The organism is Campylobacter sp. CFSAN093226 (genome assembly GCF_012897595.1).
GTDB lineage: Bacteria > Campylobacterota > Campylobacteria > Campylobacterales > Campylobacteraceae > Campylobacter_D > Campylobacter_D jejuni.
In genome coordinates this window covers 573,746-631,416 of sequence record NZ_CP040608.1, presented here as the reverse complement: position 1 = coordinate 631,416, position 57,671 = coordinate 573,746, and the positions used below count along the sequence as shown (strand labels likewise).

Sequence of the window (57,671 nt, the reverse complement as noted above, 5' to 3'; positions counted from 1 at the left end):
AGTGATTAAGATGTTATAAATTCTTTCATCAGAATTTCCATTAAACAAAGTAGGAAAAATACTTAAAATCAAAGTAAGAATCGATCCAACTTCCACCATAAACATAACAGGATTTTTTACCATAAAGCGTGGATCAAATTTTAAAAATGCTCCTTTTATGGCATTATTTAAAATTTCTTTTGTAATGAGTTTATTTTGTTTTTTAGACATTGACTCTCCTTAATGCCATAAAGATAAATATTCTGCAACGCTTGATAAAGTAAGCACTGGAAAAAAGTAAGTGCAGCAAAAATATATATAATACAAACAAGCACAAACATAAAAGTTAAATTATCCGTTTTTAAAGAATTTGCAGTATTTTCTTGTGTATTTTTAGCCAAAAGCGATCCAGCTATAGCAAGCTGAGCTATTAAAACCAAATAACGCCCACAAAACATAGCAAAAGCTGTGCTTAAATTCCAAAATAAATTATCATCTTTTAAACCTTCAAGTCCTGAACCATTATTTGCTGCCGAAGAACTAAATTCATACAAAATTTGAGCCAAGCCATGAAAGCTAGGATTGCTTATACTATCTTTTGCAAAAACAACAGCTAATGCACTTAAAACAAGGATTAATAAAGGATGGATAAGAATTACCAAAGCTATAAGCTTCATTTGTGCGCTTTCTATTTTTTTACCCAAGAATTCTGGAGTTCTACCTATCATTAATGCACAAATAAACACGGTTAAGAGCACATAAATAATCATATTCATAAGCCCTACTCCTTCGCCACCGAAAGCTACATTTAGCATCATATTTAGCAAAGTAGCACTGATGCTTAAAGGATTTAAACTATCGTGCATATTATTGACGCTTCCTGTAGTAAAAGCAGTAGTTACAGCACTAAATAAACTCGAACCATCTGTGCCAAATCTTATTTCTTTACCTTCCAAATTTCCCAAATTTGCATTTAAACCCAAAGAATCCAAATTTGGATTTGACATTTTTTCGCTAAAATAAATTAAAAGCAAAGAAATGATAAAAATAATCCCCATTGCACCAAAAATAACCCCCCCCCTTCTTCTTCTTTTCCCATAAGAGCAAAACCTTGTATTTCTTTTCTATGATAAACCATCAATCCAAAAGCTACAACACAGGCACTAGGAATAAGCATCATGGATAAAATTTGCAAAAAATTTGTAAGTAAAGTAGGATTTTCAAAAGGCATGCTTGAATTAGTACCAAAAAAACCACCCCCATTTGTCCCTAAATGTTTTATAGACTCAAGAGCTGCAACAGGACCTGTGGCAATGCTTTGAAATTTATTTTCTAAAGTAAGCACGCTAAAATTTGCGTGATAATTTTACACCACGCCTTCAGAGATAAAAATTACAGCCAAAATAAAACTTAAAGGCAACATCAAACGCGTAATAATACGCGTAAAATCTTCATAAAATTTCCCATTTGCATACTACATAAAGCACGACAAAAAGCCATACAAGCAGAATATCCACTCGCACTTGAAACAAACATAGCAAGCAAAATGCCTGTATTTTGCGAAAGCAAACTTAAAGCATTCTCTCCACTATAATGCTGAAGGTTTGTATTTGTAATAAAACTAATTACAGTATTTAAATTCAAATCCCCTTATCATAGAATTTATCGAATTGGGATTTAAAAAAGTTTATCTTGTAAATAAAAAATCACGAAAGAAAAAATAGCCACTAAGGCATTAAAAGCAATTAAATGCAAAGAATATTTTTGCCAAGTCATATTTTTTCTATCAATTGCACAAATTTTATAAATTAAGTTATCAATTGGATTAAAAATAAAATCAAAAATAGTTTTTTTACAGCTTGCAATTTTATAAAGATAATTTCCAAAAATTAAAGCCAATATAAAAGCTATAATCAGTGTTATTAAAATTTCTAGCATATTTTTCCTTTAAAATTTTTCAGGATATAATAGAGCATAAAATAAATAAAGAGCAAGTATTAAGCTTAAAACTAGTAAAAATATCATCCGCGTGTCCTAGTTTGAATTTCACAAAAACGGATAAAAAACATAAACTACCAAAAGCTAAAAGTAGAAGCAAAGCAAAGATAATATCCATAGGATAGCCTTTTCTCATTGATTCAAAATAGGATTTATTCTATCCTTGTTAAGCTTATATTTTGATTAATACTAATTTTATGATTTATTTATAATTTTTATCTATATTAAATAAAAAGACAAATGAAGAATTTAGCAGGAAAAATCCTGCTAAAAATTGTTAAAGATAACCTGCTGCCATAGCAATAAAATATCCTGCTATACAAGAAGTGATTACACCTATAAGACCTGGTAAAATAAAACTATGATTGATAACAAATTTACCGATGTGAGTAGTACCTGATCTATCAAATTGTATAGTAGCCAAATCGCTTGGATAAGTTGGTAAAATATAATACCCATAACAAGCAGCCGCAAAAGCAACAATTACACCAGGTTCAACACCAATTCCTAAAGCCAAAGGAACAAAAGCTGAAATAGCCGCTGCTTGAGAGTTTACAAATTTTGAAATTAAAAGAAGCATTACAGCATAAGTCCAAGGATGCTCTTTTACTATATCTCCAAGCGCTGCTTTCATCATAGGAGTGTGAACTGCAAACATAGTATCAGCCATCCAAGAAATTCCAAAAACCGCAACAAGTGCTATCATACCTGATTTAAAAATTTCATTAGAGCCGATTTTCTTTGCATCTGTTTTAGTAAAGATGATAATCAAAGAACCTGCTAAAAGCATAAACATCTGAATAACTGAAACCATGGATAAAACATCCATTTTAGGATTGCCTAAAGCATCTACTTGAGGAATGCCATTTTTTACAACTTGCCCCCAGTTTGGACGCAAGAAATCAAATACACCTAATAAAGCTACTAAAGCAATAGCTCCTAAGAAAATCCACATTGCAACCCAATTGCTTTTTGGAAGTTTAACGCCTAAAAGTGTTTTAGAATCCCCATAAACATATTTTTTAAATTCAGGATCTTTAAGTTTTTCTTGAAATACTTCATCTTTATCCAAATCTTTTCCTCTAAACCAAGAAAAAATTCCTATACACAATACACCAAATAATGTACTAGGTATGGTAATTTGAAGAAGATTAATATAACCATCAAAACCTGCTAATTTATGATTAGCATTTAAAAGCAAAGCAGTCAAACTCACAACAGCCACAGATACAGGAGATGCAATAATACCCATTTGTGATGATATAGAAGCTGCCGCCATTGGACGCTCAGGACGAATACCGTTTTTAATCGCTATATCATAAATAATAGGCATAATAGTATAAACCACATGTCCTGTTCCACAAAGTATAGTCAAAAAGCAGGTTACAAAAGGCGCTAATATTGTTAAAAACTTAGGATTGCGTCTTAAAATTCTTTCTGCTATTTGAAGCATAACATCCAAACCACCGCTTGCTTGCAAAGTTGCACTCGCAACCACTACCGCTAAAATTGTAAGCATAACATCTATGGCTGGTTTTCCAGGCTTTATATGAAAAGCAAATACAAGCATTAAAATACCTATACCACCAAGTAAACCAAGCGCTATGCCGCCTTTTTTTGCACCGTAAAAAAGACAAATTAAAACGATAATGATTTGGATTGCAAATTGCCCTCCCTCACTAAGGCTTGTTAAAAAGTCCATTTTAACTCCTTTGAAAATTAATATTTAAAAACAGTTATTATTGTATCACATTTTTAAATTAAAGAATAATATTTCTAAAAATAAAACAATAATTTTTTATATTATTTAAATTAAATTTAAATATAAAACAAAAGTGTAATGGGTTTGATAGATTGATAGAATTTTATCCTTCAAGTTCATATAATTTTTTTCTATCTGTAGAGCTTGCTATATTAAGATGTTTGCGATATTTTGTAATAGTTCTTCGCCCTATATCGACTTTAAATTCTTCTTTAATTAATTCTAAAATTTTACTATCGCTTAAAGGTTTATTGCGATCTTCATTCTTTACTAAATTTGCCACAAATTCTTTAACACCTACATTTGAAGTCTCTCCCTCTTCATCAAGAGCAAAAGCAAAAAAATCACGCAAAGGGATAAGTCCTCTTTCACAACTTAAATATTTATTTGCCACAGCTCTTGATATAGTCGAAGCATTGCGTTCTAAATCAAGTGCTAAATCCTTAAAAGTCATAGGTTTTATCTCTTTTCCCATGAAAAAATCATATTGATATTCTACTATCATAAGCCCTATTTTATAAAGAGTAGCTTTTCTCATCGCTAAAGCATCAACTAAATTTTTTGCTTCTTTGATGTAATGACTTAAAAAATCATGCTCTAAACCATCAGTTTGGATTGAAATTTCAGGATAATAATCATCATTGATTTTTACTTTAATTTCACCATTTTCTTTATAAACAAAAATATCAGGAACAATTATACGAGAATCTTCAAAATATTCCAAAAAAGGGGGAGTGCTAAAGCGCTTAAGTACAGCTAATGCTTCTTTATATAAAGGCTCTTTGGTATAGTTTTGTATATTTTCAAAATCCATAATCAACATTCTACAAAACTCATCAATATCTTCATCTAACTCCATATTTTCAAGAGCAAATAAAAATGCTTCTTTATAATCTTTAGCTCCCACTCCTACAGGATCTAAAAATTTAAATCTTGCTCTTACTCGCTCAATTTCTTCCAAAGAATACTCTTTTAAAAATTCTTCATCGTGTTCAAAATATCCTTCCTCATTTAAGCATTCTATAATTTTTTTTGCAAGTTCTTGAGATTTGCTTGTAGGAAACAAAGGAGGAAGAATCTGTTCATTTAAAAGCTCATAAACACTTTTTTTGGCAAGTCCTTTACTATCCACAAAAGCCGAATTTACATTATGTTTATAAAATGAATCAAAATAATTCTTACCCTTATCATGAGTTTGTATCGAATCTTGAACATTTAAGAAAGGATTATCCTCAGCAAATTTATCTAAATTTTCTTTTAAATCCTCTATATTTGCTTGTAAAATCGGCAACCAAGAGCGTAAAGTTTGAGAAATTTTAGTCTTGGGTGCTTGGGTGATTTTTTGCTTTAACATCAATCAAGGAGTTTAAACTCCGCTCCTAAATAATACTTTTTCACGTCTTTATTGGTTGCAATTTCATCAGCATTCCCACTAGCAAGCAAAGAGCCCGATCTTATAACATAAGCTCTATCACAAATAGCCAAAGTCTCACGCACATTATGATCGGTAATTAAAACCCCAATCCCTAATCTTTTAAGCTCTTTAATTAAAGTTTGAATTTCAGCCACTGCTATAGGATCAACACCTGCAAAAGGCTCATCAAGAAGCAAAAACTTAGGTTCGCACATCAAACTTCTAGCGATCTCACAACGCCTTCTTTCACCTCCACTTAAACTTAAACCTTTCCTTAAACGAATAGGCTCTATACTTAAGAGTTCAAGCATTTGCTCAACTTTATCATGTAAAATTTTTTTATCTTTATAAAAAATCTGAGCCGCTAAAAGCAGGTTATCTTCTACACTTAAATCCTTAAAAATACTACTTTCTTGAGGTAAATAACCTATCCCTGATCTAGCTCTTTTGTTTAAAGGATCTTTTGTCACATCTAAACCGTCTAAAAGAACTTTTCCACTACTTGGGGAAATAAGTCCACATATCATATAAAAAGTTGTCGTTTTTCCTGCACCATTTGGCCCTAAAAGTCCTACAACTTCTCCGCTATTAACCTCTAAAGAAATTCCATGTATAATCTTAGTTTTTTTAATAATTTTTTCTAAATTTACAATTTCTAATTTACTCATAAATTTCATACTTTCTTTTGTCGTCTTTAATGCTAATTTTAATCTGGATAGTAGAAATTCCAAATTTCATTAAAGTTTTTTTCAAATTTTCACCGCCCCATTCAACCAAATGTAAACCTTTTTCAAAAAAATTTTCAAATAAACCATTTGCTAAAAGTCCTTCTAAACCTTCTTGATAAATATCATAATGATAAATGCAAATATCATGATTTTCATATTTTTGCATAATGGAAAAAGTTGGAGAATCCACCCTTGCATCAAGACCAAGAAATTTAACCCAAGCTTGCACTAAGCTTGTTTTTCCACTAGCCAAATCTCCTTGAAGCAAAACAACACCTTCTTTAGGCATTATTTGAAGCATCGTTTTGATCTCATCTTTTGCTAAAATAAATTCTTTCATAATTTTACCACATATTCATTTTGTGCATTTTTAGGAATGCTTTTCGTACTAGGTAGAGCTAGGACTTTATATTTTTGAGTATATTCAGTAAAATGTAAAGTGATGATATCACCCACCTTAACCTCTTTACTCGCTTTAACAATAACGCCATTAATCCCCACTACACCACTTTTACACATATCTTCAGAAATAGCTCTTCTTTTCGTGATATTAACTACATTTAAAAATTTATCTACTCTCATAAAAGCAATTTTAGCAAAAAAAATCAATTTTTGGAACAAAATTTGCTTACGCCTTTGCTTTATTTTTTAAGAAAATAGCAAGTAAAAACTTTTCTTTAATGAAATTTGGATACAATTTTACAATTTTCAAATCTATTTTAACAAAGGATATCTTATGAAAAATGAAGTAAAAAAAGTAGTTTTAGCGTATTCTGGGGGGCTTGATACGAGCATTATTTTAAAATGGCTTCAAGATGAGTATAATTGTGAAGTTGTAACTTTTACAGCAGATATTGGTCAAGGTGAAGAACTCGAACCTGCAAGAAAAAAAGCCCTTTCTTTAGGCATAAAAGAAGAAAATATTTTCATTAAAGATTTAAGAGATGAATTTGTTAAAGATTATGTATTTCCTATGTTTAGAGCCAATGCAATTTATGAAGGAGAGTATCTTTTAGGAACAAGTATAGCAAGACCACTCATAGCAAAAACTCAAGCACAAATTGCCCTGCAAACAGGTGCTGATGCGGTAAGTCATGGCGCCACAGGCAAAGGAAATGATCAAGTGCGTTTTGAACTTGGTTATCTTGCTTTTAGTCCCGATTTAAAAATCATCGCTCCATGGCGTGAGTGGGATTTAAACAGTCGTGAAAAACTCCTTGCTTATGCGCAAAAACATGGCATTGATATTTCTAAGAAAAAAGGAAAATCCCCTTATTCTATGGACGCAAATTTACTTCATATTTCTTACGAAGGACTTGTTTTAGAAGATCCTGCACACACACCTGAAGAAGATATGTGGAGATGGAGTAAAAGCCCAAAAGACGCTCCAAATGAAAGTGAAATTATAGAACTTGATTTCCAAAAAGGAGATTTAGTAGCGATAAATGGAGAAAAACTAAGTCCTGCAGGACTTTTAACCAAACTTAACGAACTAGGCTGCAAACACGGTATAGGACGCCTTGATATAGTAGAAAATCGCTATGTAGGCATGAAAAGCCGTGGTTGTTACGAAACTCCAGGCGGTACTATACTTTTAAAAGCACATAGAGCGCTTGAAAGCATCACGCTTGATAGAGAAGCAGCACACTTAAAAGATGAACTCATGCCAAAATACGCGAGTTTAATTTATAATGGCTATTGGTTCTCGCCTGAAAGAATGATGCTTCAAGCCTTAATCGATGAGTCTCAAATTCACGCCAATGGCAGAGTAAAGCTCGAGCTTTATAAAGGCAATGTGATGGTTATAGGACGCGAAAGTGCGAACGATAGCTTGTTTAACGCAGCTTATTGTACTTTTGAAGAAGATGAAGTGTATAATCAAAAAGACGCAGCAGGCTTTATCAAGCTTAATGCTTTGCGTTTTATCATCGCAGGAAAAAATGGAAGAAAATTTTAATAAAGGAATAAAATGAAAGTATTATTAATCAAAGATGTAAAAGCACTTGGAAAAGCAGGAGAAATAAAAGAAGTAAAAGACGGCTATGGACAAAATTTCTTAATCGCTAAAGGCTTTGCTAAAGCAGCTACTAATGAAGTTTTAAGAAAATATGAAAGCGACAAGAAAAAAGAGGCTGAAAATTTACGCTTTGAAATCGCAAATTTAGAAAAACTCAAAGAAGAACTTAGCAAAATCACTCTTGAAATTTCAAAACCCGTAGGTGCAAATGGAAGTTTGTTTGGTGGCGTAACCAAAGATGAAATCGCTCACGCCCTAAAAGAACAAAGCCATATAGAAATCGATAAAAAAAGTTTAGAATGTGATACCTTAAAAAGCTTAGGAATCCACGAAGTAAGCGTAAAACTTGGACACGCAATCCATGCTAAATTTAACATAAATATAAAGGCAGAATAATGTTTCACGCAACAACGATTTTAGCTTACAAAGGTAAAAATAAATCCGTAATTGGCGGAGATGGACAAGTAAGCTTTGGAAATACGGTGCTAAAAGGCAATGCTGTAAAGATTAGAAAACTCAACAATGGCAAAGTTTTAGCAGGTTTTGCAGGATCAACAGCTGATGCTTTTAATCTTTTTGATATGTTTGAAAATCTCCTTCAAAGTTCTAAAGGCGATCTTTTAAAAGCAGCAATTGACTTTTCTAAAGAATGGAGAAAAGACAAATACCTAAGAAAACTTGAAGCCATGATGCTCGTACTTGATAGAAATCACATTTTTCTACTTTCTGGTACAGGCGATGTGGTCGAACCTGAAGATGGACAAATCGCAGCCATAGGAAGTGGTGGAAACTATGCGCTTTCAGCTGCTAGAGCCTTAGCAAAACATACCGATTTAGATGAAGAAGAACTTGTAAAATCAAGTCTTCAAATCGCAGGTGAAATTTGCATTTATACCAATACCAATATCAAAACTTATGTAATTGAGGATGAGAAATGAATCTAACTCCAAAAGAAATCGTTAAATTTTTAGATGATTATGTTATAGGACAAAAAAAAGCTAAAAAAATCATAGCTATAGCTTTAAGAAATCGCTACCGCAGAATGCAACTTAGCCCTGAGTTGCAAGATGATATAGTGCCAAAAAATATCTTGATGATAGGTTCTACAGGTGTAGGAAAAACAGAAATCGCTAGGCGTTTAGCTAAAATGATGGGTTTTCCTTTCATCAAAATCGAAGCAAGTAAATATACTGAAGTAGGTTTTGTAGGTCGTGATGTAGAAAGCATGGTAAGAGATCTTGCCAATGCGGCTTTAAATTTGGTAAAAAATGAGCAAAGAGAAAAAAACAAAGATAAAATCGATGAATTTATAGAAAATAAAATTTTAGAAAAACTTTTACCACCTTTACCAAAGGGTATCAGCGATGAAAAACAAGAAGAATATAAAAACAGTCTTGAAAAAATGAGAACTAAACTAAGAAATGGCGATCTTGATGAAAGCACCATAGAGATAGAAATTTCACAAAATATGTTTGATACCAATCCCAACCTACCTCCTGAAATGGGTGCAATGCAAGATATAGTTAAGGTTATAGGCGTTGGCAGTAAAAAAGTCAAAAAAGAAATGAAAATCAAAGACGCTAAAAATGCTTTAAAAAATGAAGCAGGAGAAAAAATCCTCGACCAAGAAAGCATCAAAAGCGAAGCCTTAAAAAGAGCGGAAAATGAAGGTATTATTTTTATTGATGAAATCGATAAAATCGCTGTTTCAAGCGGAAATTCAAACCGCCAAGATCCAAGTAAAGAAGGGGTGCAAAGAGACTTACTTCCTATAGTCGAGGGATCAAATGTACAAACAAAAATAGGTACTTTAAAAACCGATCATATTCTTTTTATCGCTGCAGGGGCTTTTCATCTTAGCAAACCAAGTGATCTTATCCCTGAACTGCAAGGACGCTTTCCTTTAAGAGTGGAATTAGATAGTCTTGATGATAAAGCTCTTTATGAAATTTTAACACGCCCTAAAAATTCACTTTTAAAACAATACTCTCAGCTTTTAAAAACTGAAAATTTAGAACTTGAATTTGATGATGAAGCCATTAAAGAAATAGCAAAAATAGCTTCAAGAGCCAATGAAGAAATGCAAGATATAGGTGCTAGACGCTTACATACTGTGATAGAAAAATTACTTGAAGATCTAAGTTTTGAAGCTGATGAGTATGCGGGTAAAAAATTCGTAGTGGATAAAAAAATGGTAGAAGAAAAACTCGGAGATATCATAGAAAATAAAGATCTTGCAAGGTATATTTTGTGAAAAGTGGCTTTGTTAGTATCATAGGGCGTACTAATGCAGGAAAAAGTACTTTAATCAATTCCTTATTAGAAGAAAAAATCGCCCTAGTTTCTCACAAACAAAACGCCACAAGGCGTAAAATCAAAGCCATAGTGATGCATGAAAAAAATCAAATCATTTTCATCGATACCCCAGGACTTCACGAAAGCGGTGCTACGCTTAATCAACTGCTTGTCCAAAGTGCTATTAAATCCATGGGGGATTGTGATGTGATTTTATTTGTGGCGAGTGTTTTTGATAGTACAAAAGACTATGAAAATTTTCTTAGTCTAAACCCACAAGTACCACATATCATCACTTTAAATAAAGTAGATTTAACCGACAATGCTACACTTTTAAAAAAACTTAGCGAATATGCAAAATTTAGCCAACATTTTAAGGCTATCATTCCTTATTCTTCTAAGAAAAAAAGCTATAAAAAAGGCTTGTTAGATGAGATAGTAAAATATCTTGACGAACATGAATATTTTTATGATCCTGAATTTTTAAGTGCGAGTAGCGAAAAAGAAATTTATAGAGATTTCATACTTGAAAGTATTTATGAAAATTTAAGCGATGAGCTTCCTTATAGTAGCGAAGTGCTTATCCATCGCACCAAAGACACACCTAATCTTTTAATCCTAGAAGCCAATATCATCACAGATACAAACTCTCACAAGGGTATGCTTATAGGAAAAGAAGGGGAAACTTTAAAAAGAATAGGCAAAGATGCACGCTTTAAAATTTCAAAACTTGCCCAAAAAAAGGTACTTTTAAAGCTTTTTGTAACAGTGAAAAAAAACTGGCAAAAAGATGAAGAATTTTTAAAAAAACTTCTAAATGATGAAAATTAATTCATTAAATAAAATAAATTTTATAAAATCTACAGATTTACTTTATGCTCAAAGAACGGGAATATCCAAAGAAGACGAACTTTTTAACAATTTAACTGCAGATTTTAAGCTAAGCAAACCCTTTGACTATCAAATAGCTTTTTTTAAACATAATGAAATTTATCATTGTTTTTTAGCACCTGTTTACAAATTGAAAAAAAGTCGTTTTTGCTTTCCCGAGCCTTTAATTTTTCAAGCTTTATTTGATGAAAGATTTATTGAGGAAAGTGATTATTGTGTTTTAAATTTATATGATCAAACTTTATATTTATATTTTTACCAAGAGGGAAAATTTATCAATCTTAAAAAAATCGAAAATTTCAACCCAAGCAATATGGATTTATTTTTTAAACAAAATCGATTTATAGAACTTTTAAAACACTATGAAAGCAAATTGCTACTTTATCAGGATTTGGATACAATCAAACATTACTTCTCATCTCAAATAAAATGTTTAAATCTAAATGATATTCTTGATAAAAATAGTTTATTGAAATTAAGTTCATATAGTATAAAAAATCTAGATCAAAATTGTAATTTTATCAAGCATAATAAAATAAAAATATCTATTTCTTTTAAAATTATATTAATATTTATTTTTAGCTTTAGTCTTAGCATGATGATTTTATTATTTAAAGATTTTATAGAGTACAAACAAAATAAGGAAATTCAAAATAAAAATTTTATCATACAAGAAGAAATTTCTAAACTAAAACAAGATAAGCAAAAATTATTAACAAACATACAAGATTTAAACTTTACTCTTTCCAATAAAATATCATCTACACAACAACAATTTCATATTTTATCCACCATAACAAAAGAAATCAATTTAGATAAAAATAAGGCAATCATTCTAAATCAAATCATATCATGGCTTAATTCCAATGAACTTAAAATCACAAATCTTGAATTTGAACAAACAAAAATCATTCTTTCTTTTATCGATGAAAACCACTTTAAAAGAGCATTAGAAAATCTAAATTCTACTTTTAAATTCCTTGATAAAAATGAAGAAACATTGAATATCATATTAGAAGTCATACATGAATAAAATAGAAGTATTTTTGCAAAATTTAAATCCTAGGGAAAAATTTCTTTTTATTTCTTTTATCTGCCTTTGTGCTTTGTTTTTAGCTTTTAAAATTCATGATCGCTTTTTGGAAGATATTTTTCAAAAAACATTAGTAGAACATAATTACCTTGCATTAAATGAAGCAAAAATAGAAAATTCACATCTTAAAGAAATAGAGACAAAGCTAACAAAACAGATAAAAACAGAGGAAGAAAAATTAAAATACTATAAAGAAAAATTGCATTTATTTTTTTATGATAAAGATTTTTTCAATAAAAAAATCAATAATTTATCCAAAAATTTAACCATTAATGAAATAAAATTTTCCCAAGAAAACAAAAATTTTATCCACTATAATTATGTTTTTCTAAGTTTAAATGGCAACTTTAAAGACTTACTCAATTTTATACAAAATTTAGAAAATCTTCCTATAGCTTTAAAAATTGATAAAATAAAACTATACAATACACAGGGTTTAAAATTAAAGCTTGATTTAATGTTTAAATTTGTTAATTTATAATAATATTAAAATATTATATTTTTAAATATTATTATAAAAAAAATATTTAAAAATATTGTAATTTAATTATTTTTCTATTACTATTAGTTAAAATATTTTAAGCATAAAAAAAAGAAAGGTATTGGGAAGTGACTAAACAAGAAATACAAAAACTCGATACAAATTTCCTAGGTCATCGCAAGCCCTTATTCTCTTTATCAATGGTAGAACTTTGGGAAAGATTTGCTTTTTATGGCATACGATCTTTACTTGTGCTTTTCATGGCAACAACCATAAGCAAAGGTAGACTTGGAATAAGCACTGAATACGCCTCGGCAATTTATGGCATTTTTGCAGGATGCTTGTATTTAGCAGCACTTCCTGGAGGCTGGATTACTGATAATTATTTAGGGCAAAAAAAGGCTTTATTTTTAGGTTCTTTTATTATAGCTTTAGGACATATTAGCATAGCCTTATCTATTTTAAGCACACCTATGTTTTTCCTAGGGCTTACTTTTATCGTTATTGGTACTGGATTTTTTAAAACTAACGCTTCTGTAACAGTTGGAATGTTGTATAAACAAAATGATACAAGATGCGATACTGGCTATACGATTTTTTATATAGGAATTAACATTGGAGCATTCATTGCTCCTCTTATATGTGGTTTTGTTCAAGCAAAATGGAATTATCATTTAGGATTTGTCATAGGAGGTTTAGGTATGCTAATCTCTTTGCTTATTTTATATTTTAAAGCTGCCCTTGAGCTTGAAGAATTTCATAAAAATTGAACCTTAAAGCAAAACTGGGAATAACCATTTAAAAAAGTAAAAAATTTAACTCTTATACTAAGTATAAGCTTGTTAAGTATTATTGGATTTTTTCTAATGTTTATTAATCTTGTAAATATTAATCCCATATAATACTATCAAAAAAACTTCTAATTGTAATTTTACTATGTTTGGTAATTTATTTCATATATCTTTTTGTTTTTAAAGCTTTAAATAAAAGAGAAAAACAGCAATTAACAATTTTAATTGTTTTATTCTTTGCAGCCACTTTTTTTTGGAGTGCTTTTGAACAAAAACCTACTGCTTATAATCTTTTTGCGCAAGATTTTACAAATAGAAATATTTTTGATTGGAAAATTCTAACAAACTGGTTTCAATCTTTTAATCCAATTTTTATCATCATACTTGCTCCTATAGCAAGTTATATTTGGATATTTTTAGAGAAAAAAAATATATATTTTTCTTCCATTGGAAAATTTACTTTAGGAATATTATTTGCCGGTATTGGTTTTATGATGATGACCTTTGCTTCACAAAATCTAATAAACAACAATGGTTTGCCAATATCCATGGCTTGGATTATCATAAGTATATTCTTTTTAACACTTGGGGAATTATGCGTGTCTCCTATTGGACTCTCTATAATGGCTAAGGTTGCCCCTGATTTAATCAAAAATCAAATCATGGGACTTTGGTTTGTAGCAAGTGCGCTTGGAAATTTTGTTGCAGGACTTATAGGAGGAAATGTCAATATTAAAAACATCGATCAACTTCCTAATATTTTTGGACAATGCATGTGGATGCTTTTTGTTGTAGCACTTTTGCTTTTTATTGCTAAAAAACCATCTTAACAAAAAAAATAAGCAATTATCTAACTAAACTTAAAATACAAAATACACCAAAGTTGAAAATTGATCTTAATATTTCTTTTTTTTATATTTGCAAAAAAGTAACATTATGATATAAATCATTTAAAAATATTACAAAGTTATACATATTTTTTAATTTCTTGTCTATAATTTATAAATAAAAATACACAAAGGATATAAATTGAGTAAAAATGTAAAAAATTTAGATACTTCATTTTTTGGACATCCAAAACCACTTTTATCTCTTTCACTTACTGAGCTTTGGGAAAGATTTTCTTTTTACGGAATTCGTCCCTTGCTTTACCTTTTTATGATAGCAAGTTTTGAAAAAAGTGGAATGAACTTAAAACCTGAAGAAGCAAGTGCAATTATGGGAATTTTTGCAAGTTGTTTATATCTTGCTGCTTTGCCAGGTGGATGGCTTGCGGACAATTACTTAGGACAAAAAAGAGCAATTTTACTAGGTGCTTTAACTATAGCATTTGGACATTTGTGCATAGCCTTTTCTTATTTTAACAATAAAATGATTTTTGTTGGTATGGTTTTTTTGGTTATAGGTACAGGACTTTTTAAAACTTGTGCTTCTGTAATGGTTGGAATGCTTTATAAAAAAAATGATGCAAGGCGTGACTCTGGTTTTACTCTTTTTTATATGTGCTTTAATTTTGGTGCTTTTGTAGCTCCTTTAATTTGCGGCTTTTTACAAAAAGAATACGGATGGCATTTTGGTTTTGGTGCAGGTGGGATTGGTATGCTTTTAGCGGTAATTATTTTCTACCTAAAAACTATGCCTGATTTAAAAGAATTTGATGAAAAAGTTGGCATAGACTCTACTTGGGATAGACCAAGCAAAAAAAGCAAAAACGCATTTTACATCATCATTGTATCAGGTATTGTTTTGCTTGGAGCAATATTTTTAATCCTTGGTGGTTTTATAAAATTAGATGCACAAGTTATTAATAAAAATATTATTCTAACTATCTTAGCTTGTGCTGGAATTTATTTTTTATATCTTTTCGCTTTTACTTCTTTAAAAATAGAAGAAAAAAGAAATTTAATTATTTTTATTGTTTTATTTTTAGCGGCTGCGTTATTTTGGTCAGTATATGAGCAACAATACACTTCTTTTAATTTTTTTGCAGAAAAATTAACAGATAAAACCATATTAAATTATGAAATTCCTACAATATGGTTTCAATCTCTTGGAGGTTTATTTGTTATACTTTTTGCACCTTTTAGTGCTTTTATATGGACTATATGTGCCAAAAATAATAAAGAAATTTCATCTATTATTAAATTTGCATTAGGACTTTTGGGTGCAGCTTTGGCATTTTTAATAATGGCTTTAGCTTCAAATCATGCAATTAGTTTAAATGGCGATGCTAATACATTAAGAGAAAATTTAGAAAATTCATCACAAATTATTTTAGTTTCACCTTGGTGTCTTGTCAGTAGCTTTTTGCTTATGGTTTTAGGAGAGCTTTGCCTTTCCCCTGTGGGACTTTCTATAATGACAAAAATTGCACCTAATTTAATTAAATCTCAAGTCATGGGACTTTGGTTTGTAGCAAGTGCATTAGGCAATGCTTTAGCTGGATTCATAGGTGGTAAAGCAAGTGAAGAAAATATAGCTTATTTGCCAAATTTATTTTACCAATGTATGTGGATATTACTTGGTGCTGTTATAATTTTACTTATACTCAAAAAACCTATCAATAAAATACTAAAAAATTAATATTAAGGAGAAAATATGAGTATTTACAAACAAAGAGTATTAGAACTTAGAAGATTAATGAAAGAAAATAATATTGACGCCTATCTCATCTTAAGCGCGGATCCGCATTTGAGCGAATATTTACCAGAATATTACAAAAACAGAGTCTTTATCAGTGGCTTTAAGGGTTCTGTTGGAACAGTTCTTATCACACAAGAAGAGGGCTTTTTGTGGGTAGATGGAAGATATTGGCTTCAAGCACAAAAGGAATTAGAAGGTAGTGGCATACTTTTACAAAAGCAAGATGCTAAAAATACTTTTACCAAATGGTTGGAAAAAAATTTAAGCGAAGATCAAATTTTAGGCATCGATTTTGCACTTTTACCTTTATCTTTGCAAAAAGATTTAAAGATTAATTGCAAGGCAAATTTAAAACATATAGATTTGATAAGTCCACTTTGGAAAGATCGTCCCACTTTACCACAAGAAAAAATTTATGAACACGAACTAGAATACTGCTCTTACTCAAGAAAAGAAAAATTAGCATTAGTGCGTCAAAAAATGAAAAATTTAAATGTTACCTCTCATTTAATCTCCAGCCTTGATGATATAGCTTGGCTTACAAATTTAAGAGGGAATGATGTAAATTATAATCCTGTATTTTTAAGTCATTTGCTAATCTTGGAAGACAAAGCCTTGCTTTTTGTTGATCAGAAAAAAGTAAATTCAGAACTTGAAAAAAAATTAAATTTAGATGGGTTTTGGCTTAAAAATTATGATAAAATCATCATGGAGCTTGAAGAACTTGCAAATACAAATTTGCTTATTGAACCTTCAAAAATGACCGCTTTACTCATAAATTCTTTAGATAAAAGCGTAAAAATCATTCAAGAAATTAATCCAAGCACTCACTTAAAAGCAGCTAAAAATACAAAAGAAATAGCGCATATACAAGATGCTATGATAGAAGATGGAGTGGCTTTATGTAAATTTTTTGCCTGGCTTGAAGAAGCGATAAAAAATAAAGAACTAATAAGCGAATTAGACATAGATGTTAAAGCAAGCGAATTTAGAGCACAAAGCAAGTACTACATAAGTGATAGTTTTGCCACTATAGCAGGCTTTAACGAAAATGCAGCATATCCACATTATAAAGCCACAAAAGAGAGTTTTGCTTATCTTAAAAAAGATGGGCTTTTACTTATTGATTCTGGTGGACAATATAAAAACGGCACAACAGATATTACACGCGTTGTACCAATAGGAAAGGCTAATGCAGAACAAATTCATGACTATACCTTGGTTTTAAAAGCACATATTGCCATTTCCAGTGCAATTTTTCCAAAAGATATAACTATGCCCTTACTTGATGCAATCACACGCGCACCTTTATGGAAAGAACAAATTGACTATATACACGGCACAGGACATGGCGTGGGATATTTTTTAAATGTCCATGAAGGTCCACAAGTTTTATCTTATCTATCCCCTGTGCTTGAAAAAACAAAAGCCAAAGAAGGTATGCTAACCTCCATAGAGCCAGGTATTTATAAAGTAGGTAAATGGGGTATAAGACTTGAAAATTTAGTTATTCATACCAAAGTAGAAAATCCTAAAAATAAAGATTTTGGAGAGTTTTTATACTTTAAACCTGTTACTCTTTGTCCTTTTGAAATATCTTGTATTGATACAAAAATGTTAGATGAAAAAGAAAAAGAATGGTTAAACAATTATCACAAAGAAGTATTTGAAAAACTTTCTCCTAAGCTAGGTGATTATCCAAAAGCTCTAGTTTGGCTTGAAAAAAGAACAAAAGCCATCTTTTAAGATACTTTTGTTAACATAGATAAATTTTCCTTGTATTAAACTTATAATTTGTTTAATACAAGATTTTTAAACCAATTGCTAAAAAAGTTTTTTTTGAAAAACTCAATTTACAACTAAAAATTATTTAAAATATCCAAGTTCAATCATTTTTTGATAAATTTTAGCTACAGTTGCCCCTGAAGTAATATTTCTCCCACCATGTTCCAAAAGAACGGTAACTACATATTTTGGCTTAGAATAAGGAGCATAAGAAGTAAGCCACGCATGAGATCTAGTATAATACTCAAATTGTTTTTCATCAACCCTATTTTTATCTGTTTGTGAAAATCCCACAACCTGAGCAGTTCCTGTTTTTGCTGCAACTTTCACATCAAGATTATGCAAATAACGATAAGAGGTTCCTCCTTGCTCATTAGCAACAGCATACATTGCATCTCTTATATAAGGCAATTGACTCTTTTCAAATAAAGTAAAAATTTCTTTTTTATTTTCATCCATTTGATTTTCTATAGTTGTATTATTATTTTCTATGCTTTTTAAAAAATGAGGTATAACCTCTCCACTTTTTGCGATTTGAGCCGTATATCTAGCAATTTGCATAGGTGTTGCAAGAAAATTACCTTGACCTATAGCTGTATTTAAAGTATCACCTTGAAACCAAGATTGTCTATATCTTTGCATCTTCCATTCTTTGCTTGGTAAAGTTCCTACAAATTCACTAGGTAAATCTACCCCTGTTTTCACTCCAAAGCCAATGCGAGATAAAGTTTCACTTATTTGATCGATTCCAACTTGCAAACTGCCATTATAAAAATAAACATCACAACTATATTTTATCGCATGTTTTAAATCCACAGGTCCATGGCCTGATCGATTCCAACATCTAAAAAACCTGCCTCCAAGCTCAATGCTTCCATTGCAAACATAATGAGTCGACGGGCTAATATTTTTAGAATTTAAAAAAGAAAGCCCTACTCCCATTTTTACAACAGAACCTGGAGGATAATATCCATTTATAAGTTTATTTGTAAAAGGATGATCAAGACTATTTGAAAGCTCATCCCAATCCTTAAAAGAAATCCCTGTTACAAAAGGATTAAGATCATATTCAGGGAAACTCCCTGCAGCTAAAATAGATCCATCATTTACATTCATAATTATAGCAGCTCCAGCATTCCCTTCAAACAATGAAGTTAAATAAGACTGAAGCTCTATATCTATCGTAAGTTCTATATCATTAGACATAGCAGGAGTGTAAGAAAGCTGTTCTACTTCTTGATTTAAGGCATTAACCTTATAAACCCTAGTTCCTTTTTCTCCTTGTAAAATATCATTATAATAGCGTTCTATACCGCTTTTTCCCGTATAGTTAGAAAGTTTTGCTATTTCATTTTCTTGAACATCTTGCAAATTTGCCTTACCTACATACCCAATAATATGCGAAGCCAATTTTCCAAAAGGATATTTTCTTTTTACAACAGGATCTATTTTTATTGTTTTATTAAGATTTAACTCTGAATAATGCGAAATAATCTCATCATAGGGTATAAAATCTACTACTTTAATAAAATCTTGATTATAGTAAGAATCATTTCTCTTATAAATTTCTGCTAATTTACTAGCATTTAAATCGGGAAATAAATTTGTAAGTTCAGATAATTCTTTATCCAAAATTCCTTTATTTGACTTTTTAATACTTAAATAAGGTTTAATAGAAATACTAAAACCCAAATCATTAATAGCCAATAAAGTTCCATTTCTATCTGTAATTTGACCCCTAACAGGTGGTAAAAATTCAGTTTTTATGGCATTTTGTTTAGCAAGCTCTTCATAATATACATTTGATTTTATACTCAAATAATACACACGACTTAATAAAAATATAAAAAACAATAGTATAAATCCAACAACTAAACGCATTCTCATTTAAATTTTACCTTTAAAAAACACATAAGCTAAACAACATTCTATAAAAACTGAAACAATATACGCCCATCCTAAAATTTTAATTTTTTCATCTCCAATATAAGACAATATCATATCCAAAAACAAAATAATGCCGTAAGCACAAAGCACAAAAACAACAGGGATAAATTTACCAATTTTTAAATTTGTCTTAATCCAATCTGCACAAAGATAATAAAAAATAAAAAATGCCAACCAAGATGAAAAAATAAAAAAATTATAAGTTATATCAGTAAAAAATAAAAAAAATAAAGAAAAATACCATCTAAAATCAAGCTTTGAAAAAGTTCTTTCTCTCTCTTCTAGTAAGCAAAACATATAACAGAAAAAAATCCCATAAAGTAACGGGGTATATACAAAAGTCGAACCAAGAATCTGATAAATTAGAAAAAAAAATCCTAAAAAGACATAAGCTCCATTAAATTTTGCTTTATAAGCACTTAAATTTCTTCTCATTTATCAAGACCTAAAGTTTGATTGATAATAATATCTTCTAAAGAATCAAGGCCAAATTTATTCAAATTTGAAACTAAAATAGAGTCTTTAAATTCATTTTTTAACTTAGCTTTTTCACTTTGATTTAATTTATCGCATTTGGTAAAAACTTTTAAAATTTTTTGATCAGGTCGTAAAAATCTTTTCAAATAGTCATTTAAATTTACATCGATCTCTAAATGAGTATGTCTTGAGTCGATTAAATGTATAAATAACTTTATCGAGGTTCTTAATTTTAAAAATTCATCTAAGTTTTGATTCCATATTTCTTTTAAATTTTTAGAAACCTTTGCATAACCAAACCCTGGCAAATCGATAAAATTGATATTAAATTTTTCTTCATTTCTTCTGCAAATTACTTCGAAAAAATTTATAAGCTGAGTTTTTCCAGGAGTTGCCGAACTTTTGGCTAAATTTTTTTGTTTACACAAAGAATTGATTAAAGAACTTTTTCCGACATTAGAACGCCCCAAAAATGCTACTTCACTAAAATTTGAGCTCAAATTCTCATCAAATTTCACTAAAGAAGTGATAAATTTAGCACTAATTATCATTTGTCTTTAAGATCAAACACAAAACGAGCAGGTTTTTGATCCTTACTCTCCACTCGATAAATATTAGCTTTTCTATCGACTATTATTTTATCACCAAAAAGTTTTTGATTGCTTCCAAGCTCATTTATATAAGCATGACCATTAATCTCGTAAGTATCTTTAATAACATTATAAATAAATTTATCTCCACTACCTTTATAAGTTTTACCTTTTAAAACAATCTTAAACCTAGCATTTTGCATTGCTTCATAACGAATAGGTTTGCGATTTTTATCCGTATAAATAATCAATTTTTCAGAATTTAAAATATCATCACCTCTAATTACTTCTACATTTCCACTAAGAATACTTTCACCCTTATTTTCATCTGAGTAAAAATTTAAAGCTTTTACTTCAATTTGAGTTGCCCAAGTTACACTTACACAAACTAACAATAAAATTATTTGTCTTGCAACCACGCGTTTACTCCTTGGATATTTAAAATTTTGTTTTTTACATCATAGTTTAAAGTATTTCCGTTAATAATACTTCCATTGATCAGAGCTTTAAAATTAGTATTTGTGTGTAAAATTTTATCCTTAGGTTGGTATTCTACCTCTTGAGAAATAATTTTGACATTATTAGAACCTATATAAGTAACATTTCCTTCAAACAAAACCTTGCTCATATCTTTATTGAAAAACTCTAAACGATTCGCGCTAAGATTAAAATCTAAATTTAAAGTAATAAAATCATTAAATTCATCTCTATCTGCATATCTCACCCAAGAATTTGCCTTATAATATGCCTTAATTATACTAGTATTACTCTCATAAGCTTTCAAATTTTTAGCCTCAATATTTTTAAAATTTAAAGCATTAGTTTGCAAATTCAAAGAATACGGATCTTGCAAACTTAAAATCGTAAAAGTAATTGTAAAAAGAGCAATTAAAATTCCAAAAATTTTTATAGCCAAAGCTTATTCCATTCTTCTTCTAGATGATTTTTTTCTACTAAAATTTCTATCATCTGTGCTACAGCAGCCTTACCACCTTTTTTGCTAAGCACTATGTCTACATTTAAATCTTTATGACCATCTTTTGGCTTAAAACTAAGTCCTACACTTTCAAGCAAAGCCTTATCGTTAAAATAATCTCCAATAGCCGCACACTGAGAAAAATCTAAATTAAGTTTTTGTAAAATTTCTTTTGCACAAGCTAACTTATCCTTGATACCTTGATATAAAATTTTTATTTTTAAATCTTTAGCTCTTTTTTCAACACAAGGACAATTTCTACCTGTAATAATAGCAATTTTTTTACCAAGCTTTAGCCAAGCCTCGATAGCCGCTCCATCTTTTACATTAAATTCTTTAATAAATTCTCCATTAGAAGTATAAATAATCTTCCCATCAGTTAAACAGCCATCTACATCCAAAAAAATCAATTCTGTCATAATTTCTACTCTCTTACAACAAATGCACCTGCAAATGCACCACTTGCAGCAAAATCCCTTGCTTCATCTTCACTTCTAAAGCCTGTTAAGAAAACGCGATTTAACCCATCCACTGAGCTTGTGCGTATAGTAGAGCTATAAGTTCTATAAGTTTTATATCTTGCTGCTATCGTTTGTGCTCCAGCTGGGTTTTTAAAGGCTCCAATTTGAACCATGAAATTTCCACCTTCATAAATTTGTCCATTATTTGCAATCTCTCCACTATTTCCATAGTTTACATTAGAATGTACAATATTATTACCCGAATTACTTGATCCAAACCCTATAACCTCAAGCCTTACTGGAGCTGTTCCTGAAGCAATCATATCAATTTGACTAGCAGCTCCTTTTGATAAATCTATAATACGATTATTTACAAAAGGACCTCTATCATTCACACGAACGGTAACTTGACGATTGTTATTTAGATTGGTTACTTTTAAGATGGTATTCATAGGTAAAGTTTTATGAGCCGCGGTTAAAGCATTTTGATTATAGGTTTCGCCATTAGAGGTTTTCTTGCCGTGAAAGCCTGGCCCATACCAACTCGCAATACCATCAGCAGTTTCGCCTACTGCTACAACAGTAGGATAATAAGTTTTACCGTTGATAGTATAAGGCTTCATTGTTCCTTTAGTCCCTGAAGAACTAGGACTGCTTTTAAAATCATTTGAAGGATAATACACTTGAGCATTATCCAAGCTAGAAAAAAAACTAGTGCCTAAACAACCACTAAAAAATAAAGCCCCTAGACTAACGGCTGACAACTTTAGTGTAATTGTTTTTATTTGCATTTTTATTCTCCTTGATTGGTATAATTAATTTTTGATTAATGCTAAGATGATTTTTTGCTATTTTATTGAATTCTCGAATTTCATCAACACTTATATTATAATTTTTTGCTATTTTATATAAAGAGTCACCAGACTTAACGGTATAAGTTCTTGTCATAGGTATAGTTGTATCAACCTTCGCAAGTTTTTCTGCTTTAAAATTTTTATCAAAAAATGCTACTTTATTAAGTGGTATATACATATAATACCCTTTACCAGGAGGCGTAAAATTATGTTTAAATTGTGGATTATATTTCTTAAAAGTTGCAAGATCCATATTTAAATTTTTAGCTATTTCTTTTAAAGATGCAGAAGAAGGCACATCAACTTTTGCAAATTCATTGCTTAAAGCATAATTCATTAAAGACGCATCTTTATCTAGTAAAAAATCCCTATCATTAGCTAAAAAAGCAAGCGTTAAAATCTTTCTTATAAAATTTCTAGTTTCTAAAGAAAGATATTTCTTATCAGGGTTCAATAAAACACTTAAATCATCACTTCCTGCTTGCTTGATAGCTTGTCTTAGCTTGCCATTTCCGCAATTATAAGCTAAAAGTGCTAAATACCATTTGCCAAATTCTTCTTTTAACTCTTTTAAATAATTTGTAGCGGCATAAGTTGACTTGACCGGATCACGCCTTTCATCAACATAAGCATCGATTCTTAAACCCAAATTTCTAGCTGTTGGTTGCATAAATTGCCAAACCCCTACAGCCTTGGCATTAGAAACACTATGAGTTTTCAAGCCTGATTCAACCATAGCTAGATACAAAATCTCATCAGGAACTTCCTGCTGGGCTAAAATTTTTCTTATCATAGGAGTAACTTTTGAAAAATTTTGCATACTATCTATTAAAGTTTGAGCATGTTTTGATTTTATATCTTGTTGAGTTTGCACAAAAATCAAATCACTAATAAAACTTGGATTAATATCTAAATTTCTTAAAACATTCATTTGTCTTTCATAAAATTCAGGAGTATTAATTTGCGCAAAAAGAAAATTAAAGCATATTAAAAAACACAATAAAATTTTTTTCATTAATAACCTTTAAAAAATAATTTTTCAGAATTGTTAAAACAAATTTCTAGAAGCTCTTTTCTTGATAAATTCAATACTTCACACATTTTGTTTACTACAAATTGAGTTAACAAAGGTTCATTTCTTTTACCACGATAAGGCTCTGGAGTAAGATATGGAGCATCAGTTTCAAGTAGTAGTTTATCTTTTGGAATTTTAGGCAAAATCTCAACTAATTTCTTAGCATTTTTAAAAGTTAAAACTCCCCCAATACCAAAATAAAATCCCTCTTCAAAAAGAGTTAGCAAATGTTCGCTTGCATTAAAGCAGTGTAAAACTCCTCCTACAAGATCCTTAGAATACCCATGTAAAATCTCATAAGTATCATGATTTGCTTCTCTTGAGTGAATGATAACAGGTTTTTTAAATTCAATAGCAAGCTCAAGCTGTGCAATAAAAATCTTTTTTTGATTTTCTTTTTCTTTTTGAATTTCTTCAGCAAGATCACTTTTAAAACGGAAATAATCAAGCCCACATTCACCTACAGCTACACACTTTTCATCGCATAAATACTGTCTTAAAATTTTCTCATCATAATTATCAATTTCATAAGGATGCACCCCTGCTGCAAAAAAAATATTTTTATATTTATGAGCAATTGTAGCTGCATAAGGCAAGTCTTTTATATCAGCACCAGGTATGATGATTTTCTCTATACCATTTTTAAAAGCACGATTTAAAGTTTCATCTAAATCATCTTTAAATGCTTCACTGTCTAGATGGCAATGCGTATCAACAATCCTTAAACCATCTTGAAAATCAAGATTTAAGAACATACTTCAACTCTATCCTTGCCATTATCTTTTGCTTGAGACAATATTTTACTTGCTTTATCAGCCAAAGAATCAATCTTATCTCCACTTTTTCCAAAAACCACGCCTATAGAAGCTGTAAAAAAGACTTCATCTAAATTAACTAAAACACCAGCCTTTTTTATATTTACTCGTATACGAGAAAAGATTTTAATCGCTCTTTCTTGGGATATATTTTTAAGCAAAATACAAATTTTTTCTGCACTATATCTACCTACAAGATCTCTTCCTTTAGTTTCATTGACTATTTCATTGGCGCAGATTTTAATTACTTCATCACCAACTTCACGGCCGTATTCATCGTTAATCATTTGAAGATTATCTATATCTAAAAAAGCAAAAGCAAATTCCTCGTCTTTTGTTGCTATTTCGTTAAAATAATCATCTATTCCATCAATTAAAGCATTATAATTTTTAACCCCAGATACAGGATCTAAAACATTATAAGTGCTTAAAAATTTTTTATCATCCATGTAAGATAAACAACGATCTAAGCGACAATTAAAACTTTCCTTGCTTAAAGGCTTAAACAAATACTCATTAACTCCATTTTTAAAAGAATTCGCTTCAAATGAATCATTATGATCCCCCAAAAGAATCACACCTAATTCATCATCACTAAAACGTTCTCTTACTTGAGTCAAAAGCTCAAAACCGCTAATTACTGGCATATTGACATCTGCTATAATAAGCTTAACATCATTATTATCATTTAAATAACTCATTGCTTCTTCACCATGAGCCGCAGCTAAAACATTAAATTGTCTTTGAGTAAGTATTTTTTTAATTTCATTACGTTCAGGTAGCTTGCTCATAGCTACAATCACTTTAGTTTTTGCATATTGATTAAGTTTTACAATAGAACTAATAATCTCATCAATGCAAGTTTCACTTTCTTTAAAAATATAATCTAATATATCTTTATCCATAAATTTTTCTTTAGTAGCCTTATCACCACTAGCCGTAAGAACAATAGCAGGAATTTTCTTTTCTATAACATAATCCACAACTTCACCATTTGGGGCATCTGGCAAGCATAAATCCACAAAAGCTAAAAAATAATCATTATTCATTAACTCCTTAGCTTCAGCAAAACCAAAAGCAATATCTACCTCATAATCTAAAGTCATTTGAATTTTTTTAGCCAAAAGTTTGCCGAGCATTTTATTGTCATCAATAATTAAAATTTTCTTATTCATAGTGTGTAAAATACCTTTATATCTAAAATTTTTTATTATATTTGTTTCAAAAGAAAGGAAATTTTTATAGTTATATATTTTAACATAGCAAAATAAAAAATCCGCTTAATTCTTAAATAAGGTCTTAGCAAATTCGATCGCTTCATCACTAACAAGCTCTCCACTTACCATCCTAGCAAGTTCTTTAATTCTTTCTTCTTGATCAAGCTTTTTTACCTTACTTTCTTCACCATTTTTTTCAACTAAAAAATGATTATGTGCCTTAGAGGAAAGTTGAGGCAAATGAGAAATAGCAAAAATTTGATAAAACTTAGAAAGTTCCTCTAAAACCTTAGCTATACTCATAGCCTCTTTTCCACTTAAATTTGCATCAATTTCATCTAAAAATAATATCCCTTTGCCTGCATTTAAAATATTACATTCTGTGGCTATAAAAGCAAGTCTTAAGCGATTTAATTCACCCGAACTTAAATTTTTTAAATGAGCTAAATTAATATCTAGCATTATCTCATCTTTGCCTAAAATTGAAATTTTTTCATTTTCTTTAAGCGTCAAACTTGCATCTTTCATATAAAGATCTTTAAGATAATTATTTAAACATTTTTCTAATTTTTTAAGGTTTTTCTTTCTTGTTTGAGTTAAAATTTGTGCTTTTTCTTCTAATTTTTGTTTTAATTCTTGAAATTTTTTTTCAAGTTCTTTTTTTTCAAAACTTAAATTTTCATAATGCTCTAGCTCATATTTTTTTTGTTTTAAAACTTCTAAAGCATTTTCTATGCTTTCATAACGCTTGATAAGATAGGATAAATTTTCAATGCGATCTAAAAGCGCCTCCACATCAAAATCCAAATCTTCCATTTTTTGATTTTCGCAAATCACACGCAATTCATTTAAACATTCACTAAAAAAACTCGCATCAACTTCGCTTAAATTTAAAGCTTCAATAACAACTTTTTCAAGCTCAAAAATACGCTCTGCCTTACTCCAAGCTTCTTCTAATTTATCTTTTTTAGAAAGCTTTTTTTTAAGTATTAAAAGCTCTTCATACTCACCTATTTTAGGATTAATGCTTGAAATTTTTTCAATTTGTGCTCTAGCTAGTTCTTTTAATTCTTCTACTTTTTTTTCTTCTTCTAAAATTGCATTAAGCTCATTAGAAATTTGACTATAAGCATTAAAATCTTTTTTAAAATCTTCTAAAAAGGAAATAAAATTTGTATTTTCTTGCATTTCTAAGGCATCTAAGAGATTTAAAAATTTTTCATTTCCAAATTCGTTATTTTCCTTTGCGCTTAAATACTTAATAAAAGTTTTACTTAAATTTTGCAAACTTTTTTTCGCTATGCTTTGATTGTTAATAAAATATTTTGTGTTTTTTTCTTTTAAGAGCTTAAAAACATTCTCCTCTTCACTTTCTATACCAAAACTTTCTAAATCCAACTTATCATCTACTTCTATTTCGACAATTTTAGCCTCACTTTCACTCAAAGAAAATGCGGATAAAATTCCTTTAAACAAGACCGATTTTCCAGCTCCACTTAGGCCTGTAAAAACGGTAAGCCCTTTAGAAATTTCAAGCTCAGCCTTTTTAAAACCAAGATTTTCTTTCATAAAAATTCTATTTATCATCAATTTCCCCAGTGTAATTTTTCTTTTAAAATTTGAAAATAATCCCTATTTTTTGGATGAATTAAAGCCACATTTTTATCACTTAAACCCACTTTTATACTTTTAAAATCATTCATTTTATAATTTTCTTGCCCATCAATGCAAAGCATGCAATCCTTTGCCATAATCTCTATTTCAAAACCTTTTGGCAAGACAATAGGGCGTTGTGTTAAAGAATGAGAACAAACAGGAGTTAAGATAAAAGCTTGAGCTAAAGTATAAACTATGGGTCCATTTGCACTTAAATTATAAGCTGTTGAACCCGCAGGAGTTGCAACAATAAGCCCATCTCCAAAATATTCATTAAATTTCTTTTCTTTTCTAAAAACTTCTATATGAGCCATAGAAGCTTGATTGTTTTTACTGATAACCACATCATTAAAAGCCAATTTTTCTAAAATTTTTCCTTGCCTATCTTCTAAAAAAATACTTAACAAATAAGGCTTTTCTATTCTAAATTCTCCTTGAAAAAAAGCTTGAAAAAAATTTTCAGCTTCATCAACTTTAAAATCTGTTAAAAAACCTAAATGTCCAGCATGAATTCCTAAAACTGCTTTATCATATTCACAAGCTTTACGGCATAAAGAAATCAAAGTTCCATCTCCACCTAAAGAAATAACAAAATCGGATATTTTAAACAAATCATCCAATCCATACTTTGGCAAATCTAAAATTTCAGAACTTTCTTTAAGCAATACAAGTTCAACTTTATATATAGATAAAATCGATTGAAGTTTTAAAATTTCCTTATCTAAACTCACATTGGGTCGCGTAACAAGTCCAATTTTTTTAATATTTTTATAATCTATTTTATTTTGCATAAAAAATTATATCAAATCTTAGCAAAGCAAAAGAATAAAAATACTATAATTTTGCTCATTATCTTAAAAAATCTTTTTCAAGGAATAAATTTGCGAAGTCATTATAATACAGACTTGGGAATTTCCCATGTTGGTCAAAGCGTTAAACTTTGCGGTTGGGTAAATAGCTACCGCGATCATGGTGGAGTTATTTTTATAGATTTAAGAGATAGAAGCGGTATTATCCAACTTGTTTGCGATCCAAATGATAGTAAAGAAGCTCATGAAATCGCTTCCAATGCAAGAAATGAATTTGTACTTATTACAGAAGGTACTATTCGTCCGCGTGGCGAAGGACTTGTAAATCCTAAGTTAAAAACAGGAGAAATCGAAGTAGTTGTTTCTAAACTTACCATAGAAAATGAAAGTGCCGTACCTCCTTTTGCTATCGCTGATGAAAGTGTAAATGAAGAATTACGCTTAAAATATCGCTTTTTAGATTTAAGAAATCCTAAACTTTATGAAAATTTTGCCTTGCGTTCTAAAGCTTGTATAGCAGCTAGAAATTCTTTGGCAAATATGGGATTTTTAGAAGTTGAAACCCCTATTCTTACCAAAGCTACTCCCGAAGGCGCAAGAGATTATCTCGTGCCTTCTCGTGTGCATCAGGGTGAATTTTATGCTCTTCCACAAAGCCCTCAGCTTTTCAAACAACTTTTAATGTGTAGCGGTTTTGATCGTTATTTTCAAATTGCAAAATGTTTTAGAGATGAAGATTTAAGAGCTGATCGCCAACCTGAATTCACACAAATTGATGTTGAAATGAGCTTTTGCGAACAAAAAGATGTGATCAAGGTAGCTGAAACTTTTTTAAAAGATATTTTCAAAGCTTGCGGCAAAGAAATTCAAACCCCTTTTAGACAAATGCAATACAAAGACGCTATGGAAAATTATGGCTCTGATAAGCCGGATTTAAGATTTGATCTTAAATTTATTGATGTGATTGATATTTTTGCTAAGTCAAATAATGAAATTTTTGCAAATATTGCCAAAGATACAAAGAAAAATCGCATCAAAGCCATACGCGTTCCAAAAGGCGATACTATTTTTTCAAAAAGACAAATGCAAAGATTTGAAGAATTTGTGCGTAAATTTGGCGCCCAAGGCTTAGCTTTCATACAAGTTAAAAAAGATGGGCTTAAAGGTCCACTTTGTAAATTCTTTAGCGAAGAAGATTTAAATGAGCTAAGCAAACGCTGTGAGCTTGAAGTAGGAGATGTGGTATTTTTCGGTGCAGGAGCTAAAAAAACCGTGCTTGATTATATGGGAAGATTTAGAATTTTCTTAGCCAACGAGTTAAAACTTATAGATCCAAATGCCTTGGAATTCTTATGGGTTGTTGATTTTCCTATGTTTGAGCAAAATGATGACGGAAGTTATTCTGCGATGCACCATCCTTTTACCATGCCAAAAAATATTGATGAGACTGATTTAGAAGAAATTTCATCTATTGCTTATGATGTAGTGTTAAATGGCGTTGAGCTAGGTGGAGGTAGTATAAGAATCCATAAAAATGATATTCAACAAAAAGTATTTAAACTTTTAAATATCGATGAAGAACAACAAAAAGAAAAATTTGGTTTCTTGCTTGATGCTTTAAGTTTTGGCGCTCCACCACATGGAGGCATCGCTATAGGACTTGATAGACTCATCATGCTAGTTACAGGAGCAAACAGCATAAGAGAGGTTATAGCCTTTCCAAAAACCCAAAGAGCGCAATGCTTAATGACAGATGCGCCATCGCCTGCTAGCAATGAAGCAATGAGAGAATTAGGAATCAAATTAAGGGAGAATATAAAATGAAAGAATTGTTTTTAATCATAGGTGCACCAGGTAGTGGAAAAACTACCGATGCTAGTTTAATCGCACAAGCAGATGCGACAAATATCACACACTATTCAACAGGGGATCTTTTAAGAGCTGAAGTAGCAAGCGGGAGTGAGCTTGGAAAAACTATAGATAGTTTTATCTCCAAAGGCAATCTTGTTCCTTTAGATGTTGTTATAAATACTATAGTTTATGCTCTAAAAGCTGCTCCAACTAAAACTATCATCATCGATGGCTATCCAAGAAGCGTAGAACAAATGATGGAATTTGACAAGGTTTTAAGTGAGCAAAATGAAATTTGTCTTAAAGGTGTCATAGAAGTAAGAGTAAGCGAAGAAGTTGCCAAAGAAAGAGTTTTAGGCAGAAATCGTGGTGCAGATGATAATGAAGAAGTGTTTTATAATAGAATGAAAGTTTATACAGAACCTTTAAATGAAATTTTAGATTTTTATCAAAAGAAAAAACTTCATTTTATTATCGATGGGGAACGCACTATCGAACCTATCGTTGCAGACATGAAAGAACTGATTAAAAAAATTCAAAGTATATAAGGAGAAAAAATGAATTTAAGCAAAATCAAAATCGGAGATATTCCAAATAAAATCAATGCCGTAATCGAAATTCCATACGGCTCAAATATCAAATACGAAATCGATAAAGATAGTGGTGCTATCATGGTAGATCGCGTTATGGCTAGTGCGATATTTTACCCAGCAAACTATGGTTTTATTGCCAATACTTTGGCTGATGATGGTGATCCTGTAGATATTTTAGTGCTTAATGAATATCCTATCCAAGCTGGAGCCGTGATTCCTTGCCGCTTAATCGGTGTTTTAATCATGGAAGATGAAAGCGGAATGGATGAAAAACTTCTTGCGGTTCCAAATTCAAAAATAGATGCAAGATATGACAATATAAAAACTTACACGGATTTACCACAAGCAACTTTAAATAAAATCAAAAATTTCTTTGAAACTTATAAAATTTTAGAACCAAATAAATGGGTTAAAGTGCAAGATTTCAAAGATGAAAAAGCTGCAATTGAAATTTTAGAAAAAGCAATCAAAAACTACAAATAATCCTAGCCCTTCAAAGGGCTAAACTCAAGGAAAACTCGCAATGAAAAATATCGTTTTAGGTGGTGGTTGTTTTTGGTGTGTTGAAGCCGTATTTGAACGCCTAAAAGGTGTAATCAATACTGAAGTTGGATATAGCGGAGGAAAACCAAATCCTAGCTATGAAAGCGTGTGTAATGGTGATGGCAACATAGAAGTTGTCAAAATAAATTACGATGAAAAACAAATCTCTCTTCTTGAAATCTTAACACTCTTTTTTAAAATTCATGATCCAACAAGTATAGATAAACAAGGTGGAGATATTGGTATACAATATCGCTCAATAATCTTTTACGAAAATGAAGAAGATAAAATTTTAGCTCAAAATTTCATCGAAGAACAGCAAAAAATATTTAGCAAAAAAATAGTTACTAAAATTTCAAGATTGCAAACTTATTACAAAGCTGAAAACTATCATCAACATTATTTTATAAATAATCCCGATCAAGGATATTGTCAAGCTGTAATAGCTCCAAAACTGCAAAAAATACAATCAGACTAATTTCATCTTTTTAAGGTTAAAAAAATTTCAACTTTATTCACAGCCTTTTCACGCTGTGATTTTCTTTTCAAAGTACTTAAAAATAGAACTTTAAGCTTTAAAATAAAGAAAAAATTATTTATTGTTTTTTAAGTTTTTTTATGAATTTGTATTTAAATGTGAATAATTTTATCAATTAACATAATTTCCTAAGCTTAGCTATAAAAAATCCATCATAGTCTAAGCTTGGTAAAATCCGTCTGCATTTTGAAATTTCAGCAAATTCTTCACTTTGCCCTGCTTTAGCCTCAACATTTTCCAAATCAATATCTAAAAGCTCTAATTTAAACTCACTTTTTAAAGCATTCTCTATCACTTCTTCATTTTCTTCCTTGGTAAAGGTGCAAGTACTATATACAAGCTCTCCGCCTATTTTTAATGCCTTTAAAGCAGAATGTAGAAGTTTTTTTTGAGTTTTTGCAATATTTTTGATTTCTTTATAACTTTTTTCCAAATCAAAACCTATTTTAGCAAAAGTTGAACAAGGTGCATCAAGTAAGATTTTATCAAATTTTAAAGGGCATAAATTGCCTATATTTTTACCATCTTTCATAAAAACTTTAGCATTCACGCCGTAATTTTTAAGATTTTTTTGCAAAATAAAAAATCTATCCCTACTCATCTCATTGCAAGCTAAATAACCTGTATTTTGCATAAAATTTGCAAGATTGATACTTTTGCCACCCGGAGCTGCACACATATCAAGAACACTTTGCCCTGCTTTGACCTCTAAATTTAAAGCACACAAATAAGAAGAATAATTTTGTATATAAAAGTGCGCCTCATTAAAAGCTTTCATAGAACTTAAGATAGCCTTATCTTTGGCATCAAACAAATAACAATAAACATTGATCTTTTTAAATTTTAAATTTTGTTTTAAAAATTCTTTTTCTAATTCTTCAATGCTAGTTTTTAAAGTATTTGCAAATACACAAACATTTTTTTCTTGAGCAAAAGAAGATAAAATATTTTGCATTTCATCTTTGGTATAAAGTTTTTCTATTCTAGAGAGCAAAATAATCCTTTATCATGATAAAAGCGGATAAAGAGTCTAATTTACCATCTTTTTTGCGTGTATTGGCTACGCCGTATCCTAAAGCTTCTTTGCTTGTTCCGCTTTCATCTACAAAGCAAATTTCTTTATCAAATTCAAGCAAAGAAACAAAATGCTTAATGCGTCTTGTCATTTCTTCTTCACTTGATCCACCCTTAGGAATGCCTACAATGAGTAAAGAAATTTCAAGTATTTTAAGTAAATTTTTGATTTCATTAGCGGCTTGATTGCGATTTTTTCTTAAAACTGCATCTAAAGGCAAAGCGATCTTTTTATCTATGCAAAGCGCTACACCTATGCGTTTTAAACCTACATCTAAAGCCAAAGCTCTCATGCTAAAACCCTTATAAAAAGCCCTTCTATGGAAATTTTTCCCTCAAGTTCATATTCATAAACTTTTTGTCCATAAATTTTTAAAGCCTCATCAACACTCACACCTTTTTTACAAAACTCTAAAAACTCATCTTGATTTATATCTATACTTGCAAACTCACTTACAAATTCTTTAAAATCACAAATTAACTTTGATTTATTTTCCTTTAAAAGAAAATTAGTTCCTGTGCTTTCTTCTAGTCTTTGTGGTAAAACATATAAAGGTTTATTGAGTTCTAAAGCAAGTTTTGCACTCTGCATAGAACCACTTTTTATATCTGCTTGTGCAACCACAACGGCCTTGCTTAAAGCAATAACCAAACGATTTCTTAGTAAAAAGTCATAATTTTTTGGCAAATAATCATCTTCGTATTCACTTAAAGCTAAAGCATTTTCATAAATTTGTTTAATGATTTTTTCATTAGTTCTTGGATAAATTTGATCTAAACCATTGGCAAAAATACCTATAGTATTTGGCATAGCTGCCATACTTGCGGTGATATCCACACCCAAAGCACCGCCACTTACCACGCAAAGATGAGCATTTTTAAGCATACTCGCTAAGGAAAAAACACAATTTTTCGTATAAACACTCATACGCCTTGAACCTATAATAGCGATTTTATCTTGTTTTAATAAAGATAAATTTCCTTTATAGTGTAATTTTTTAGGAGGCTTTTTTAAATCTTTAAAAAGTTCTAAAAATTCATCAGGCAAAATTTCACTTGCCATAAATTTCACTCAAATACACAAGATCAACGCCTTTTAACAAATCCTTACTTTGCTCTAAAGCTTTAAAAGTATTTTTCCTAGGATGTCCTATGGCTATAACAAAACCTTTTTTTTGTGCAAGTTTTACCGCACTTTCAAGTTGTTTTTTAACATAATTAACATCATCTTCATTATCCAAAAACACATCTCTTTGTATATAAGGCATACTGAGTTCTTTAGCGATTTTATTTGCCTTAGAATTTCCTATAGTTTTAGAATCTACAAAAAATATATTTTGATTTTTTAAAGCCTCGTAAAGCTTTCTCATAGCTTCTTCATTGCTTGTAAATAAACTTCCTGTGTGATTATTGATATATCTTAAATCCTTAAAATCTTTTTTAATTTGCTTGATTTTTTTAAAAATTCTTTCTTTGCTATCATTTGGATTTAAAGTATCAATTTCTGGTTTATTGTAATTAATTGCTGCTAAAGGTAAATGCACCATATAAAAATCAAATTTTAAAGCAAGTTTTGGCGTTTCGCTATGGTTTTTATCTGGCGGAAAAAAAGAAGGATTTAACTTTAAATTTAAAGCTTTTAAACCTCTAACCTGACTTGCATTTGCCATATCATCGATAATAATGGCAAGTTTTGGTTTTTTAGAAATTTTATTTAAATGAATATCTTCATTAAAAGTTAAATTTTGATCTTGGGTTAAATTTGTATCTTTTAGAATAAAATTTTGTTCTAAACTCTGATTTTGCTCTAAACTTAAATTCTGCTCCACACTGCTTAAATTTTGCTCATTTAAACTTGTATTTAAATCATCAATTTCTTGAATTTTTTGCTCTAAAATACTTACAGATTTATTATTATCAAACTCATTCTCTTGAAAAATACCAATTTCATAATGATCTTTATTTAATGAAATTAAATCTTCTTGCTTATCAATAAAATAATCCGGCTTAACAGAAGAAACATCTTGGGAATTTTGATATTTTACTAAAATTCCCAAAGCTAAAGCTATGCAAAGTAAAAAAAGTATAGCTATGATTAAATAACGCTGAATTTGAACTAATTTTTTCTTTGACAATGTTTAGTTCTTATCTTTATCTACTAATTTTTTAGCACTGATCCAAGGCATCATAGCACGCAAATTGCGTCCTGTTTTTTCTATCAAAGAATCATTCATATTTTTGCGTTCTGCATGCATTCTAGCAAAACCTGCACGGCGTTCTAAGATAAAATCTTTTGCAAAAACACCATTTTGTATATCTTTTAAAACACCTTTCATCGCTTTTTTAGTCTCTTCAGTGATAATCTTTGGCCCTGTGATGTAATCGCCGTATTCTGCAGTATTTGAAATAGAATAACGCATATCTGCAATACCACCTTGATAAATCAAATCCACAATGAGTTTCATTTCATGCAAACACTCAAAATAAGCCATTTCAGGTTCATAACCTGCTTCAACCAAAGTTTCAAAACCTGCTTGAATCAAAGCACTAAGTCCACCACAAAGCACAGCTTGCTCACCAAAAAGATCTGTTTCTGTTTCGGCTTTAAAGGTTGTTTCTATAATACCTGTACGTCCACCCCCGATCGCACTTGCATAACTTAAGGCTAAATTTTTAGCATTTTTGCTTTCATCTTGATGGATAGCTATTAAACAAGGAGTGCCACCACCTAGAGTAAATTCATTTCTTACTGTATGACCTGGTGCTTTAGGTGCTATCATGATAACATCTACACCTTTTGGAACAACAATTTGACCATAATGGATATTAAAACCGTGTGCAAAAGCTATAGCCTTGCCTTCACTTAAATTTGGTTTTATTTCGACATTAAAAATATCTGCTTGAATTTCATCAGGAGCTAAAATCATAATCACATCCGCTATCTTAGAAGCCTCACTCACACTCACCACTTCAAAACCAGCATTTTTTGCTTTAACAGCACTTACACTACCTTCACGAAGTCCGATAGTTACATTTACGCCATTATCTCTTAAATTCATCGCATGAGCGTGCCCTTGAGAGCCAAAGCCTATAATTGCTACTTTTTTTGATTTGATTAAATTTAAATCACAATCTTTATCATAATATACTGTAATAGCCATATTCACTCCTTAAAAATTCAAAAATTAAAGGTATTATTATAGCAATTAAAGTATAAATTTCATATTTTTTTTATAAACTTTATGTAAGAATTTTACAAAAAATCATAAAGTATCAAAAGTGAAAGAATTTTTAAACAGTCTTAGTTATGGCATTAGCTCTCACGAAGTAAACAATGAATTTAAACAAATTTTCAGAGAACTTTTAACTAATCATATCATTAAAGAACACAAAAACAAATACTATCTTAACAATGGTTTTGCCTTTGGAGTACTTGATATTTCGAGTAAAGGCACAGGTTTTTTACAATGCTTTGATGAAAGTTTCAAAAAAGATCTTTTGATAGAAAACAAAAACCTAAAAGGCGCAAACTATAAAGATATAGTCGCAGTAAAACTTCTACCTTTAAAGAAAAAACGCCCCAGTGCAAAGGTGATTTTGGTTCTAAAAAGAGCCAATGAAACCTCTTTAATGATCACCAAAAGGTATGGCCAAGCCGTGCTTGGAATGAATATCAAAACAGGATTAAGCACTGCCTTAAAAGCTTCTCAAAAATCCTTAAAAGCACTGCCTTTAGGGACAATTTTAAAAATAGAAAATGAAAATAACAATATCATAGAAGTTTTAGGACATATCGATGATGAAAGCGTAGATGAAAAAATCTCCTTAGCTCTTTTTAATAAAAATAACGAATTTAGCGACGCTTGCATCAAAGAAGCTCTAGCAAACGGCGATAGTGTTGATGCGAGTATGTATGAAAATCGCATGGATTTAAGAGCCTTGCCTTTTTGCACCATAGATCCTATACATGCAAAAGATTTTGATGATGCGATTTATTTTGACACTCAAAAACGAGAAATTTATGTAGCTATTGCTGATGTTAGCGAATATGTTTATGCTTATAGTGCTATAGATAAAGAAGCAAGAAATCGTGGATTTTCTATTTATTTTCCACATATTGCTATACCTATGCTACCTCGTCCTTTAAGTGAAAATATCTGTTCTTTAAAACCTCATTTAGATCGCTTAGCGTATTGTTTTAAAATCACACTCAATCATGAAAATAAAGTCATAAAAGAAGAACTTTTTGAAGGTATTATCAACTCAAAACGCCGTTTTAATTATGATGAAGTTGATGAAATTTTAATACAAAAACCTGATTTAAAAGAGCTTTCATGGCTTTATGAGCTTTTTGAAATCACAAAAAATTTACGCAAAATGCGTCTTAAAAATGCCTTTGAATTTCGCACCGAAGAATTAAGAATGAATTTAGATGAAAATTTAAGTCTAAAAAGTACAGTTTTTGAAAAAGACACGCCTTCGCATAATTTGATCGAAGATTGTATGCTTTTAGCCAATAAAGCCGCAGCAAAACTCATAGATATAGGTGTTTTTAGAAATCACTTAAGTGCTGATGTAAGAAAAATCGATAAGCTTTTAAATGAATTACGCGAATTAGGCATCGATGTAAATTTTAAGCCCAATCTTCCTGAGCTCATACGCGACATACAAGCTTTAGCTGATGAGTTAAATTTAAGAGCAGAAGTAGATAAACTCATCATCAAAGCACAAAAAAAAGCGGAATATTCTAGCGTCAATGCGGGACATTTTGGCTTAGGTTTTGATAAATACTCACATTTTACAAGCCCTATAAGAAGGTATTCTGATCTTATTTTGCACAGACTTTTAAAAGCCAAGCAAAAAAACGATGAAAAACTTTTTAATTATCTACTTTTAAACATAGAAAGCACTTGTGAGAATCTTAGCACACTTGAAAGAGAGGCGGATAAGGTTGCTTTTGATTTTATGGATAGAAAATTTGCTAGATGGGCAGCTAAAAATATAGGCAAAAAATTTAAAGCTTTAGTTGTCCAAAATGATGGAGTTTGCATAGCCAAACTAGATGATGAAATCAAAGGAGCGGATATAATCCTTTATGATACGCGTGTAAATTTGCTAGAAAATGTTGAAGTACAAATCATGGAAGCGGATATAGTTATGGCAAAAATTTATGCTAAAATCACCCAAAGACTTATAAAGGAAGAAAATGTATAGAAAAGAGCTTCAAACCCTACTTTCTAAAGATTCAATACCTAATTTTTTCTTTCTTTATGGAGCAGATAATTTTCAAAGCGAACTTTATGCTGAATTTATAAAAGAAAAATATAAGCCCGATGAAACTTTAAAACTTTTTTTTGAAGAATACAACTTCACTCGTGCGAGTGATTTTTTAAGTGCAGGATCGCTTTTTAGCGAAAAAAAATTACTAGAAATCAAAACTTCTAAAAAAATTCCAACAAAAGATCTTAAAATTTTAGTCGAACTTTGTAAAAACAATACGGACAATTTCTTTCTTTTAGAGCTTTATGATGAAAGTTCTAAACAAAGCGATATAGAAAAAATTTTCTCTCCTCATTTTGTAAGATTTTTTAAAGCTAACGGAGCTAAAGAAGGCGTGGAGCTTTTAAGCATAAAAGCAAAACAACTAGGGGTTGAAATCACTCAAAATGCTTTATTTACTCTTTTTACAAGTTTTGATGAAAACTTATATCTTGCTGCGAGTGAGCTTAATAAATTTAGTGGTTTAAGAGTAGATGAAAAAACCATAGAACAATACTGCTATAGTTTGAATACAGGAAGTTTTGAAAGCTTTTTTGATAAAATTTTAAAGAAACAAGACTTTAAAAGCGAACTTGAAAAAATTTTAGATAATTTTAATGAAATTGCTTTAATCAACTCTTTGTATAATTCTTTTTATCGTTTGTTTAAAATCGCACTTTATGCTAAAGTCAATGGTAAAATTGATTTTAAAGATCTTTTAGGCTATACTCCACCTCCTCAAGTGGGACAAAATTTAAGCTCTCAAGCCTTTAGTTTAAAAATCGAACAATATAAAGAAATTTTCACTCTTTTGCTTAAATGCGAATACGAGCTTAAAACCAATTCTAAGCTCGTAAAAAAAGAATTTTTAATTTCAAATTTGCTTAAACTTGCAAGGATTTTAAAAAGTTAATTTTTACTCTTCAATCCTCTTCACTTCTTTTAATCGTATTAAAATAATTTAAAATGATTGTATTATTAATCTTAACTGAGTTTTTAAAATACTTTAAAAGAATGATTGCAATCTAAAAAGAGTTTAATAACCTTAAAAACATCCATCCTAATAATTTTAAAATTATCAGGATGAAATTTTTAACAAGTAGGAGAGTAAACTAATTAAACTAAGTATTATCTTTTATAAGATTACCAAAGATAATTAAACTGAGCAAATCCTGTATGGGTATTGCCATCTTTATCAAACATTCCATTATAGCTTAAACTAAAATAGAAAGCTTCATTAACAGGAACGATAAAAGAAGTGCTTACAAATTTTTGTACTCTTGGTAAATCAAACTCATCACTTACTTTTATATTACCAAATCTAGCCTCAGCTTCTACTTTAGGATTGATATTAAACTTAGCTCCAAGTTCTACTGAAGTTTTTAAATTAGGCAACCAATCTCTAAACCAAGTAAGACTTGTTTTAGTAGAGAAAAGATTTAAATAGTTTGCATAGGTTCTTTCTCCACCTTTAACTGTTGCTTGTCCTATGGTGTCTTTCATAGAAAAAGCTTCAGTATAACCTCCTTCATAAGCAAGACCTATTTCAGGAGAGAATATATCTTTATTAGAAATAAAATTCATACCTAAGGCTGTATTGACTCCATAAGCATAAGAATTAGGTTCAGCTTTAGCTTCATTATTTCCTATTTTTTTAGTTAAATCATTTTTAATCAAAGCAGCTTTACCTTGAGCTTTGATATAAACTTCTTGACCTTTTTCTGTAGTAAATAAGGTATTAAAGTATTTTAAACCTGCATAATAGGTTCTATTATTAATATCAAAATAAGTTGAACCCATTTTTCTATCTTCATAACCTGCATACACACCATATATTCCACTGTCTTTTAAAGTAGAATAACCTATAATGGTTCCTTTAGCGTGTCCTTTACTTTCTTCATTTAAAGAAAGTTCAACATTCTGTGAAGAAGTATAAGGAAGGATGAATAAAGAATGTTCTTTATTAGAACCATAGCTTCCATTATTTAAATCACTCTTTATATAATCACTTGCATCTGCATATAAATTACCCTTTTCAGACATAGCAATGCTTTGAGATTTACTTGAAGAAGCTAAAGCAAAGCTTTGCATAGAATTACCCATAACATTATCTATAAAGGTTGATCTTCTTGAAGTAGTAGAGATTAAAGATCTAAAGGTTGCACCTGATATGGAAGCATTAAGATTAAAATCTGTAGTAAGCTTTCCTGTTATTGGATCAAAGCTTAAAGATATTTCTCCACCTCCATTGGTTCCTATATTGCCAATATTGCCTTGATTAACACCTGAGATGATATGATTGATATTGTCTAATTCATCAAGATCAACATTGCTTTGATCTACGGTGATGTTTTCTACTTTTACATTATCTTTACCACTTCCACCTATAACCACAGTGTTTAATTTACCTGTGTTTTTATCTGTAGAAACAAGCCAATCTTTGATTCCAACACTACCACTACCATTGTTAGTTACTGTATTACCATTTTCATCTTTACCTACTGAGCCTTGATTGGAGATTTCAACTTGTGCTGATCCTGAAACAGTGATGCCGTTATTTATGGTTGAGCCCTGTGAATTGGAAATACTAGTGCTTCCACTTCCTGAAGAACTAATACCGCCACTAATAGTTCCACCATTACTATTGCTAATCACCATATCAGCACTACCTGTACTTTCAATCTTACCACCGATATTACCTGAATTAGAAATTTCAAGTTTATTATCACTATTGTTAGTAATAGAACCACTTATACCTGTAGATGATGTAGAAGTGTTAGTGATAGAATCAAGTTTACTATTTTTATCTACAGTAATTGAACCAGAAATAGCTCCATTACCCTCATTGGTAATGGAATCAATACTACTACCACCACTTACTTGAACACTTCCTGAGATACTTCCATTACCTTGATTAACAAGACCACCTTCTACCTTAGCTCCACCTTCTATCTTGATATCACTACCTATAGAAGCATTACCTGTATTGATTATATTTCCTTCAAGTTTAGTGTTTTTCCCACTAACAGTAATACCACCTGTTATACTTCCTGAGCCAGAGTTAGCTATGGCTCGATTCGAAGTAGCTGTAACAGTTGCTCCATCTTTTATGGTTATAGAGCCTTCTATTTTTCCACTTCGATTCAATATACCAACACCTCTTCCACCTTCTACCCTAGAACCTTCGCCAGATAAAATCATTTCTCCACTTAAAGAGGCCGAGTTTATCAATCTTATACCATCGATCTTACCTTTTATAATGCCGCCATTTTTAAGTTCTATTTTTTGAGTTTGTGAGTTATTCTCTAATAAAATTCCATGTTCCTCACTATAAATTCCACTTACTGTGCCATTATTTGAACGTCCATCTATATATAAATCTCCTAGAGTTTGCGATCGACCCACTCCTATTGCCGTGTATTTTGCATAAACTTGACCTCCATCTTTTATAGTAAGTGTTCCAAATTTACCACCAGTTACAGATATTCCAAAAGCATTAGAACGGATAGATCCTGTGTTGATGATATTTTCTATGGTACTGTTATTTTGGAGTTTTATACCAGCAGCCCAAGTTGCCGAATTGTTTTGATTAATGGTACCGCTATTTATAAGAGTTTTAACAAGACCTCCGCTCATGTAAATACCAATACTTTCACCCTTCATAGTGCCTTCATTGATCAATGATTCTATAGTTCCACCTGATGATCTTATAGGTGCACTAAATCCTTGTATGGTTCCCGTATTTTTTAATGTTTTTACATTAGCATTTATCTGTATTCCATCGCTCCAATGCACGCCCTTTACAGTTGTAGTAATTAAACCGCTATTGACGAAGGTATTTATTGTTGAACGAACATTTACACCCATTCTCTTGCCTTCAATAGTTCCGGTATTGTTAAAATTCTCTATACTTGTTCCTTGAGATATATTTACTCCTGTGCCTTGTTTACTCTTAATAGTCTCACTATTAGCAAAACTTGATATATTGGCGTTACCAAAATAAATACTTTCACCAGCATTAGAGTGAATAGTTCCACTATTACTAAAATTACTGATTATAGATTTAGAGCTATCTTTACCCCCCCCCAAACTGTTACTCCAAATTTAGAAGAATCATTACCTATGATACCTTGATTATCAAAGGTTTCTATGGTAACACCGTTATTTGTATTTGCTCCTAGTTGAACACTAGCAGTATTATTTCCACCTATAAGAGTTCCTTTATTTAAAAAGGTAGAAGTTGAAGAATTTGGTTGAAAGTTTACTGCTTGTTGCCCACCATTAGAAATAGTAATAGTTCCACTACTTTCTATAACTAGAGTATTGCCGGTGCCACTTATAGTTTTAGTTGAAGTTTGTAAATTATTTATAGTCTCATTATTCGAATTTCTAGATTGAAGACCTGACCTAGCTTTAGCATGTCTATTTGTCTCTTCGTAAGTTTTTATTTCAGGAGTAAGTGTAGCATGAGTACAACTTGCCAAAAAAGAAATAGTAGCTAAAGATAAAACTATCTTTTTAGAATTTAAACAGGAATTTTGTATATCTTTTGTGTATGTTTTAGTTAATGCAGTTTTATTCATAAATATTCCCTTTCCTTTTATATTTATATTTTCTTGTTTATATTTAAAAATAATATAAAACTATAATAAGAAAATAGTGAAAACGATATAATAATTATACTTAAATTATTATTAAAATTTTGGTTTAAATTTTTAGTTTAAATTAAAATATCTTAATAAGAATAAATTTGTATGAAATATTATCAATATTTTTATAATATTTTTAAATTTTATTTAAAATAAATTTAAAAATATATTTTTTTTAGTTTTTGCATTTTTAGATAAAATTTCAAAATTTATGATTTTTTAGCTTGGTTATTAAATATTAAAATAATAATATCGATAAAATATTTACTATTGTAACAAAAACGCCAAATATATTATTTCATCACAAGTCGCATAAGATGTAAGTCCTCACCTTGTATGATTTTATATTCTATACTTTGACATTTAGGACACTTAAAAACATTTTCTTCTAAAATACTTGTTTGATCGCATTTTAAGCATAAAATTTCAAGCGGAGCAAGCTCTATAAAAAGTTTAGCATTTTTGCAAATATTTGAGTTTTCTTTAAAAGTTTCAAAACAACGCTTAAAAAGATCCACTTCTATACCGCTTAAACGCCCGATTTTTACATAAATTTCTTGCACATTACAAGCCTTATTGTTTAAGGCATTTTCTTCGCAAAGTTCGATTAAAGATTCTACTATACTTAATTCGTGCATTAGCAAATTCTTGGTAAAAGTTCGCCTTTAGGACTTTCTAAAAAGCGTTTTGCTCCATAAGCGTTTTGTAAGATCACGCGTGCTTTTTTCTCTTCTAAAACTTCTCCTATAATACTCGCATTTACATTGTATTTTTTTAGAATTTCCAAGGCTTTTAACTCATCTTCTTTTTCCACACAAAGTATAAAAGTGCCTTCATTTGCAAGCTCATACGCTTCGTAACCAAAAAGCTCGCAAAGTCCTAAAACCTCATCTTGAACGATGATTTTTTCTTCAAAGATCAAAAGATCATTTCCACTTTGCTTTGCCCACTCATTTAAAACCGCACTAAGCCCCCCGCGAGTAGCATCTCTCATGGCCACAACCTTTATATCTTTTTCTAAAAGCTCTAAAACCTCTTTATTCAAAGCCTTGCAATCACTTTTAATATCAGCTTCTAGCTCATTTCTTTTGATTAAAACACTAGCTCCATGCCTTCCTATATCGCCTGAAAGAAGTATGCTAAGCCCTGCTTTGATATTTTTACTTTCTTTTTTAGAAATAATTTCACCTAAGGCTGTAGTGTTGATATAAATTTCATCTGCTTTACCCTTAGGAACAACTTTAGTATCGCCACAAACTAACATAACTCCACATTTTTCACATTCTTCTTTAATGCTTTTTAAAATACGTTCTAATTTTTCTAGCTCAAAACCTTCTTCTAAGATAAGCCCTAAGCTTAGATATTTTGGCTTAGCACCCACCATCAAAACATCATTAATAGAACCACAAACACAAAGTTTACCTATATTAACCTCTTCATCTAAAAAAATCGGACTTAAAACAAAAGAATCCGTGCTTAAAGCCAAATTTCCCAAAATCGCTGCATCATTATTTGCGTTTAAAATTTCATTATCAAAGATCTTAAAAAGCTTAGTTAAAAGCTCATTCATCTCTTCTCCACCGCCTCCGTGGGCTAAGGAAATATTTTTCATGCATTCACCTTTGAGTATTTATAATACGCCGCACAAGCACCCTCGCCAGAAACCATACAACTTCCTATAGGACTTCTTGGCGTACAAGCCTTGCCAAAAACTTTACAATCATAAGGCTTGGCCAAACCTCTTAAAATTTGCCCACAAATACAGGCTTTGCTTTCATTTTTACTTTGAACCGTACAATCAAATTTTTTACTCGCATCGTAAGCGCTAAATTCTTCTTTTAACTCCAAGCCTCCATCTTTAATAAGTCCTAAGCCACGGAATTCAAAATCACACACCCTAAAGTATTTTTTTACTAAATTTTGTGCTTTAACATTGCCTTCTTTGCTTACGGCTCTTTTGTATTGATTATACACTTTAAAAGTGCCTTCATTGCTTTGTTTTATGATATTTAACACACTTTCTAAAATATCAACTGGCTCAAAACCACTCACCGCTATAGGGGTTTTAAATTTTGCTGCTAAAGGCTCATAAATACCATAACCTGTTATCACACTCACATGAGAAGGACCTAAAAAAGCATTGATTTTTACATTTTCATCATTCATGATCGCTTCTACAGGTGCTGGAACTGTGATATGATTGATATGAAAAAAGACATTATTTATTTTTTCTTCTATAACCTTTTGAAGAAGTAAAGCACTCATAGGCGTAGTAGTTTCAAAACCTATAGCAAAAAAGATGATATTTTTGTTTAAATTTTGCTTAGCAATTTCCAAAACCTCAAGCGGAGAATAAAGCGCTCTAACATCAGCCCCTTTAGCTCTTAAATCCAGTAAAGAAATTTCACTTCCAGGCACCCTTAAAAGATCCCCTAAAGTACAAAAAATCGTATCTTTCATGGAGGCTAACTTGATAGCTGTATCAATGCGAACTCTTGGCATAACACAAACAGGACATCCTGGCCCATGGATAAAGTTAATTTCCTTTGGCAAAATAGAAGGCAAAGCATATTTCATGATACTATGCGTATGCCCACCGCAAATTTCCATGATATTAATAGGATTTTTAAGTTCTTGTTCTATGAGTTTTTTTAAAGCTAAAATGCTTTCTTTATCTCTAAATTCATCGATGAAATTCATTTAAACCCAAATCTCCTTCATCACTTTTTATCTCTCCACTATTCATTTTTTCTACTATTTCTTGATAGGTTTTAATGCTTTCTAGTGCAGCTTCTTTGTCGATTTTTTCCATAGCAACGCCTACATGGATTAATACATAATCGCCTTGTTTTAAAGGTTCATCAATCAAATCCAAATTAACTTTTCTTTTCACGCCTAAAGTTTGTACTAAAGCATTGTTTAACTCATCGATTTCTAAAATTTCAGAAGGTATAGACAAACACATTAAAAAAGCTCCTTTTTAAGTTTAAGCACCTTATACCAAAGCTCCATATTGGTGCCATTTTTTGCATCAAGGGTGATAATATCTGCTCTAGGATTTAATTCTTTAATCAACCTAGTCGCCTCTTTAATATCGAAATCAAAATGATGAGCTAAATCTGCCTTTGTGATTAAAACTATATCAGCCTTTTTAAACATCACAGGATATTTTTGCGGTTTATCACTTCCTTCAGTTATCGAAAGCAAAACCACATTTAAATGCTCTCCTAAATCATAACTTGCAGGACAAACCAAATTTCCAACATTTTCTATAAAAAGCAAATCCACATCATCAATGGCTAAATGATGCAAAGCCTCATGCACCATAAAAGCGTCCAAATGACAGCTTTGTCCTGTAGTGATTTGATACGCCAAAGCTCCGGCATTTTTTACCCTTAGAGCATCATTATTGGTTTCTAAATCCCCTTCAATCACAGCAATTTTAAGTTCATTTTTCAAAGCCTTAATCGTGCTTTCTAAAAGCGTGGTTTTTCCACTACCTGGAGAACTCATTAAATTAATACAAAGCGTGTTAGCTTCATTAAAATGCGCTCTATTATGCTTAGCTTCTTCATCATTTTTGCTTAAAATTTTAGAAATCACTTCTATGGTTTTACCCTCTTTTAAGCTTGGATTTTCATGATGGTGGTCGTGATGATGACCATGCGTATGGCTTGAATTTATAGAGCAGCCGCAATCTTTACACATTTTCTTTCCTTATATATTTTTTGTTTCATTTTAACCTTAAAAGCATTAAAAAATTATGAGTTTTTAGAATATTTGCTTTATTTTTCTAAATTTAAAAAATGCACCATTTGTCCTAAGGCTATGGAGCTATCATTACAAGGGTACTTTAAAGGTATAAAAAAATCAAAATTTTTAGCTTTTAAAATTTCAAGCAAGGTTTTGTTTTGAAAAACCCCTCCGCTTAAAAGCACTTTTAAATCATAATCTTTGCTAAAATCTATGATAAAATTTGCCAAGGCATTAAACATACCTGTAATCGCCTTAGTTTTTTCATCTTGCAAAGCCCCTAGGATTAAATTTTTAAAATTAACCTGCCCTTTTTCTACAAAAAGCTTATAAGAAAAATCAAGATTTTTATCATAAAAAGCTTCACACATTAAGCCAACTTGAGCTTCATAAGAACTTTTTTCTAAGTTAAAAACAATACTTCCAAAAGCATCGATAATGCGTCCTAAAGAACTTGTTTGTAAGTTAGAATGAGAATAAATTTTTTTAAGATTTTTAAGTTTAATTTTTGGAATTTTTGCTAAAAAATCCTTAGCCTTATCTTCTAAATCATAATGAAAAATAAGACTTAAGGCTAAATTTTGTATATTTTTAATATCACTATTTATAAGAGTGAAATTTTCAAAATGTGCAATTCTTTCATATTCTTTTAAATTTCCTACAAAAACTTCTCCACCCCAAATTTTACCATCTTCGCCATAACCTGTTCCATCACAAATAAAAGCTAAAGCCTTTTCATCTTTTGCAAAATTTTCTTCGTATTCAAAATAAGCCGCACAAAAATGCGCATAATGATGAGAAATTTTAATCCTTTCTTCAAATTCTTTTGCATAGCTAAAATGCGGGTGTTTATCGCACAAAATCGCATCAAATTTCAAATCATAATTTTGTTTAAAAAATTCTAAAAGTTTAAAAAATCTCTCATGCACATCAAGACTTTTCAAATCCCCTATATAAGGAGAAATTAAAAGTTTATTTTCATAAAAAATCACAAATTCATTTTTAAGTTCCGCACCTAAAGCTAAAAAAGTGCCTTTTTTATTAAAATTTCTTTCCAAATAAAAAGGATTTAAACCCCTTGAAGTACGCAAAAACATAGTTTCACCATTTACCACTTGAGCTATGCTGTCATCACTTGCATTGATAATTTCCCTATCATAATCCAAATAAAAATCAAAAACTTTATCAAGTTTTTTACACAAATTAAACTCATCTTTAATAATACTTTCTCCGCTTAAATTTGCACTCGTTGCTACAAGGCTTCCTTTAAAATACTCAAAAAGCAAAAGATGTAAAGGTGTATAAGCTAACATAATGCCGATTTTATCAACATCAGGAGCGATTAAAGAAAAGGCTTTTTTTGCCTTTAAAATCACAATAGGAGCCAAAACCCCACCAAGCAAAGCTTCTTCTTTTTCATCTATAAAGGCAAGTTCTTTAGCACTTTGTAAATCTTTACACATCAAAGCAAAGGGTTTTTTGGGGCGATTTTTTCTAAGTCTTAGAGTTTTTAAAGCTTCTTCATTAAACGCATCACACATGAGATGAAAACCGCCCATGCCTTTAATGGCTAAAATTTTACCTTCCTTTAAAAACTTCGCACTTTGCATAAAAGCTTCTTGATCTTTAGCTAAAATTTCACCCTTTGGATTTTTAAGAAAAACATTGATTTTACACTTAGGACAACTGATGGGCTGGGCATGAAAACGCCTATTTTTAGGATCTTCGTATTCGCTTTTACAAAACTCACACATCAATAATTCTTGCATGGAAGTATGGGCTCTATCATAAGGAAGACTTTTTATAATACTAAAGCGTGGCCCACAATGTGTGCAAGTGATAAAGGGATACAAAAAGCGTGGATTTTTTTCATCAAAAAATTCTTTTTTACACTCCTTACAAAACGCAAAATCGCTTAACATAGGCGTGCTTTTTGTATTCTCTAAAGAAGGAGTGATGCTAAAATTTTCATAGTTTGAAATAGAAATTTGCGTGATTATAAGCTGATCTATTCTTGCTAAAGGCGGGAGATGATTTTTTAAATTTTCTATGAAATTTTCACATTCTTTTTGAGTGCAAGCAAGAATAATTTCTACCCCAAAACCATCATTTCTTACTTCTCCAAAAAGCTTTGATTTCAAAGCTAGTTCATAAACTAAGGGGCGAAAACCCACCCCTTGAACTAGACCTGAAATTTTGATCTTATATCCTAAGTGGCACATCGCTTAACTGACAATTTTTAAGATGTTTTAAAGTATTTTTAAGTAAAGATTTATGTTCAAACAAAGAGCCACTTATAAGCGCTAAGTCACTTTGCTTTTTCTCTCTTAATTCATCATAAGTATCACGCAAGAAATAAGCCAAACTCTCAACCGCTCCATAAGCGATATTAGCACTATCTACACCTGCTAACATAAAACTCATAGCAGATCTTAAAGTTCTTGTATAATCAAAACTTTTATCTTCTTTCAAACGATAATCAATCTTTACTCCACGAGGCATTTTTGACTCATCAGCGATTTTTAAAAGCTCACTAGCACTCTCTTGTAAATTTCTACCCAAATTTAGCACTCTACCCAGCAAGCCAAGCAAGGAATAAAAATTGTTTTGAAGCTCAAAATTTTCATCTAAAAGAGGAAATTCCTTGTTAAAATTTTCTAAAAGCCTTGCACCAATTTCATCTTTTTTAATCTCTTCATAAAGTTCTTTGCTGTGTTTTGGTAAGCAAAGTTTAAGTAAATTAAGCTCTTTATTGATAAGCAAAATATCTTCATAATCCTTACTTAGCTCTAAAATAAAAGCTTTTTCTTTATAACGGCTTACAAGATAAGAAATTCTTGCCATATTTTTATCTTCTTTAGAAAAAATAAGCTCTCTTGCCTTAGCATTGATAAATTCAAAACCCTCTAAAACCACCACTTGCTCATCTAAAGCACTGATATAAAAATCTTTTTGATACTCTTCTATCTTTTTTACGCTTAAAAATTTATACTCATTTTCAAAAAGTTTCAAACCTAAAGCAAAACAAAACAAATCTCTAGCAAGTCTGATTTTAAAATCACTAAAATCAAGATTGTGATTTTTTCTAAACATAGCATTAAGCCTTAGCTTCATCAAAGGTTTTTCTAAACTTGCAAGAAGTTTTAAATTTTCATTTGAACAAACAAAAACTGAATTTATAGCCTTAATATCACAAGGAAGTAAAAAATCTCCTATAAATTCGTTCTTAAACAAAGAAAATTCATAAATGCCATTTTTATCTTTTAAATAAATCTTTTTTTCTTGACTTAACAAATCAAAGGCAAGATTTAAAAAAGTATTGAAATTTTCTTCATTGATTTTTTCAAATTCTGATAAATTGCTTGAAAATTCACACTCACAAAACACGCCCCATTCGTTTTTGTTTAAAAGTTTTTTTTCTTGATAAGCATTAGAATTTAAATGAGTAATATAAGAAAATCTTGAAAATTCTTTATCTTCTGGTATACAAGGGTTAAAACCCTGCCCCGCTTTTACATCAAATTTTTTCAAAAAAACGCTATGACTCATGAAATTCAAAGAATCACAAAAAGTCTTTAAATTTTCTTCATCTGCATCGATAGAAAAATGATAAGTATTTTCTTCTTTACTAAGGATATAATTGTAATTTTTCGCATAAAAACGCAATAAATATTCAAAAATATCATTATCTGCATTATAAATAAAATCAAAATCCAAAGTCATATTATGCCTTTTTTGAAAAATAAACTATAAATATAACATTTTTAACTTAAAAATTCTTTCTCTCTTTGCCTAAAATCACTCATAAAATGCTCTATAAAAGTATAAAATTCTTTGCTATGATTGGGAAATTTTAAATGGCTGATTTCATGCAAAATCACATATTCAATAGCTCTTAAACTCTTTTGAATGAGTTTTAAATTTAAATTAACATAAGCTTTATTGTGATTACATGAACCCCAACGCGTTTTCATATTTTTAATGCTTAAATGCGTGTAAAATAAACCTGTTTTTTGACTCCATTTTTTAAGATAAAAAGTAAAAATCTTTTTAGCATTTTGTCTTAAAAATAAATCTAATTTTGCTTTATTTTGACAAATTATTTTATCTTTATCAAAATAAGTTTTTTTGGTATTTTCATCAAAAATAATTTTATATTTTTTAGCTAAAAAGATTAACTCATCATCTTTTAAAACTTTTTTTTCAAATCTTTTTTTTGCCTCATTCATCCAAGAACTTGATTTATCTAAAAACTCATAAACGCTTTTAAAGGTGCAAAAATAAGGAATACTAAGAACAAATTCACCCTTTTCATTGAGCCTTAATCTTAAAGTTTTTATGCATTTTTTAGAATAAAAATAGCACTCATCTTTATAAATAAATGATTTTAAACTAGAGCTTTGCCTTGCCATTTTTTACTTTTCCATCTGTATGAATTTACCATTCCACGCAAAAACTCATCTGCACAAAATCCTATCCAAACCCCTAAAATTCCAAGATTAAAATGAAAACAAAGCACATAACCCACAGGCAAAGATACCCCCATCATAAAAACAAGTCCGCTAAAAAATGGAAACTTAGCATCGCCACTTGCGCGCAAGGAATTAACCATAACTATATTAAAAGTGCGTGAAATTTCAAGAAAGATTGAAAGGGCAAATAAAGGTATCATTAAATTTTTTAGCTCTTCTTTAAGCCCTAAAATTTGCATAGTAAAATCTTGACAAAGATAGTTTAAAAACGCCACTAAAGCACTTGCCACCACACTAAAATATAAAGCACGCCAAGTATGTTTATAAGCGATATTTTCATATCTAGCACCGATTAATTTACCTACTATAATTTCATTAGCTATGCTCGTAGCTTGTCCTATAAGCATAATAAGCATTGAAATTTGAAAATAAATCGTTTGCACACTCAAACTCGCCTCGCCTAAACTTGCTACAAAAGCAAAAGCTATAGTGTATTGGACTATCCACAAAAGATTTTCCCCTGCTGAAAATCCACCTATATTTAAAACCTTTTTTAAAACTTCTTTTTCAAGTTTTATCATTTCTTTGATTTTAAGATGAATTTTAAGTTTATAAAAAAGTATCGCAAACAAAGCAACTATAGCAACAATGCGAGCAAAAATATTGCTAAGCCCTACTCCAAAAAGTTCTGACTTTGTATAATGCAAAACATAATAATTTCCACAAATCACCACTATATCCATCAAAAAACCTATAAACATGACCCAATAAGCCATATTATAAACCCTTACAATAGCAGCTAAAACAATACCTATGGCATCAAAAAACAAACAAATTGCAAGCATATGTAAGTAAATTTCGCTATCTTTGAGCAATTCTTGTGGAATTTTTAAAAGATAAAGCAAATACTCCCCATGCCATAAAATAAGCACACCGCATACAAAGCCTAAAAGTGCATTTAAGAACAAACTTTGATGAATCACTTTTCTTGCTAAAACATGATCTTTTGCACCAATTGCTTGTGCGATCAGCACACTACAACCCACACTTAAAAATGAAAAAATAGTGATAAAAAGATCTAAAATTTGATTTCCAGCGCCCATAGCACCGACAAGAAAATTAGAATAATGCGACACCATAGCGGTATTGATAATCACAGTTAAATACTTAGAAAGCAAATCCCAAAATATAGGAAAACTAAGTCTTGTTAAGGAGAGTTGTTTTTTTGCCATGATATTATCTTATCTCTTTTTTTAAATATTTCTTTTAAAAAACAATTCTACTTAAAAATTACTTTTTTAAATATAAATATTTAATATACTCAATTTGTTATATTTAAAATAATTTGATGATTTTCTTCTTTGAAAGTATACACTAGCTCATCACATTTATATGAGACTTCCTTCTTGCAAATTTTATCTTGCAAAGGTTCTTTTAATATTTGCAATAAATGTTTTTTAAAAAATAATTTTGTGCTCAATCCCATTCCATGATTTAAATTTTTAATAAACTTATTATCAACTTGTGAAATAGCAAAAAATTCTACTTTAAAATTTAATTCTTTTAAAATATGTACAAAATTTTCCTTATTTTTAAAAGGAGATCTTTCATCAAAAATACTATGATATAAAATATATTTTGGATTTGGGTATAAGCTTTGTATTATTAGATGTTCTTTGTTTAATGGTTCTCTTATGATTTTTCTAGCATTTGAAAAATAATTTTTTGAAAATTTATTATTATTCCAATAAGTTTTATCACTTAAATATAAAAATATATTTTTAAATAAAGTATCATCATATGTTCCATGATATCTAGTAAAATCGATTTCTTTTCCAAAACCTATAAGTCTAAAAATATTTCCAAACAAATTAACAAAAGAAGAATTATCTAATATAAAATCAATACTCCAAGGAGCTATTTTTGCACATAAATTTGCTAAATATCCGCCATATGAATTTCCAAACAAAATCGTTCTAATACCCCCCCCCTCATTAGTTTAAATGGAGAATTTTCTTTTATATAAAAAATAGCATTTAAAATATCCATAGCTTGCATTATACCAAAATTTTGATATTCATTTTTAAATGGTAAAAAACTTACATGTGTTTTTAACTTATAGTTTTGATGTAATTGTTGATTTAATTTTAATTTTTGAATTTCTTGATCTATTCTTATAAAAGCATTATTTAGATTTTCATAAGAATTTATACCATAAACATTTATACATTTTAAATTTATAGCCTTTAAACTAGTATCTAAAATGAATTTATCTATATCATCCAAATAAAAACTAGAACCCAAATGAGGTCTATTTCCTATACAATGATAGTTAATATTAATAACAGCAACTTTATAATTTCTAGTCAAATAATCATCAATATAAATATAACTATTCATATCTTCAGCACCACCTGGAATAATACAAACAATAGCTTCTATTTCTTTATTATCATCATAAGTCAATCTAAATTCTAATTTACTTCCCCTTTTGATATTTAATTCTACATCATCACAAGAATCTATAGAATAAATTTGGTTTATAATCATATTAAACCTTTTTTTGGAAATTTTTAATTAATTATATCATCAAATTTCCAAAAAATAAATCTCACCCAAAAGCACCGCTTAAGTAAGCCTTGGTTTTTTCTTGTTTTGGATTTTCAAAAAATTCCTTGCTTTCTCCAAATTCTATAAGCTCACCTAGGTGAAAAAATGCTGTATAATCAGCTACGCGTTTGCCTTGTTGCATATTATGCGTAACCATGATCATAGAAAGATTATGGCTTAATTCTTTCAAAAGCTCTTCAATCACGCCTGAACTTATAGGATCAAGTGCAGAAGTTGGCTCATCTAAAAGCAAAAGTTTAGGTTTGATCGCTAAAGCTCTTGCGATACAAAGACGTTGTTGTTGTCCGCCTGAAAGAGCTAGGGCATTTTGCTTTAATTTATCTTTAACCTCTTCAAAAAGCCCCACTTTTTGCAAGCAATCCACCACCAAAGCTTCTTCTTCATCTTTGTTTTTAATCATACCATGAAGTTTTGGTGCATAAGAGATGTTTTCATAAATGCTTTTTACAAAAACATTAGGTTGTTGAAAAACCATGCCTACATTTTTACGCAAGGCTACTACATCTTGATTTTTAACATCTTTTCCTTCAATTTCCACTAAACCATCGATTTTTGCAATTTTATCATTCATTCTATTAAAACAGCGCAAAAAAGTGGATTTACCACATCCTGAAGCACCGATGAGTGCAGTAATTTTGTTTTGTTCTATTTGCATATTGATATCAAATAAAGCTTGTTTTTTTCCATAAAATAAATTTAAATTTGTTGTTTTTGCTATCACTTTAATTTTCCTTGAAAATATTTTCTTAATAATATTGCACTAAGATTTAATACGACTAAAAGTCCTAAAAGCACAATAATACCCGCTGCGGTTCTTTCTAAAAATGCACGCTCTGGCATAGCCGACCATGAGTAAATTTGAGCAGGCAAAACGCTAGTTGAATCAAAAATCGAACTAGCTACATCAGGGATAAAGGCTATCATACCGATAATCATCAAAGGTGCAGTCTCGCCTATAGCCCCTGCTAAAGTCAAAATAGAACCTGTTAAAATCATAGGCATAGCTAAAGGTAGCATAATGCCTTTTACCATTTGAACCTTAGTCATACCTAAGGCATAAGCGGCATTTTTCATGTTAATGTCCACACTTTTTAAAGCTGCCTTAGTTGAAACAATGATAATAGGTAAACTCATGATCGCCAAAGTAAGCCCACCCACTAAAGCACTTGAGCGAGGCATTCCAAAAAGATTGATAAACACTCCAAGTCCTAAAAGTCCAAACAAGATACTTGGAATACTTGCAAGGTTGTTAATACACACTTCTATAAAATGTGTAAGGATATTTTGTGGCGCAAATTCTTCTAAGTAAATTGCCGCTGCAACGCCTATAGGAACACTCACAACCATACAAACAAGCATAACAAGCAAAGTCCCTACAACTGAAGATAAAATTCCTGAATTTTCAGGAGATTTTGAGTCCCCATTTAAAAAGAAATTGCTATTAAATTTAAGCTCTATCTCGCCTTTTTGCATAAGATCATCGACTAAAGTTCTTTGTTTTTCACTAAGGCGATTATATTTTTGCTTCATATATTGATCTACTTCTGAATTTGCCAAAAGCCAAGATTTTTCAGCGATTTGTCCTGTTCTTATTTTTCTTTGTTCTGCGCGAGATAAAAGATCATAAGAAGGAGAATTTCTATTAGCCTCTACAAAAATATAGGTTTGCTTAAAAGCAGGAAATCCAAGATAAGCCACACTTCCTAAAAAGATACAAAGAAAAATTAAATTAATATAAAGCCCCATTTTACAAAGTCTTTTAAAAGACTTTGAAGCTTTTTGTCTTTTTTTAAAAAGTTTTTTCATAAATTTTTCCTTTTGTGAAAGCGATTGATAAGATAAACGCTAAACATATTGATGATTAAAGTGATGACAAAAAGCACCAAACCTAAAGAAAAAGCACTTAAAGCCAAAGAACTATCAAAAGCTTGATCTCCACTTAAAGCTTCTACGATTTTTACCGTTACCGTTGTCATATCTTCTAAAAAATTTAAAGTTAAATTTGGACGCAAAGAAGCTGCCATCACCACTATCATAGTTTCGCCTAAGGCTCTTGAAAGTCCTAAAAGACAAGCTGCAACTATACCAGGAATAGCCTCAGGTAAAATCACGGCAAAAACCACTTCTTTTTTTGTCATACCTAAAGCATAAGCGCCATTAATCCTTTTCTCGCTTACTGCTTCAATGCAATCTTGAGATAAAGAAGCCACTATAGGTACTATCATGATCCCCATAATAAAACCTGCGCCTAAAGCACTTTGAAAGCTTGCTTGTATGCCAAATAAAGAAAAAAACCACACTATAAAAGGCGCTACAACTATAGCCGCAAAAAATCCAAAAACAACAGTAGGAATCCCTGCAATGATTTCTAAAATAGGTTTTAAGTAATTTTTAGATTTTTTGCCAGCAAAAACACCTAAATATATAGCACACATAACCCCTAAAGGTAAAGCCGTTAGCATAGCAATCAATGAAATATAAAAAGTTCCCCAAAAAAGCGATAGCGCCCCAAAAACACCTTGTTTACTCGTGCCATCTGCATTCATAAAAGCTGCATCAGCTGCCCACTGACTTGAGAATAAAAAGGTAACAACGCTTTCTTTTTGAAAGAATTTTAAAGCTTCAATTAAAATTGTAAGCATGATAGCAAAACTTACTATCACGCTTACAAAAGCACATAAAAAAAGTGCAAATTTGATTATTTTTTCTTTTAACAAAGTTTTTCCTTAAAAAACTTTTCCAGCTTTTACAAGCTCATCATTTAAAATTTTTCTATCTTCTACGTGTTTTTGAGAAGCTTTTAATTTATCATCACTCAAAGGAATAAGTCCTATTTTTTCAAGCTCTCCACCACTTTTTGCCAAATCATCACTCATATAAATTTTTGCAAATTCAAAGGCTTCTTTTGGATTTTTCTTAGCATTGATATAAATAAACAAACTTCTTGCAAGTTCGTATTTTTCATCTGCGATGCTTTCTTCGCTTGGCGTAACACCATCGATATTAGCAGCATTGATTTTGTCTGAATTGCTCACTAAAAAGCTATAACCAAAAATTCCAAAAGCATCTTTATCAATAGTAAGTTTGGAAACGATTAGATTATCATTTTCACCACTTGGGATATAAGCACCATCTTGGCGTATGGTTTTATACTCGCCTTTATACTCAGGAATTTTTTTAGACACATCACTCATTACAAGCTCTTCTATAGTATCTCTTGTTCCTGAACTTGATGGTGGACCATAAACACTAATTTTACGATTTGGTAAATTTTTATTGATTTGATTCCAGTTTGTATAAGGATTTGGCATAAGTTTTCCATTTTGTGGAATTTCTTTTGCTAATGCTAAGAAAAGTTCTTTTTTTGTGATATTTAATGGAGCATTGGTTTTATTTTGAGCTAAAACTATACCATCATAACCTATCATAATCCCTACTATATCAGTTACCCCTGCTTTTTTGCAAGTTTCAAATTCGCTTAATTTCATAGGTCTTGAAGCATTAGAAATATCAGTAGTTCCTTCACAAAATACCTTAAATCCACCCCCTGTTCC

The 57,671-nt window shown here is 30.4% G+C and carries 54 protein-coding genes and 5 pseudogenes (2 of these 59 running past the window's edge); 16 read left to right on the top strand and 43 right to left on the bottom strand.

What is annotated here, in order from left to right:
* From kdpB to FBF02_RS03305, 10 genes and pseudogenes are all read right to left on the bottom strand, one after another.
* On the bottom strand, nt 1-210 hold the 5' portion of the coding sequence (gene kdpB / locus FBF02_RS03340) for a potassium-transporting ATPase subunit KdpB (RefSeq protein ID WP_002852255.1). 1,836 nt of this gene lie to the left of the window's left edge; 210 of the gene's 2,046 nt are visible here — the first part of the coding sequence; it begins with the start codon at nt 208-210; its stop codon lies beyond the left edge, outside the window.
* Complete coding sequence (locus FBF02_RS09070; RefSeq protein WP_002858628.1) at nt 168-1,037, bottom strand: potassium-transporting ATPase subunit KdpA; 870 nt, start codon at nt 1,035-1,037, stop codon at nt 168-170. The genes kdpB and FBF02_RS09070 overlap by 43 nt, the downstream gene beginning before the upstream one ends.
* Nucleotides 1,004-1,402 (bottom strand): annotated as a pseudogene (locus tag FBF02_RS09065) (potassium-transporting ATPase subunit KdpA). Before FBF02_RS09065 ends, FBF02_RS09070 begins: the two are co-directional and overlap by 34 nt.
* Nucleotides 1,402-1,917, bottom strand: a pseudogene (locus FBF02_RS09060) (potassium-transporting ATPase subunit KdpA). The pseudogenes FBF02_RS09065 and FBF02_RS09060 overlap by 1 nt, the downstream one beginning before the upstream one ends.
* Before the next feature lie 9 nt (nt 1,918-1,926).
* Nucleotides 1,927-2,113: pseudogene (gene kdpF / locus FBF02_RS03330) on the bottom strand (K(+)-transporting ATPase subunit F).
* Nucleotides 2,114-2,254: 141 nt separating this feature from the next.
* A complete protein-coding gene (locus tag FBF02_RS03325; RefSeq protein ID WP_002856715.1) occupies nt 2,255-3,679 on the bottom strand; it encodes an anaerobic C4-dicarboxylate transporter in 1,425 nt (474 codons plus the stop codon).
* 163 nt (nt 3,680-3,842) lie between these two features.
* Nucleotides 3,843-5,093 carry an RNA polymerase factor sigma-54 gene (locus FBF02_RS03320; RefSeq protein WP_002852268.1) on the bottom strand — a complete coding sequence of 417 codons (1,251 nt, stop codon included), beginning with the start codon at nt 5,091-5,093 and terminating at the stop codon, nt 3,843-3,845.
* Complete coding sequence (lptB, locus tag FBF02_RS03315; RefSeq protein ID WP_002855252.1) at nt 5,093-5,821, bottom strand: LPS export ABC transporter ATP-binding protein; 729 nt, start codon at nt 5,819-5,821, stop codon at nt 5,093-5,095. The genes FBF02_RS03320 and lptB overlap by 1 nt, the downstream gene beginning before the upstream one ends.
* On the bottom strand, nt 5,814-6,221 hold the full coding sequence (gene tsaE / locus FBF02_RS03310; protein ID WP_002858585.1) for a tRNA (adenosine(37)-N6)-threonylcarbamoyltransferase complex ATPase subunit type 1 TsaE: 408 nt from the start codon (nt 6,219-6,221) through the stop codon (nt 5,814-5,816). The genes lptB and tsaE overlap by 8 nt, the downstream gene beginning before the upstream one ends.
* Nucleotides 6,218-6,463: an RNA-binding S4 domain-containing protein gene (locus FBF02_RS03305; RefSeq protein ID WP_002864726.1), complete on the bottom strand. Its 246-nt coding sequence runs from the start codon at nt 6,461-6,463 to the stop codon at nt 6,218-6,220. The genes tsaE and FBF02_RS03305 overlap by 4 nt, the downstream gene beginning before the upstream one ends.
* 154 nt (nt 6,464-6,617) lie before the next feature.
* Here FBF02_RS03305 and FBF02_RS03300 point away from each other — a divergent pair, with 154 nt between their 5' ends.
* The 10 genes and pseudogenes from FBF02_RS03300 to FBF02_RS03255 all read left to right on the top strand — a co-directional run bounded on the left by FBF02_RS03300 (nt 6,618) and on the right by FBF02_RS03255 (nt 17,838).
* The gene (locus FBF02_RS03300; RefSeq protein WP_002858632.1) at nt 6,618-7,838 is read left to right on the top strand and encodes an argininosuccinate synthase; all 1,221 of its coding nucleotides are present in this window, start codon (nt 6,618-6,620) and stop codon (nt 7,836-7,838) included.
* A gap of 12 nt (nt 7,839-7,850) precedes the next feature.
* Nucleotides 7,851-8,294 carry a 50S ribosomal protein L9 gene (gene rplI / locus FBF02_RS03295; RefSeq protein WP_002781628.1) on the top strand — a complete coding sequence of 148 codons (444 nt, stop codon included), beginning with the start codon at nt 7,851-7,853 and terminating at the stop codon, nt 8,292-8,294.
* Nucleotides 8,294-8,836, top strand: a complete 543-nt coding sequence (gene hslV, locus FBF02_RS03290; protein WP_002781630.1) for an ATP-dependent protease subunit HslV — start codon at nt 8,294-8,296, stop codon at nt 8,834-8,836. Before rplI ends, hslV begins: the two co-directional genes overlap by 1 nt.
* Nucleotides 8,833-10,152, top strand: a complete 1,320-nt coding sequence (hslU, locus tag FBF02_RS03285; RefSeq protein ID WP_002852226.1) for an ATP-dependent protease ATPase subunit HslU — start codon at nt 8,833-8,835, stop codon at nt 10,150-10,152. The genes hslV and hslU overlap by 4 nt, the downstream gene beginning before the upstream one ends.
* Nucleotides 10,149-11,024 (top strand): GTPase Era, encoded by an 876-nt coding sequence (gene era / locus FBF02_RS03280; RefSeq protein WP_002858591.1) that lies wholly within the window; start codon nt 10,149-10,151, stop codon nt 11,022-11,024. Before hslU ends, era begins: the two co-directional genes overlap by 4 nt.
* Nucleotides 11,011-12,117 carry a hypothetical protein gene (locus tag FBF02_RS03275; protein ID WP_021034203.1) on the top strand — a complete coding sequence of 369 codons (1,107 nt, stop codon included), beginning with the start codon at nt 11,011-11,013 and terminating at the stop codon, nt 12,115-12,117. Before era ends, FBF02_RS03275 begins: the two co-directional genes overlap by 14 nt.
* Complete coding sequence (locus FBF02_RS03270; protein ID WP_002852208.1) at nt 12,110-12,658, top strand: hypothetical protein; 549 nt, start codon at nt 12,110-12,112, stop codon at nt 12,656-12,658. The genes FBF02_RS03275 and FBF02_RS03270 overlap by 8 nt, the downstream gene beginning before the upstream one ends.
* Nucleotides 12,659-12,786: 128 nt before the next feature.
* Nucleotides 12,787-14,307, top strand: a pseudogene (locus FBF02_RS09200) (peptide MFS transporter).
* 171 nt (nt 14,308-14,478) lie between these two features.
* The gene (locus FBF02_RS03260) at nt 14,479-16,032 is read left to right on the top strand and encodes a peptide MFS transporter (RefSeq protein WP_002852058.1); all 1,554 of its coding nucleotides are present in this window, start codon (nt 14,479-14,481) and stop codon (nt 16,030-16,032) included.
* A gap of 15 nt (nt 16,033-16,047) precedes the next feature.
* On the top strand, nt 16,048-17,838 hold the full coding sequence (locus tag FBF02_RS03255; RefSeq protein WP_002852238.1) for an aminopeptidase P family protein: 1,791 nt from the start codon (nt 16,048-16,050) through the stop codon (nt 17,836-17,838).
* A gap of 120 nt (nt 17,839-17,958) precedes the next feature.
* Here the strand turns inward: FBF02_RS03255 and mrdA are convergent, their stop codons facing one another.
* From mrdA to FBF02_RS03195, 12 genes are all read right to left on the bottom strand, one after another.
* The gene (gene mrdA / locus FBF02_RS03250) at nt 17,959-19,764 is read right to left on the bottom strand and encodes a penicillin-binding protein 2 (RefSeq protein WP_002852196.1); all 1,806 of its coding nucleotides are present in this window, start codon (nt 19,762-19,764) and stop codon (nt 17,959-17,961) included.
* The gene (locus tag FBF02_RS03245; protein ID WP_002852364.1) at nt 19,765-20,259 is read right to left on the bottom strand and encodes a membrane protein; all 495 of its coding nucleotides are present in this window, start codon (nt 20,257-20,259) and stop codon (nt 19,765-19,767) included.
* On the bottom strand, nt 20,256-20,852 hold the full coding sequence (gene yihA / locus FBF02_RS03240; RefSeq protein ID WP_002852258.1) for a ribosome biogenesis GTP-binding protein YihA/YsxC: 597 nt from the start codon (nt 20,850-20,852) through the stop codon (nt 20,256-20,258). Before yihA ends, FBF02_RS03245 begins: the two co-directional genes overlap by 4 nt.
* Nucleotides 20,849-21,310 (bottom strand): LptA/OstA family protein, encoded by a 462-nt coding sequence (locus tag FBF02_RS03235; protein ID WP_002852252.1) that lies wholly within the window; start codon nt 21,308-21,310, stop codon nt 20,849-20,851. The genes yihA and FBF02_RS03235 overlap by 4 nt, the downstream gene beginning before the upstream one ends.
* Nucleotides 21,292-21,807: a membrane protein gene (locus FBF02_RS03230; protein ID WP_002855039.1), complete on the bottom strand. Its 516-nt coding sequence runs from the start codon at nt 21,805-21,807 to the stop codon at nt 21,292-21,294. Before FBF02_RS03230 ends, FBF02_RS03235 begins: the two co-directional genes overlap by 19 nt.
* On the bottom strand, nt 21,798-22,286 hold the full coding sequence (locus tag FBF02_RS03225) for an HAD-IIIA family hydrolase (RefSeq protein ID WP_002858506.1): 489 nt from the start codon (nt 22,284-22,286) through the stop codon (nt 21,798-21,800). The genes FBF02_RS03230 and FBF02_RS03225 overlap by 10 nt, the downstream gene beginning before the upstream one ends.
* A 5-nt stretch (nt 22,287-22,291) precedes the next feature.
* Nucleotides 22,292-23,119, bottom strand: coding sequence for a septal ring lytic transglycosylase RlpA family protein (locus FBF02_RS03220; RefSeq protein ID WP_002852227.1), 828 nt, complete (start codon nt 23,117-23,119; stop codon nt 22,292-22,294).
* On the bottom strand, nt 23,079-24,197 hold the full coding sequence (locus tag FBF02_RS03215; RefSeq protein ID WP_002852087.1) for a lytic transglycosylase domain-containing protein: 1,119 nt from the start codon (nt 24,195-24,197) through the stop codon (nt 23,079-23,081). The genes FBF02_RS03220 and FBF02_RS03215 overlap by 41 nt, the downstream gene beginning before the upstream one ends.
* Nucleotides 24,197-25,012 carry a TatD family hydrolase gene (locus FBF02_RS03210; RefSeq protein ID WP_002858473.1) on the bottom strand — a complete coding sequence of 272 codons (816 nt, stop codon included), beginning with the start codon at nt 25,010-25,012 and terminating at the stop codon, nt 24,197-24,199. Before FBF02_RS03210 ends, FBF02_RS03215 begins: the two co-directional genes overlap by 1 nt.
* Nucleotides 25,003-26,247 carry a bile resistance response regulator CbrR gene (gene cbrR / locus FBF02_RS03205; protein ID WP_002858608.1) on the bottom strand — a complete coding sequence of 415 codons (1,245 nt, stop codon included), beginning with the start codon at nt 26,245-26,247 and terminating at the stop codon, nt 25,003-25,005. Before cbrR ends, FBF02_RS03210 begins: the two co-directional genes overlap by 10 nt.
* A gap of 105 nt (nt 26,248-26,352) precedes the next feature.
* Nucleotides 26,353-27,876 (bottom strand): AAA family ATPase, encoded by a 1,524-nt coding sequence (locus FBF02_RS03200; protein WP_002858575.1) that lies wholly within the window; start codon nt 27,874-27,876, stop codon nt 26,353-26,355.
* On the bottom strand, nt 27,876-28,736 hold the full coding sequence (locus FBF02_RS03195; protein ID WP_002858573.1) for an NAD(+) kinase: 861 nt from the start codon (nt 28,734-28,736) through the stop codon (nt 27,876-27,878). The genes FBF02_RS03200 and FBF02_RS03195 overlap by 1 nt, the downstream gene beginning before the upstream one ends.
* 90 nt (nt 28,737-28,826) lie before the next feature.
* Between FBF02_RS03195 and aspS the strand changes: the two genes are divergently transcribed.
* Genes aspS through msrA form a run of 4 tightly spaced genes read left to right on the top strand, consistent with a single transcriptional unit; the run spans nt 28,827 to nt 32,219 of the window.
* Nucleotides 28,827-30,578 (top strand): aspartate--tRNA ligase, encoded by a 1,752-nt coding sequence (gene aspS / locus FBF02_RS03190; RefSeq protein ID WP_002858612.1) that lies wholly within the window; start codon nt 28,827-28,829, stop codon nt 30,576-30,578.
* The gene (locus FBF02_RS03185; protein WP_002858481.1) at nt 30,575-31,153 is read left to right on the top strand and encodes an adenylate kinase; all 579 of its coding nucleotides are present in this window, start codon (nt 30,575-30,577) and stop codon (nt 31,151-31,153) included. The genes aspS and FBF02_RS03185 overlap by 4 nt, the downstream gene beginning before the upstream one ends.
* Before the next feature lie 9 nt (nt 31,154-31,162).
* Nucleotides 31,163-31,681, top strand: a complete 519-nt coding sequence (gene ppa, locus FBF02_RS03180; RefSeq protein ID WP_002858521.1) for an inorganic diphosphatase — start codon at nt 31,163-31,165, stop codon at nt 31,679-31,681.
* A 40-nt stretch (nt 31,682-31,721) separates the two neighbouring features.
* On the top strand, nt 31,722-32,219 hold the full coding sequence (gene msrA, locus FBF02_RS03175) for a peptide-methionine (S)-S-oxide reductase MsrA (RefSeq protein ID WP_002858555.1): 498 nt from the start codon (nt 31,722-31,724) through the stop codon (nt 32,217-32,219).
* A gap of 175 nt (nt 32,220-32,394) precedes the next feature.
* On the opposite strand, the gene FBF02_RS03170 is transcribed toward msrA, so the two are convergent.
* The 5 genes from FBF02_RS03170 to ilvC are packed head-to-tail and all read right to left on the bottom strand — an operon-like array spanning nt 32,395 to nt 36,514.
* A complete protein-coding gene (locus FBF02_RS03170; protein ID WP_010891872.1) occupies nt 32,395-33,234 on the bottom strand; it encodes an RsmB/NOP family class I SAM-dependent RNA methyltransferase in 840 nt (279 codons plus the stop codon).
* Nucleotides 33,235-33,262: 28 nt separating this feature from the next.
* Nucleotides 33,263-33,646: a Holliday junction resolvase RuvX gene (ruvX, locus tag FBF02_RS03165; protein WP_002858579.1), complete on the bottom strand. Its 384-nt coding sequence runs from the start codon at nt 33,644-33,646 to the stop codon at nt 33,263-33,265.
* Nucleotides 33,643-34,416 (bottom strand): DNA-processing protein DprA, encoded by a 774-nt coding sequence (locus FBF02_RS03160; RefSeq protein WP_002858613.1) that lies wholly within the window; start codon nt 34,414-34,416, stop codon nt 33,643-33,645. The genes ruvX and FBF02_RS03160 overlap by 4 nt, the downstream gene beginning before the upstream one ends.
* The gene (locus FBF02_RS03155; RefSeq protein WP_002858589.1) at nt 34,406-35,488 is read right to left on the bottom strand and encodes a divergent polysaccharide deacetylase family protein; all 1,083 of its coding nucleotides are present in this window, start codon (nt 35,486-35,488) and stop codon (nt 34,406-34,408) included. The genes FBF02_RS03160 and FBF02_RS03155 overlap by 11 nt, the downstream gene beginning before the upstream one ends.
* A gap of 3 nt (nt 35,489-35,491) precedes the next feature.
* Entirely contained in the window at nt 35,492-36,514 is a 1,023-nt protein-coding gene (gene ilvC / locus FBF02_RS03150; protein ID WP_002858483.1) for a ketol-acid reductoisomerase, read from the bottom strand.
* A 118-nt stretch (nt 36,515-36,632) separates the two neighbouring features.
* Here ilvC and FBF02_RS03145 point away from each other — a divergent pair, with 118 nt between their 5' ends.
* Both FBF02_RS03145 and holA read left to right on the top strand, forming a co-directional pair.
* The gene (locus tag FBF02_RS03145) at nt 36,633-38,567 is read left to right on the top strand and encodes a ribonuclease R family protein (protein ID WP_002858479.1); all 1,935 of its coding nucleotides are present in this window, start codon (nt 36,633-36,635) and stop codon (nt 38,565-38,567) included.
* Nucleotides 38,560-39,525, top strand: a complete 966-nt coding sequence (gene holA, locus FBF02_RS03140) for a DNA polymerase III subunit delta (protein ID WP_002858558.1) — start codon at nt 38,560-38,562, stop codon at nt 39,523-39,525. The genes FBF02_RS03145 and holA overlap by 8 nt, the downstream gene beginning before the upstream one ends.
* 230 nt (nt 39,526-39,755) lie before the next feature.
* On the opposite strand, the pseudogene FBF02_RS03135 reads toward holA, so the two are convergent.
* The 16 genes and pseudogenes from FBF02_RS03135 to FBF02_RS03055 all read right to left on the bottom strand — a co-directional run.
* Nucleotides 39,756-43,195: pseudogene (locus FBF02_RS03135) on the bottom strand (hypothetical protein).
* 359 nt (nt 43,196-43,554) lie between these two features.
* On the bottom strand, nt 43,555-43,899 hold the full coding sequence (gene hypA / locus FBF02_RS03125) for a hydrogenase maturation nickel metallochaperone HypA (protein WP_002826529.1): 345 nt from the start codon (nt 43,897-43,899) through the stop codon (nt 43,555-43,557).
* A complete protein-coding gene (gene hypE / locus FBF02_RS03120) occupies nt 43,899-44,873 on the bottom strand; it encodes a hydrogenase expression/formation protein HypE (protein ID WP_002776344.1) in 975 nt (324 codons plus the stop codon). The genes hypA and hypE overlap by 1 nt, the downstream gene beginning before the upstream one ends.
* Nucleotides 44,870-45,961: a hydrogenase formation protein HypD gene (gene hypD, locus FBF02_RS03115; RefSeq protein ID WP_002776343.1), complete on the bottom strand. Its 1,092-nt coding sequence runs from the start codon at nt 45,959-45,961 to the stop codon at nt 44,870-44,872. The genes hypE and hypD overlap by 4 nt, the downstream gene beginning before the upstream one ends.
* Nucleotides 45,945-46,226, bottom strand: a complete 282-nt coding sequence (locus FBF02_RS03110) for a HypC/HybG/HupF family hydrogenase formation chaperone (RefSeq protein WP_002776342.1) — start codon at nt 46,224-46,226, stop codon at nt 45,945-45,947. The genes hypD and FBF02_RS03110 overlap by 17 nt, the downstream gene beginning before the upstream one ends.
* Nucleotides 46,226-46,969: a hydrogenase nickel incorporation protein HypB gene (gene hypB, locus FBF02_RS03105; protein ID WP_002776330.1), complete on the bottom strand. Its 744-nt coding sequence runs from the start codon at nt 46,967-46,969 to the stop codon at nt 46,226-46,228. Before hypB ends, FBF02_RS03110 begins: the two co-directional genes overlap by 1 nt.
* 77 nt (nt 46,970-47,046) lie before the next feature.
* Nucleotides 47,047-49,236, bottom strand: a complete 2,190-nt coding sequence (hypF, locus tag FBF02_RS03100) for a carbamoyltransferase HypF (protein ID WP_002858601.1) — start codon at nt 49,234-49,236, stop codon at nt 47,047-47,049.
* A complete protein-coding gene (locus FBF02_RS03095) occupies nt 49,217-50,737 on the bottom strand; it encodes a hypothetical protein (protein WP_002826526.1) in 1,521 nt (506 codons plus the stop codon). Before FBF02_RS03095 ends, hypF begins: the two co-directional genes overlap by 20 nt.
* A gap of 41 nt (nt 50,738-50,778) precedes the next feature.
* Nucleotides 50,779-51,426, bottom strand: coding sequence for a YgjP-like metallopeptidase domain-containing protein (locus FBF02_RS03090; protein ID WP_002858500.1), 648 nt, complete (start codon nt 51,424-51,426; stop codon nt 50,779-50,781).
* Nucleotides 51,402-52,718 (bottom strand): MATE family efflux transporter, encoded by a 1,317-nt coding sequence (locus tag FBF02_RS03085; RefSeq protein ID WP_002858518.1) that lies wholly within the window; start codon nt 52,716-52,718, stop codon nt 51,402-51,404. The genes FBF02_RS03090 and FBF02_RS03085 overlap by 25 nt, the downstream gene beginning before the upstream one ends.
* A gap of 89 nt (nt 52,719-52,807) precedes the next feature.
* Nucleotides 52,808-53,455, bottom strand: coding sequence for a DUF2920 family protein (locus tag FBF02_RS03080; protein ID WP_002858554.1), 648 nt, complete (start codon nt 53,453-53,455; stop codon nt 52,808-52,810).
* On the bottom strand, nt 53,425-54,036 hold the full coding sequence (locus FBF02_RS03075) for a DUF2920 family protein (RefSeq protein ID WP_002858638.1): 612 nt from the start codon (nt 54,034-54,036) through the stop codon (nt 53,425-53,427). Before FBF02_RS03075 ends, FBF02_RS03080 begins: the two co-directional genes overlap by 31 nt.
* Nucleotides 54,037-54,097: 61 nt before the next feature.
* Nucleotides 54,098-54,838, bottom strand: a complete 741-nt coding sequence (pstB, locus tag FBF02_RS03070; protein WP_002776307.1) for a phosphate ABC transporter ATP-binding protein PstB — start codon at nt 54,836-54,838, stop codon at nt 54,098-54,100.
* Nucleotides 54,835-55,923, bottom strand: coding sequence for a phosphate ABC transporter permease PstA (gene pstA / locus FBF02_RS03065; RefSeq protein ID WP_002858533.1), 1,089 nt, complete (start codon nt 55,921-55,923; stop codon nt 54,835-54,837). Before pstA ends, pstB begins: the two co-directional genes overlap by 4 nt.
* Nucleotides 55,920-56,834 (bottom strand): phosphate ABC transporter permease subunit PstC, encoded by a 915-nt coding sequence (pstC, locus tag FBF02_RS03060; protein ID WP_002776292.1) that lies wholly within the window; start codon nt 56,832-56,834, stop codon nt 55,920-55,922. Before pstC ends, pstA begins: the two co-directional genes overlap by 4 nt.
* Before the next feature lie 9 nt (nt 56,835-56,843).
* Nucleotides 56,844-57,671, bottom strand: partial view of a substrate-binding domain-containing protein gene (locus FBF02_RS03055; RefSeq protein WP_002858592.1) — the 3' portion only. 168 nt of this gene lie beyond the right edge of the window; only the last 828 of its 996 coding nucleotides appear in the window; its start codon lies off the right edge, out of view; its stop codon occupies nt 56,844-56,846.

Coding starts and splice junctions, on each gene's coding strand:
- FBF02_RS09070 (WP_002858628.1), bottom strand. CDS start 1,037: ATGGGGATTATTTTTATCATTTCTTTGCTTTTAATTTATTTTAGCGAA.
- FBF02_RS03325 (WP_002856715.1), bottom strand. CDS start 3,679: ATGGACTTTTTAACAAGCCTTAGTGAGGGAGGGCAATTTGCAATCCAA.
- FBF02_RS03320 (WP_002852268.1), bottom strand. CDS start 5,093: ATGTTAAAGCAAAAAATCACCCAAGCACCCAAGACTAAAATTTCTCAA.
- lptB (WP_002855252.1), bottom strand. CDS start 5,821: ATGAGTAAATTAGAAATTGTAAATTTAGAAAAAATTATTAAAAAAACT.
- tsaE (WP_002858585.1), bottom strand. CDS start 6,221: ATGAAAGAATTTATTTTAGCAAAAGATGAGATCAAAACGATGCTTCAA.
- FBF02_RS03305 (WP_002864726.1), bottom strand. CDS start 6,463: ATGAGAGTAGATAAATTTTTAAATGTAGTTAATATCACGAAAAGAAGA.
- FBF02_RS03300 (WP_002858632.1), top strand. CDS start 6,618: ATGAAAAATGAAGTAAAAAAAGTAGTTTTAGCGTATTCTGGGGGGCTT.
- rplI (WP_002781628.1), top strand. CDS start 7,851: ATGAAAGTATTATTAATCAAAGATGTAAAAGCACTTGGAAAAGCAGGA.
- hslV (WP_002781630.1), top strand. CDS start 8,294: ATGTTTCACGCAACAACGATTTTAGCTTACAAAGGTAAAAATAAATCC.
- hslU (WP_002852226.1), top strand. CDS start 8,833: ATGAATCTAACTCCAAAAGAAATCGTTAAATTTTTAGATGATTATGTT.
- FBF02_RS03275 (WP_021034203.1), top strand. CDS start 11,011: ATGATGAAAATTAATTCATTAAATAAAATAAATTTTATAAAATCTACA.
- FBF02_RS03270 (WP_002852208.1), top strand. CDS start 12,110: ATGAATAAAATAGAAGTATTTTTGCAAAATTTAAATCCTAGGGAAAAA.
- FBF02_RS03255 (WP_002852238.1), top strand. CDS start 16,048: ATGAGTATTTACAAACAAAGAGTATTAGAACTTAGAAGATTAATGAAA.
- mrdA (WP_002852196.1), bottom strand. CDS start 19,764: ATGAGAATGCGTTTAGTTGTTGGATTTATACTATTGTTTTTTATATTT.
- FBF02_RS03245 (WP_002852364.1), bottom strand. CDS start 20,259: ATGAGAAGAAATTTAAGTGCTTATAAAGCAAAATTTAATGGAGCTTAT.
- yihA (WP_002852258.1), bottom strand. CDS start 20,852: ATGATAATTAGTGCTAAATTTATCACTTCTTTAGTGAAATTTGATGAG.
- FBF02_RS03225 (WP_002858506.1), bottom strand. CDS start 22,286: ATGACAGAATTGATTTTTTTGGATGTAGATGGCTGTTTAACTGATGGG.
- FBF02_RS03220 (WP_002852227.1), bottom strand. CDS start 23,119: ATGCAAATAAAAACAATTACACTAAAGTTGTCAGCCGTTAGTCTAGGG.
- FBF02_RS03215 (WP_002852087.1), bottom strand. CDS start 24,197: ATGAAAAAAATTTTATTGTGTTTTTTAATATGCTTTAATTTTCTTTTT.
- FBF02_RS03210 (WP_002858473.1), bottom strand. CDS start 25,012: ATGTTCTTAAATCTTGATTTTCAAGATGGTTTAAGGATTGTTGATACG.
- cbrR (WP_002858608.1), bottom strand. CDS start 26,247: ATGAATAAGAAAATTTTAATTATTGATGACAATAAAATGCTCGGCAAA.
- FBF02_RS03200 (WP_002858575.1), bottom strand. CDS start 27,876: ATGATAAATAGAATTTTTATGAAAGAAAATCTTGGTTTTAAAAAGGCT.
- FBF02_RS03195 (WP_002858573.1), bottom strand. CDS start 28,736: ATGCAAAATAAAATAGATTATAAAAATATTAAAAAAATTGGACTTGTT.
- FBF02_RS03185 (WP_002858481.1), top strand. CDS start 30,575: ATGAAAGAATTGTTTTTAATCATAGGTGCACCAGGTAGTGGAAAAACT.
- ppa (WP_002858521.1), top strand. CDS start 31,163: ATGAATTTAAGCAAAATCAAAATCGGAGATATTCCAAATAAAATCAAT.
- msrA (WP_002858555.1), top strand. CDS start 31,722: ATGAAAAATATCGTTTTAGGTGGTGGTTGTTTTTGGTGTGTTGAAGCC.
- FBF02_RS03170 (WP_010891872.1), bottom strand. CDS start 33,234: ATGCAAAATATTTTATCTTCTTTTGCTCAAGAAAAAAATGTTTGTGTA.
- ruvX (WP_002858579.1), bottom strand. CDS start 33,646: ATGAGAGCTTTGGCTTTAGATGTAGGTTTAAAACGCATAGGTGTAGCG.
- FBF02_RS03160 (WP_002858613.1), bottom strand. CDS start 34,416: ATGGCAAGTGAAATTTTGCCTGATGAATTTTTAGAACTTTTTAAAGAT.
- ilvC (WP_002858483.1), bottom strand. CDS start 36,514: ATGGCTATTACAGTATATTATGATAAAGATTGTGATTTAAATTTAATC.
- holA (WP_002858558.1), top strand. CDS start 38,560: ATGTATAGAAAAGAGCTTCAAACCCTACTTTCTAAAGATTCAATACCT.
- hypA (WP_002826529.1), bottom strand. CDS start 43,899: ATGCACGAATTAAGTATAGTAGAATCTTTAATCGAACTTTGCGAAGAA.
- hypE (WP_002776344.1), bottom strand. CDS start 44,873: ATGAAAAATATTTCCTTAGCCCACGGAGGCGGTGGAGAAGAGATGAAT.
- hypD (WP_002776343.1), bottom strand. CDS start 45,961: ATGAATTTCATCGATGAATTTAGAGATAAAGAAAGCATTTTAGCTTTA.
- FBF02_RS03110 (WP_002776342.1), bottom strand. CDS start 46,226: ATGTGTTTGTCTATACCTTCTGAAATTTTAGAAATCGATGAGTTAAAC.
- hypB (WP_002776330.1), bottom strand. CDS start 46,969: ATGTGTAAAGATTGCGGCTGCTCTATAAATTCAAGCCATACGCATGGT.
- hypF (WP_002858601.1), bottom strand. CDS start 49,236: ATGTGCCACTTAGGATATAAGATCAAAATTTCAGGTCTAGTTCAAGGG.
- FBF02_RS03095 (WP_002826526.1), bottom strand. CDS start 50,737: ATGACTTTGGATTTTGATTTTATTTATAATGCAGATAATGATATTTTT.
- FBF02_RS03090 (WP_002858500.1), bottom strand. CDS start 51,426: ATGGCAAGGCAAAGCTCTAGTTTAAAATCATTTATTTATAAAGATGAG.
- FBF02_RS03085 (WP_002858518.1), bottom strand. CDS start 52,718: ATGGCAAAAAAACAACTCTCCTTAACAAGACTTAGTTTTCCTATATTT.
- FBF02_RS03075 (WP_002858638.1), bottom strand. CDS start 54,036: ATGATTATAAACCAAATTTATTCTATAGATTCTTGTGATGATGTAGAA.
- pstA (WP_002858533.1), bottom strand. CDS start 55,923: ATGAAAAAACTTTTTAAAAAAAGACAAAAAGCTTCAAAGTCTTTTAAA.